The organism is Rhodococcus cercidiphylli (genome assembly GCF_033042225.1).
In the GTDB taxonomy this organism is placed as follows: Bacteria; Actinomycetota; Actinomycetes; order Mycobacteriales; family Mycobacteriaceae; genus Rhodococcoides.
In genome coordinates, this window is the sequence record NZ_JAWLKE010000006.1 from 1 (window position 1) to 54,070 (window position 54,070).

General features: G+C 63.9%; 65 protein-coding genes and 1 riboswitch (1 of these 66 cut by a window edge). Of the genes, 36 read left to right on the forward strand and 29 right to left on the reverse strand.

Annotated features, from left to right (window positions below):
• Positions 1-225 precede the first annotated feature (225 nt).
• Positions 226-1,209, forward strand: coding sequence for a hypothetical protein (locus R3P95_RS15760; RefSeq protein WP_149407605.1), 984 nt, complete (start codon positions 226-228; stop codon positions 1,207-1,209).
• Here the strand turns inward: R3P95_RS15760 and R3P95_RS15765 are convergent.
• The 4 genes from R3P95_RS15765 to R3P95_RS15780 all read right to left on the reverse strand — a co-directional run bounded on the left by R3P95_RS15765 (position 1,191) and on the right by R3P95_RS15780 (position 4,852).
• On the reverse strand, positions 1,191-1,718 hold the full coding sequence (locus R3P95_RS15765; RefSeq protein WP_317548786.1) for a GNAT family N-acetyltransferase: 528 nt from the start codon (positions 1,716-1,718) through the stop codon (positions 1,191-1,193). The genes R3P95_RS15760 and R3P95_RS15765 overlap by 19 nt on opposite strands.
• Positions 1,719-1,891: 173 nt before the next feature.
• Positions 1,892-2,311 carry a TIGR03668 family PPOX class F420-dependent oxidoreductase gene (locus R3P95_RS15770; protein WP_317548787.1) on the reverse strand — a complete coding sequence of 140 codons (420 nt, stop codon included), beginning with the start codon at positions 2,309-2,311 and terminating at the stop codon, positions 1,892-1,894.
• A gap of 15 nt (positions 2,312-2,326) precedes the next feature.
• On the reverse strand, positions 2,327-3,694 hold the full coding sequence (locus tag R3P95_RS15775; protein ID WP_317548788.1) for a putative bifunctional diguanylate cyclase/phosphodiesterase: 1,368 nt from the start codon (positions 3,692-3,694) through the stop codon (positions 2,327-2,329).
• A gap of 93 nt (positions 3,695-3,787) precedes the next feature.
• On the reverse strand, positions 3,788-4,852 hold the full coding sequence (locus R3P95_RS15780) for a LacI family DNA-binding transcriptional regulator (RefSeq protein ID WP_317548789.1): 1,065 nt from the start codon (positions 4,850-4,852) through the stop codon (positions 3,788-3,790).
• A 47-nt stretch (positions 4,853-4,899) separates the two neighbouring features.
• Between R3P95_RS15780 and R3P95_RS15785 the strand changes: the two genes are divergently transcribed.
• The 4 genes from R3P95_RS15785 (at position 4,900) to R3P95_RS15800 (ending at position 9,112) form a co-directional block, all read left to right on the forward strand.
• Complete coding sequence (locus R3P95_RS15785; protein WP_317548790.1) at positions 4,900-6,099, forward strand: MFS transporter; 1,200 nt, start codon at positions 4,900-4,902, stop codon at positions 6,097-6,099.
• 43 nt (positions 6,100-6,142) lie between these two features.
• A riboswitch (cobalamin riboswitch) is annotated at positions 6,143-6,257 on the forward strand.
• 19 nt (positions 6,258-6,276) lie between these two features.
• On the forward strand, positions 6,277-7,305 hold the full coding sequence (locus tag R3P95_RS15790) for an ABC transporter substrate-binding protein (protein ID WP_317548791.1): 1,029 nt from the start codon (positions 6,277-6,279) through the stop codon (positions 7,303-7,305).
• On the forward strand, positions 7,302-8,327 hold the full coding sequence (locus tag R3P95_RS15795; protein WP_317548793.1) for a FecCD family ABC transporter permease: 1,026 nt from the start codon (positions 7,302-7,304) through the stop codon (positions 8,325-8,327). Before R3P95_RS15790 ends, R3P95_RS15795 begins: the two co-directional genes overlap by 4 nt.
• Positions 8,324-9,112, forward strand: coding sequence for an ABC transporter ATP-binding protein (locus tag R3P95_RS15800; protein ID WP_149407610.1), 789 nt, complete (start codon positions 8,324-8,326; stop codon positions 9,110-9,112). The genes R3P95_RS15795 and R3P95_RS15800 overlap by 4 nt, the downstream gene beginning before the upstream one ends.
• Positions 9,113-9,191: 79 nt before the next feature.
• On the opposite strand, the gene R3P95_RS15805 is transcribed toward R3P95_RS15800, so the two are convergent.
• The gene (locus tag R3P95_RS15805) at positions 9,192-9,662 is read right to left on the reverse strand and encodes a nuclear transport factor 2 family protein (RefSeq protein ID WP_143536544.1); all 471 of its coding nucleotides are present in this window, start codon (positions 9,660-9,662) and stop codon (positions 9,192-9,194) included.
• A 60-nt stretch (positions 9,663-9,722) separates the two neighbouring features.
• Between R3P95_RS15805 and R3P95_RS15810 the strand changes: the two genes are divergently transcribed.
• The 3 genes from R3P95_RS15810 to R3P95_RS15820 all read left to right on the forward strand — a co-directional run bounded on the left by R3P95_RS15810 (position 9,723) and on the right by R3P95_RS15820 (position 11,229).
• A complete protein-coding gene (locus R3P95_RS15810; protein ID WP_149407611.1) occupies positions 9,723-10,091 on the forward strand; it encodes a VOC family protein in 369 nt (122 codons plus the stop codon).
• 204 nt (positions 10,092-10,295) lie between these two features.
• Positions 10,296-10,715 carry a tetratricopeptide repeat protein gene (locus R3P95_RS15815; protein ID WP_317549069.1) on the forward strand — a complete coding sequence of 140 codons (420 nt, stop codon included), beginning with the start codon at positions 10,296-10,298 and terminating at the stop codon, positions 10,713-10,715.
• 82 nt (positions 10,716-10,797) lie between these two features.
• Positions 10,798-11,229, forward strand: coding sequence for a PPOX class F420-dependent oxidoreductase (locus R3P95_RS15820; protein ID WP_149407613.1), 432 nt, complete (start codon positions 10,798-10,800; stop codon positions 11,227-11,229).
• Positions 11,230-11,335: 106 nt separating this feature from the next.
• On the opposite strand, the gene R3P95_RS15825 is transcribed toward R3P95_RS15820, so the two are convergent.
• Positions 11,336-12,205, reverse strand: a complete 870-nt coding sequence (locus R3P95_RS15825; protein ID WP_317548794.1) for an AraC family transcriptional regulator — start codon at positions 12,203-12,205, stop codon at positions 11,336-11,338.
• 103 nt (positions 12,206-12,308) lie between these two features.
• On the opposite strand from R3P95_RS15825, the gene R3P95_RS15830 reads away from it, so the two are divergent.
• Both R3P95_RS15830 and R3P95_RS15835 read left to right on the forward strand, forming a co-directional pair.
• On the forward strand, positions 12,309-12,491 hold the full coding sequence (locus R3P95_RS15830; RefSeq protein ID WP_317548795.1) for a hypothetical protein: 183 nt from the start codon (positions 12,309-12,311) through the stop codon (positions 12,489-12,491).
• Positions 12,478-12,741, forward strand: a complete 264-nt coding sequence (locus tag R3P95_RS15835; protein WP_317548796.1) for an aldo/keto reductase — start codon at positions 12,478-12,480, stop codon at positions 12,739-12,741. The genes R3P95_RS15830 and R3P95_RS15835 overlap by 14 nt, the downstream gene beginning before the upstream one ends.
• Positions 12,742-12,748: 7 nt before the next feature.
• On the opposite strand, the gene R3P95_RS15840 is transcribed toward R3P95_RS15835, so the two are convergent.
• A complete protein-coding gene (locus R3P95_RS15840) occupies positions 12,749-13,213 on the reverse strand; it encodes a GNAT family N-acetyltransferase (protein WP_317548797.1) in 465 nt (154 codons plus the stop codon).
• On the reverse strand, positions 13,210-13,584 hold the full coding sequence (locus tag R3P95_RS15845; RefSeq protein WP_317548798.1) for a cupin domain-containing protein: 375 nt from the start codon (positions 13,582-13,584) through the stop codon (positions 13,210-13,212). The genes R3P95_RS15840 and R3P95_RS15845 overlap by 4 nt, the downstream gene beginning before the upstream one ends.
• 252 nt (positions 13,585-13,836) lie before the next feature.
• On the opposite strand from R3P95_RS15845, the gene R3P95_RS15850 reads away from it, so the two are divergent.
• Positions 13,837-14,562, forward strand: coding sequence for an HAD-IA family hydrolase (locus tag R3P95_RS15850; RefSeq protein WP_317548799.1), 726 nt, complete (start codon positions 13,837-13,839; stop codon positions 14,560-14,562).
• A complete protein-coding gene (locus R3P95_RS15855) occupies positions 14,555-14,797 on the forward strand; it encodes a hypothetical protein (protein WP_149407620.1) in 243 nt (80 codons plus the stop codon). The genes R3P95_RS15850 and R3P95_RS15855 overlap by 8 nt, the downstream gene beginning before the upstream one ends.
• A gap of 46 nt (positions 14,798-14,843) precedes the next feature.
• Here R3P95_RS15855 and R3P95_RS15860 read toward each other — a convergent pair whose 3' ends face one another.
• Complete coding sequence (locus R3P95_RS15860; RefSeq protein ID WP_149407621.1) at positions 14,844-15,293, reverse strand: MarR family winged helix-turn-helix transcriptional regulator; 450 nt, start codon at positions 15,291-15,293, stop codon at positions 14,844-14,846.
• A gap of 80 nt (positions 15,294-15,373) precedes the next feature.
• Here R3P95_RS15860 and R3P95_RS15865 point away from each other — a divergent pair, with 80 nt between their 5' ends.
• A complete protein-coding gene (locus tag R3P95_RS15865; RefSeq protein ID WP_149407622.1) occupies positions 15,374-16,018 on the forward strand; it encodes a hypothetical protein in 645 nt (214 codons plus the stop codon).
• A gap of 6 nt (positions 16,019-16,024) precedes the next feature.
• Here R3P95_RS15865 and R3P95_RS15870 read toward each other — a convergent pair whose 3' ends face one another.
• The 3 genes from R3P95_RS15870 to R3P95_RS15880 form a co-directional block, all read right to left on the reverse strand.
• Positions 16,025-16,237 (reverse strand): oxidoreductase, encoded by a 213-nt coding sequence (locus R3P95_RS15870; RefSeq protein WP_068045421.1) that lies wholly within the window; start codon positions 16,235-16,237, stop codon positions 16,025-16,027.
• 14 nt (positions 16,238-16,251) lie between these two features.
• A complete protein-coding gene (gene mraY, locus R3P95_RS15875; protein WP_317548800.1) occupies positions 16,252-17,322 on the reverse strand; it encodes a phospho-N-acetylmuramoyl-pentapeptide-transferase in 1,071 nt (356 codons plus the stop codon).
• A gap of 116 nt (positions 17,323-17,438) precedes the next feature.
• Complete coding sequence (locus R3P95_RS15880) at positions 17,439-18,263, reverse strand: helix-turn-helix transcriptional regulator (RefSeq protein WP_317548801.1); 825 nt, start codon at positions 18,261-18,263, stop codon at positions 17,439-17,441.
• 46 nt (positions 18,264-18,309) lie between these two features.
• Between R3P95_RS15880 and R3P95_RS15885 the strand changes: the two genes are divergently transcribed.
• The gene (locus R3P95_RS15885) at positions 18,310-18,687 is read left to right on the forward strand and encodes a VOC family protein (protein WP_317548802.1); all 378 of its coding nucleotides are present in this window, start codon (positions 18,310-18,312) and stop codon (positions 18,685-18,687) included.
• Positions 18,688-18,705: 18 nt separating this feature from the next.
• On the forward strand, positions 18,706-19,092 hold the full coding sequence (locus R3P95_RS15890; RefSeq protein WP_317548804.1) for a VOC family protein: 387 nt from the start codon (positions 18,706-18,708) through the stop codon (positions 19,090-19,092).
• A gap of 4 nt (positions 19,093-19,096) precedes the next feature.
• On the opposite strand, the gene R3P95_RS15895 is transcribed toward R3P95_RS15890, so the two are convergent.
• The 3 genes from R3P95_RS15895 to R3P95_RS15905 all read right to left on the reverse strand — a co-directional run bounded on the left by R3P95_RS15895 (position 19,097) and on the right by R3P95_RS15905 (position 20,681).
• Positions 19,097-19,618, reverse strand: a complete 522-nt coding sequence (locus R3P95_RS15895) for a mycothiol transferase (RefSeq protein WP_317548805.1) — start codon at positions 19,616-19,618, stop codon at positions 19,097-19,099.
• A 4-nt stretch (positions 19,619-19,622) separates the two neighbouring features.
• Complete coding sequence (locus R3P95_RS15900) at positions 19,623-19,976, reverse strand: PLD nuclease N-terminal domain-containing protein (RefSeq protein WP_149407626.1); 354 nt, start codon at positions 19,974-19,976, stop codon at positions 19,623-19,625.
• Positions 19,977-20,063: 87 nt separating this feature from the next.
• Positions 20,064-20,681, reverse strand: coding sequence for a LysE/ArgO family amino acid transporter (locus R3P95_RS15905; protein ID WP_149407627.1), 618 nt, complete (start codon positions 20,679-20,681; stop codon positions 20,064-20,066).
• 75 nt (positions 20,682-20,756) lie between these two features.
• Between R3P95_RS15905 and R3P95_RS15910 the strand changes: the two genes are divergently transcribed.
• Positions 20,757-21,611 (forward strand): LysR family transcriptional regulator ArgP, encoded by an 855-nt coding sequence (locus tag R3P95_RS15910; protein ID WP_317548807.1) that lies wholly within the window; start codon positions 20,757-20,759, stop codon positions 21,609-21,611.
• A gap of 26 nt (positions 21,612-21,637) precedes the next feature.
• Here R3P95_RS15910 and lat read toward each other — a convergent pair whose 3' ends face one another.
• A complete protein-coding gene (gene lat / locus R3P95_RS15915) occupies positions 21,638-22,966 on the reverse strand; it encodes an L-lysine 6-transaminase (protein WP_269595817.1) in 1,329 nt (442 codons plus the stop codon).
• A 124-nt stretch (positions 22,967-23,090) separates the two neighbouring features.
• Between lat and amaB the strand changes: the two genes are divergently transcribed.
• The 3 genes from amaB to R3P95_RS15930 are packed head-to-tail and all read left to right on the forward strand — an operon-like array spanning position 23,091 to position 26,360.
• Positions 23,091-24,626: an L-piperidine-6-carboxylate dehydrogenase gene (gene amaB / locus R3P95_RS15920; RefSeq protein ID WP_149407630.1), complete on the forward strand. Its 1,536-nt coding sequence runs from the start codon at positions 23,091-23,093 to the stop codon at positions 24,624-24,626.
• 16 nt (positions 24,627-24,642) lie between these two features.
• Positions 24,643-25,875, forward strand: a complete 1,233-nt coding sequence (locus R3P95_RS15925) for a hypothetical protein (protein WP_149407631.1) — start codon at positions 24,643-24,645, stop codon at positions 25,873-25,875.
• A 53-nt stretch (positions 25,876-25,928) separates the two neighbouring features.
• Positions 25,929-26,360 (forward strand): hypothetical protein, encoded by a 432-nt coding sequence (locus tag R3P95_RS15930; protein WP_317548808.1) that lies wholly within the window; start codon positions 25,929-25,931, stop codon positions 26,358-26,360.
• Positions 26,361-26,448: 88 nt separating this feature from the next.
• Here the strand turns inward: R3P95_RS15930 and R3P95_RS15935 are convergent, their stop codons facing one another.
• On the reverse strand, positions 26,449-28,155 hold the full coding sequence (locus tag R3P95_RS15935) for a cutinase family protein (RefSeq protein WP_176460256.1): 1,707 nt from the start codon (positions 28,153-28,155) through the stop codon (positions 26,449-26,451).
• Positions 28,156-28,259: 104 nt separating this feature from the next.
• Here R3P95_RS15935 and R3P95_RS15940 point away from each other — a divergent pair, with 104 nt between their 5' ends.
• The 7 genes from R3P95_RS15940 to R3P95_RS15970 are packed head-to-tail and all read left to right on the forward strand — an operon-like array spanning position 28,260 to position 34,885.
• Positions 28,260-28,802 (forward strand): GNAT family N-acetyltransferase, encoded by a 543-nt coding sequence (locus R3P95_RS15940; RefSeq protein ID WP_317548809.1) that lies wholly within the window; start codon positions 28,260-28,262, stop codon positions 28,800-28,802.
• Entirely contained in the window at positions 28,799-29,713 is a 915-nt protein-coding gene (locus R3P95_RS15945) for a hypothetical protein (RefSeq protein ID WP_317548810.1), read from the forward strand. The genes R3P95_RS15940 and R3P95_RS15945 overlap by 4 nt, the downstream gene beginning before the upstream one ends.
• On the forward strand, positions 29,710-31,896 hold the full coding sequence (locus tag R3P95_RS15950; protein ID WP_317548811.1) for a heavy metal translocating P-type ATPase: 2,187 nt from the start codon (positions 29,710-29,712) through the stop codon (positions 31,894-31,896). Before R3P95_RS15945 ends, R3P95_RS15950 begins: the two co-directional genes overlap by 4 nt.
• 43 nt (positions 31,897-31,939) lie before the next feature.
• Positions 31,940-32,173 carry an RNA-binding S4 domain-containing protein gene (locus R3P95_RS15955; RefSeq protein WP_032397061.1) on the forward strand — a complete coding sequence of 78 codons (234 nt, stop codon included), beginning with the start codon at positions 31,940-31,942 and terminating at the stop codon, positions 32,171-32,173.
• Positions 32,170-32,907 carry a class I SAM-dependent methyltransferase gene (locus tag R3P95_RS15960; RefSeq protein WP_094638467.1) on the forward strand — a complete coding sequence of 246 codons (738 nt, stop codon included), beginning with the start codon at positions 32,170-32,172 and terminating at the stop codon, positions 32,905-32,907. Before R3P95_RS15955 ends, R3P95_RS15960 begins: the two co-directional genes overlap by 4 nt.
• The gene (locus tag R3P95_RS15965) at positions 32,904-34,421 is read left to right on the forward strand and encodes an NAD(P)/FAD-dependent oxidoreductase (protein ID WP_149407635.1); all 1,518 of its coding nucleotides are present in this window, start codon (positions 32,904-32,906) and stop codon (positions 34,419-34,421) included. Before R3P95_RS15960 ends, R3P95_RS15965 begins: the two co-directional genes overlap by 4 nt.
• 8 nt (positions 34,422-34,429) lie before the next feature.
• On the forward strand, positions 34,430-34,885 hold the full coding sequence (locus tag R3P95_RS15970; RefSeq protein WP_317548812.1) for a GNAT family N-acetyltransferase: 456 nt from the start codon (positions 34,430-34,432) through the stop codon (positions 34,883-34,885).
• Positions 34,886-34,936: 51 nt separating this feature from the next.
• On the opposite strand, the gene R3P95_RS15975 is transcribed toward R3P95_RS15970, so the two are convergent.
• Both R3P95_RS15975 and R3P95_RS15980 read right to left on the reverse strand, forming a co-directional pair.
• On the reverse strand, positions 34,937-35,110 hold the full coding sequence (locus R3P95_RS15975) for a hypothetical protein (protein ID WP_317548813.1): 174 nt from the start codon (positions 35,108-35,110) through the stop codon (positions 34,937-34,939).
• A gap of 68 nt (positions 35,111-35,178) precedes the next feature.
• Positions 35,179-35,628 carry an Hsp20/alpha crystallin family protein gene (locus R3P95_RS15980; RefSeq protein WP_317548814.1) on the reverse strand — a complete coding sequence of 150 codons (450 nt, stop codon included), beginning with the start codon at positions 35,626-35,628 and terminating at the stop codon, positions 35,179-35,181.
• A gap of 229 nt (positions 35,629-35,857) precedes the next feature.
• On the opposite strand from R3P95_RS15980, the gene R3P95_RS15985 reads away from it, so the two are divergent.
• Together R3P95_RS15985 and R3P95_RS15990 are read left to right on the forward strand one after the other, a co-directional pair.
• Complete coding sequence (locus R3P95_RS15985) at positions 35,858-36,202, forward strand: ArsR/SmtB family transcription factor (RefSeq protein WP_094670403.1); 345 nt, start codon at positions 35,858-35,860, stop codon at positions 36,200-36,202.
• Positions 36,199-36,693: an SRPBCC family protein gene (locus R3P95_RS15990; protein ID WP_068045342.1), complete on the forward strand. Its 495-nt coding sequence runs from the start codon at positions 36,199-36,201 to the stop codon at positions 36,691-36,693. Before R3P95_RS15985 ends, R3P95_RS15990 begins: the two co-directional genes overlap by 4 nt.
• Here the strand turns inward: R3P95_RS15990 and R3P95_RS15995 are convergent.
• The 3 genes from R3P95_RS15995 to R3P95_RS16005 all read right to left on the reverse strand — a co-directional run bounded on the left by R3P95_RS15995 (position 36,663) and on the right by R3P95_RS16005 (position 39,324).
• Positions 36,663-37,682, reverse strand: coding sequence for a DUF5914 domain-containing protein (locus R3P95_RS15995; RefSeq protein ID WP_068045338.1), 1,020 nt, complete (start codon positions 37,680-37,682; stop codon positions 36,663-36,665). The genes R3P95_RS15990 and R3P95_RS15995 overlap by 31 nt on opposite strands.
• A 164-nt stretch (positions 37,683-37,846) precedes the next feature.
• Positions 37,847-38,992 (reverse strand): NAD(P)/FAD-dependent oxidoreductase, encoded by a 1,146-nt coding sequence (locus tag R3P95_RS16000; protein ID WP_317548815.1) that lies wholly within the window; start codon positions 38,990-38,992, stop codon positions 37,847-37,849.
• Complete coding sequence (locus R3P95_RS16005; protein ID WP_269595804.1) at positions 38,989-39,324, reverse strand: bifunctional 3-phenylpropionate/cinnamic acid dioxygenase ferredoxin subunit; 336 nt, start codon at positions 39,322-39,324, stop codon at positions 38,989-38,991. Before R3P95_RS16005 ends, R3P95_RS16000 begins: the two co-directional genes overlap by 4 nt.
• Positions 39,325-39,501: 177 nt before the next feature.
• Between R3P95_RS16005 and R3P95_RS16010 the strand changes: the two genes are divergently transcribed.
• Genes R3P95_RS16010 through R3P95_RS16020 form a run of 3 tightly spaced genes read left to right on the forward strand, consistent with a single transcriptional unit; the run spans position 39,502 to position 44,217 of the window.
• Positions 39,502-41,934, forward strand: coding sequence for a GcvT family protein (locus tag R3P95_RS16010; protein WP_317548816.1), 2,433 nt, complete (start codon positions 39,502-39,504; stop codon positions 41,932-41,934).
• A 1-nt stretch (position 41,935) separates the two neighbouring features.
• The gene (gene solA / locus R3P95_RS16015) at positions 41,936-43,075 is read left to right on the forward strand and encodes an N-methyl-L-tryptophan oxidase (RefSeq protein ID WP_317548817.1); all 1,140 of its coding nucleotides are present in this window, start codon (positions 41,936-41,938) and stop codon (positions 43,073-43,075) included.
• On the forward strand, positions 43,072-44,217 hold the full coding sequence (locus R3P95_RS16020) for an aromatic ring-hydroxylating oxygenase subunit alpha (RefSeq protein WP_317548818.1): 1,146 nt from the start codon (positions 43,072-43,074) through the stop codon (positions 44,215-44,217). Before solA ends, R3P95_RS16020 begins: the two co-directional genes overlap by 4 nt.
• Here the strand turns inward: R3P95_RS16020 and R3P95_RS16025 are convergent.
• Genes R3P95_RS16025 through R3P95_RS16035 form a run of 3 tightly spaced genes read right to left on the reverse strand, consistent with a single transcriptional unit; the run spans position 44,191 to position 45,977 of the window.
• Positions 44,191-44,952, reverse strand: coding sequence for an IclR family transcriptional regulator (locus tag R3P95_RS16025; RefSeq protein ID WP_149407641.1), 762 nt, complete (start codon positions 44,950-44,952; stop codon positions 44,191-44,193). The genes R3P95_RS16020 and R3P95_RS16025 overlap by 27 nt on opposite strands.
• Before the next feature lie 18 nt (positions 44,953-44,970).
• Complete coding sequence (locus R3P95_RS16030) at positions 44,971-45,282, reverse strand: AzlD domain-containing protein (protein WP_317548819.1); 312 nt, start codon at positions 45,280-45,282, stop codon at positions 44,971-44,973.
• Complete coding sequence (locus tag R3P95_RS16035; RefSeq protein ID WP_300515899.1) at positions 45,279-45,977, reverse strand: AzlC family ABC transporter permease; 699 nt, start codon at positions 45,975-45,977, stop codon at positions 45,279-45,281. Before R3P95_RS16035 ends, R3P95_RS16030 begins: the two co-directional genes overlap by 4 nt.
• A 66-nt stretch (positions 45,978-46,043) precedes the next feature.
• On the opposite strand from R3P95_RS16035, the gene R3P95_RS16040 reads away from it, so the two are divergent.
• Positions 46,044-46,601, forward strand: coding sequence for a helix-turn-helix domain-containing protein (locus tag R3P95_RS16040; protein WP_317532965.1), 558 nt, complete (start codon positions 46,044-46,046; stop codon positions 46,599-46,601).
• Between the two features lie 168 nt (positions 46,602-46,769).
• Positions 46,770-47,597: an SDR family oxidoreductase gene (locus tag R3P95_RS16045; protein WP_317548820.1), complete on the forward strand. Its 828-nt coding sequence runs from the start codon at positions 46,770-46,772 to the stop codon at positions 47,595-47,597.
• A 64-nt stretch (positions 47,598-47,661) separates the two neighbouring features.
• Here R3P95_RS16045 and R3P95_RS16050 read toward each other — a convergent pair whose 3' ends face one another.
• From R3P95_RS16050 to R3P95_RS16060, 3 genes are all read right to left on the reverse strand, one after another.
• Positions 47,662-48,048, reverse strand: coding sequence for a hypothetical protein (locus R3P95_RS16050; RefSeq protein WP_317548821.1), 387 nt, complete (start codon positions 48,046-48,048; stop codon positions 47,662-47,664).
• Between the two features lie 27 nt (positions 48,049-48,075).
• On the reverse strand, positions 48,076-48,636 hold the full coding sequence (locus tag R3P95_RS16055; RefSeq protein ID WP_317548822.1) for a DUF3558 domain-containing protein: 561 nt from the start codon (positions 48,634-48,636) through the stop codon (positions 48,076-48,078).
• A gap of 270 nt (positions 48,637-48,906) precedes the next feature.
• Entirely contained in the window at positions 48,907-49,464 is a 558-nt protein-coding gene (locus R3P95_RS16060; protein WP_317548823.1) for a class I SAM-dependent methyltransferase, read from the reverse strand.
• A 213-nt stretch (positions 49,465-49,677) separates the two neighbouring features.
• Here R3P95_RS16060 and R3P95_RS16065 point away from each other — a divergent pair, with 213 nt between their 5' ends.
• Both R3P95_RS16065 and R3P95_RS16070 read left to right on the forward strand, forming a co-directional pair.
• Complete coding sequence (locus tag R3P95_RS16065; protein ID WP_317548824.1) at positions 49,678-51,858, forward strand: MMPL family transporter; 2,181 nt, start codon at positions 49,678-49,680, stop codon at positions 51,856-51,858.
• Positions 51,859-51,974: 116 nt separating this feature from the next.
• Positions 51,975-52,238 (forward strand): metal-sensitive transcriptional regulator, encoded by a 264-nt coding sequence (locus R3P95_RS16070; protein WP_011331580.1) that lies wholly within the window; start codon positions 51,975-51,977, stop codon positions 52,236-52,238.
• 284 nt (positions 52,239-52,522) lie between these two features.
• Here the strand turns inward: R3P95_RS16070 and R3P95_RS16075 are convergent, their stop codons facing one another.
• Complete coding sequence (locus tag R3P95_RS16075) at positions 52,523-52,930, reverse strand: DUF302 domain-containing protein (RefSeq protein WP_068045290.1); 408 nt, start codon at positions 52,928-52,930, stop codon at positions 52,523-52,525.
• Between the two features lie 317 nt (positions 52,931-53,247).
• On the opposite strand from R3P95_RS16075, the gene R3P95_RS16080 reads away from it, so the two are divergent.
• Positions 53,248-54,070: the 5' portion of a reverse transcriptase family protein gene (locus tag R3P95_RS16080; protein WP_317532961.1), read on the forward strand. The gene runs 437 nt beyond the window's last position; the window shows 823 of its 1,260 coding nt (coding positions 1-823); its start codon is at positions 53,248-53,250; its stop codon lies beyond the right edge, outside the window.

Sequence of the window (54,070 nt, forward strand, 5' to 3'; positions counted from 1 at the left end):
ATCGTCGATCCTTCCCACCAAGCTGAGCTCGGCGTGTCGAACCAAGGACCGGATCAACCGTTATTCAGACAGTCCCAGTGCGGGCAGCGGCTTGCCGAGTCCATTCGATCTCGGTGAGGTGCTCCTGGGCGGAGTTTGTCCACAGGGCGTGAGTTATCCACAGGGCGATGTGTTTCCCATCGTCGTGTCGGATTCGGGGTGCCTGGATTGTGCATCATCAAGGGCATGAAGCGGGGTGGAGCACGAATCGATGCGAAGGTGATTGCGGCTGCGTCCGATCGCGGTTTCATGAGGACAGCGCATCTCCTCGAGCTCGGGGTGGCGTCGAAGACAATTGTTCGACGCACCCAGCCGGACGGCAGCTGGTCACGGGCACTACCTGGGTTGGTGTTCTTGAAGAATCGCTCGCTGACGCCGATGGAGCGCGCCACCGCGGTGGCAATTTACTGCGGCAAAGATGCTGTCATCAGCGGTCGGGCAGGGTTGGCGTTGCATGGACTGGGCACGTCGGGCTCGTTGGAGGAGACTTTCGCCCTGATTCCCGAGCCGCAACATCGGAAGTCCGTGAGCTTCGCGGTGGTGGAGCGAACGTGGCGAATGCCGACGGCGGAGATGAAGTCGGGACTCCGCGTTGCGCCGATCGTTCGGTGCTTGTGCGATGCGGTTCGGCGAATGAAGAATGCCGAGCAGTGCATGGCGCTGATTGCCAATGTCGTGCAGCGAGGCGCGGCCACCGTGGATGCGATCATGAAGGAGCTCGACGCCGGTAGTACACGAGGAACGGCGATGCCACGACGGGTGTTGCGGGAGTTGGCAGCCGGCGCGCATTCCGTTGCCGAAGCCCAGGCCCAGAAGCTGTACGCGCGCAGTGGACTTCCGCCGATGCAGCACAACGTGGTCGTCCACGACGAGCGGGGAAAGTTCCTGTTGATCGCTGACAATTGGCTCGACGACGTGGCATTGGATTGGGAGATCGATTCGCTGGAGCACCACCTCTCGCCTGCGGCACACAAGGCGACGGTGGCGCGTCGTGAACGAGCGCAGAATGCCGGCCTCATCGTGGTGACACATCTGCCGAGTGATATTCGGGATGATCCGGAACGCGTATTGGCCGACCTTCGGGCGCGCTACGAGCAGGCCAAGGCTCGACCGCGCCCGAACGTCACGGTCCGACCACGAGCGGATCAGACTTATCGCCGGTCGGGCTGATACACCCAGACCATGTGCTCGCCGGTCTCGGACGCAGCGGCGATCGGTTGATCCTCGATCCTGTCCAGAACGAAGCCAAGCCGTCTGGGCACGGCCTGACTTTTGAAATTCGCTGCATCACAATGAATTTCAACTCGGATGATTCCGTCCAGCCTCAAAGCCTCCCGCATGAGCGCCGCGACGGCCTCGCTGATCACCCCACGTCCCTCGGCCCGGGCGTCGAGCCAGTAACCCAATTCGATTCCGTGCGGGCCGATTCGGCGATGCATCCCGATCTTGCCCAGAAACGCGCCGCCTTCGAGGTCGAAGATTCCGTAGTCGAACATCTTCCCGGCATCCCACTGCTCGACGGCGTCGGCGATACGAGCGAGTTGCGCCGACGTTCGTGCAGCTTCGGCCGTCGCCCACCCCATCCAGGGCGAAAGGTGAACGAGATTGCGGCCGATCACGTCGGCAACAGCACAGGCATCGTCGGCTTCCTCGCGACGAATGACGAGGCGATCGGTCACAATCCGTTGGGAAGGCGCGTCGTGCATGGTCAGCAGTGTGTCAACAATGCATCCGACTGGCCATCGAATTTCATTGCACTGTCACCCGCCCGCAGTCCACTCGATGTGCCATTGACGGGCGAAAAGGCCACCGAATGTCACATTGAGTGGTCAAAGGGGGGCAGGGGGCGGGGTCAGGAAGCCGACCAGGATCGCCAGGACAGTCTGTCGATGATGATGACTGGACCCTCGGGTCTGTTGTTTTTGTATTGACTGTATTTCGCGACCAGGGCGTCGGTGGCCGATGTGCCTTCGGCGCTGGAGGTTTCGGCGATATGGGCGCTTCCGTCGGCGCGGATCCACCAGAGTTGGGACCAGTCGTCGGTGTAGTGGTCGACGATGAGGCTGACGGCGGGGTCGGCGCGGATGTTGTCGAGTCGCTGGAGTTTTCGGGTTGTTTTGGGTTTCCAGTCGATGGCGGTGTAGATGCGGTCGCCGGTGGGGGCGACGGCGAAGACGATCGGTACCAGGTGTGGTGTGCCGTCGGGGTTGATGGTGGAGAGTTGGGCTCGGGGTGCGTCGGTGAAGCGTTGGACTTCGTTGTCGATCTTCACGTTCGGTTCCTCGGGTTATGCGGATTCGCTGTGGGTGCTGTGTCGGGTGATGAATTGTTCGAGTGCCGCAACGGACATGGGGCGTCCGAGTAGGTGTCCTTGGCCGAAGGTTACGCCCATGTCGGTGCAGACCTGGAGTTGTTCCGGTGTCTCGATTCCCTCGATGACGGTGTCTTTGCCGAGGGTGGTGGTGACGTCGACGAGGGCTGTGCAGAGTGTGGTCATGGCGCGGCGTCGGTGCAGGTTGTCGCTGTCGAGGTGTTGGGTCAGCGATTTGTCGATCTTGAGGGTGTCGACGGGGAGGGTGGCGAGTCGTTCGAGGGAGGAGAAGCCTGAGCCGAAGTCGTCGATGGCGATGAGGACGCCGTGGCGTTGGACGTCGCGCAGTTGGTAGTGGACGGCGTCGAGGTCGTGCAGTGTCTGTGATTCGGAGAGTTCGAGGGCGAGCCGGCCGGGTTGGATGCCGTACGTGTCGACGATGTCGATGACGTCGGTGGCGAGGCTTCCGGTGGCGAAGTGGGCTGGGCTGATGTTGACACCCACTTGGAGGTGGATGTTGCGGGTCTGCCAGTCGGCGATGGTGTGCGCGACCTCGGCGAGAATCCACATGCTCAGTGGGACGATGAGGTCGGCGTCCTCGGCGAGGGGGATGAAGGTGTCGGGCATCAGTAGACCGAGTTCGGGGTGGTTCCATCGGATGAGTGCTTCGACTCCGACGACCGCTCCTGTCGTGAGTTCGACGATGGGTTGGTAGACCATCGTCAGTTCGCGCTCGACCATGGCGATGCCGCGCAGTCGTTCGATGAGTTCGAGTCGGGTGCGGTTGGTGTGGTGCAGCTCGTCGGTGAAGACGTGGTGTTCGTTGCGTCCGACGGCCTTGGCGGCATGCATTGCTGCGGCGGCGTTGTGAACCAGTTGGGTGGCGCTGATGTCGGTGTCGGTGCTGGAAGCGACTCCGACGCTGGCTGTGAGGGTGAGTTGGCGGTCGCCGAGCTCGAAGGCGGGCTCGAAGATGCTCGCGAAACCGGCGGCCAGGGCGCGCGCGGCTATGGAGTGGGAGCCTCGGGCGATGACGACGAATTCGTCGCCGGTGAGTCGGCCGATGGTGTCGCCGGGGCGGGTGGAGGCAAGGAGGCGATCGGCGATCATGCACAGCAGGTCGTCGCCCTGCGCGGGGCCGAGGGCGTCGTTGAATTCTCGGAATCCGTCGATGTCGACCAGCAGGACACTGAACTGGCGACCCGGGGTGCGTCCTTCGAGCTCGGCGGTGATGAGGGCAAGAATCTCGTCGCGGTTAGGGAGTCCGGTCAACGCGTCGCGCTGGGCGGCTGTCCCGGACACGGCGGCGACATGACGGGGCGGCGCGTCGTGCTCTCGGCTCATTGTTCCCCCTCATGGCCGGATAGCCACGAGCGATACTAGCCCAAGAGTCTGGTTCAACGCTATAAACAGGGAACATCCCCTTTTATGGAGCAATTAGATCATGCTCTCCTTGGTTTGTCGGCCATTTGCGCGTCCTGTCGACAATCGTCTTTCGATGCTCCAGATCGCGTCGTCCACGGTGTCGCTGAGTCCGAGAACCCACCGGGCCGCCGACCGACCCTGATCGAACAGCGACTGCGCGACGGTGGTCAATCCGGCGGCGGCTGCGGCGGGGGAGTCGTCCCATCCGGTGACGGCCAATTGCTCCGGAACGTCGATTCCGGATGCGGCCGCTGCGTCGAGCACTCCGAGGGCAAGTTCGTCGCTCATCACGAGCAATGTGTCGATGGCATTGTCCTGCAACAACAGTCGCGCTCCTCGGTCACCTTCTGCGCGGGCGTTGTCGGTGGTGAACAGTGTCGGAACCGTCGACCAGTCGAGTCCGAGCTGCACACAGGCGTCCCGATAGCCTTCGAGACGGGCTCGGGTCACCGGCATCGAGATGTCCGACGCGTCCGCGCCACACACGATCGTCGATTTGCGTCGGGTATCGGGCCGGAGAGCGACGATGGCAGGGCGAGATCGGCTGTTCAACGCGACGGTGGCAATGGTCTCGGCTGCCGCTCGGTCGTCGATGGTGATCCAGTTCAGGCCGGGATGGTCGGGCCCGCCCTGGATGCACGTCGGCCTGCCGGTGTCGACGAGCACGTCGAGCAGGGGGTCGTCGATCTCGGTGGTCCACACGACGTACCCGTCGACCTGTGCGTCTCGGATGCGTGCGTTGTCGGTGTCGCGGTGCAGGTTCGGCAGCATGACCAGCGCGGTGTCGGCGTCCAGGCATGCTTCGGCGATACCGGACAGAAAGCGTCGAGCCTGGGGATCCTCGAATGCATAGGTGAGCTTCTCGCCGAGGACGACGCCGATGCTGTTGTGCCGGCCACTACGCAGCGACCGCGCGGTGCGGTTGGGGCCGGCGTATCCGAGGGTGGCGGCTGCCTCGTACACCCGATCGCGTGTGGCCGCCGATACCCGGCTCGGTCGGTTGTAGGTGTACGAGACGCTCATGGTGGACACGCCCGCGGACGCTGCGACGTCAGCCATGGTCACCCGAGTGTTCACCGGCCCACTGTAGCGCGCTGTACCGACTGTGTGTAACGATACACAGCATGTCGTCGCCGCTACCGAAACTGCTGGTGCTCGCCGCAGCCGCATTCATCTACGTCACTGCGGAAACACTGCCCGTGGGGTTGCTCCCCGAGATCTCCGGCGACCTCGGTGTCGGCGAATCCGCCGTGGGGCTCCTGCTGACCTTCTACGCGTACGGCGTTGCCGTGATGACGATGCCGCTGATCCGGTTCGTGCGGGAGTGGCCCCGACGGCGTCTCGTCGTCATCACCGTTGCCGCACTGGCACTCTCGCAGCTCCTCTCGGCGGTATCGGTCGGATATCCGATGCTGGTGATCTCCCGAATGCTCTGCGCGGCAACGCATGGCGTCTTCTGGGCTGTCGTCGCGCCGGTTGCGGCCTCGCTTGCGCTACCGGGTAAGCAGGGCAAAGCCATCGCCACGGTGTACGCCGGTACCTCGCTGGCACTGGTTGCCGGCAACCCGCTCACTGCTGCCCTCGGCCAATGGTTCGGATGGCGCACGGCTGCAACGATTCTCGGCGTGGTCGCCGCAGCAATCGCGGTTGCGCTCTACTTCGTCCTCCCGGCACTACCGGTCACCCGGACGGCTTCGGAGACGAAAAAGACACCGCGGGTGCTCGACGGCACCCTGGTCGTTCTGTGTGGAGTGACGTTTCTGGCCGTTCTCGGTCATTTCGCCGCGTACACCTATTTCTCGGTGATCGTCGACCGTGCCATCGGGTCGGCCGGCACCACTCTGACTCTGATGTTGATGTTGTACGGGCTGTTCGGAGTGATCGGAATCTGGGTGATCGGCAGAACCTACGACCGGTGGCCTCGGTACTCGACCATCGCCGCCCTGGGCGCAGTGACCGCTGCGGTTGCAGTTCTCTGGTGCACCGTGATCGGAGCGCCGGGCAGCTTGGCCGTGTTCGCCGTCGGTGCTATCGCCTTGTGGGGACTGGCATTCACCACCCTCCCGGTGTGCATCCAATCGGCAGTGGTCAGAGCGGCGCCGGCCGATGCGGACAAGGCGTCGGCGATCTATGTCGTTGCCTTCCAGTTGGCGATCGCCACGGGAGCCCTGGTGGGCGGTGTGGTGATCGACCTCAGCGGCATCGTGGCCGTCACGGCTGCTGCGACGGTGCTCGTCGCCGCCGCGATGGTCGTAGTCGTGTTGGCACGCAACACCTTTCCGCGCAGTTACGTCCAGGAGCCGGTGGCCGCAGCGACACGCTGACCGTCGAGGTCCCCCGCACGATAGGGTCAGCATGCGACGAACGAGGGAATCCGGTGCAATTCCGGAGCTGGCGCGCAACGGTGACGGGTGAGAGCTCGAAGTCCGAATGCTCGGACGTCGTGATTCACCTCCATCCGCGGCTCCGCGACACGAGCCCTCAGCAGGAAGCTCTTCACGATGCGTACCACTCTCTCCGTCCTAGGCGCTGTCTCGATCCTCGTCCTCGCCGGTTGTTCGTCCACTGCGACAACCGACGCGGCCACCCCGACCACCGGAAACTATCCGCTGACGATCGACAATTGCGGCCGCGACGTCGTCGTCGACGCCCCGCCTCAGCGTGCGGTGTCGTTGAATCAGGGTTCGACGGAAATTCTTCTTTCGCTCGGCCTCGCCGACCGGATGGTCGGCACCGCCACCTGGACCGACCCCGTCCGCGCAAACCTCGAATCCGAGAACGCGAAGGTGCCAAGGTTGGCGGACAACAAACCCTCGCTCGAGGTGGTGCTCGACGCCGAGCCCGACTTCGTGTCCGCGTCGTTCGGCGGGACTCTCGGGCCCGGAGGAGTAGCCGACAGGGACCAGTTCGAGCAGCTCGGTGTGCCGAGCTACCTCTCTCCCACCGACTGCAACGGCAAGACCGACGACAGTGTCAACTCCGACGGCGCGCGTACGGCTCCGCTCGAGATCGAGACCGTCTACCAGGAGATTCGCGACCTCGCAGCCATCTTCGACGTGCGTGATCGCGGCGAACGCTTTGTCGGCGAGCTGCAGGATCGCTTCGCGAAAGCATCAGGAGCCGTCGACGCCTCGGGTGTGACGTTGGCGTACTGGTTCGCCGACACCGATACCCCGTACATGGCCGGATGCTGTGGGTCGTCGGGAATCATCACCGAATCCGTCGGTGCCCAGAACATCTACGCCGACACCACCGACGAATGGCCACAGGTCAATTGGGAGAGTGTCCTCGATCGCGATCCCACCGCGCTCGTGCTCGCCGACCTGAGCCGGCGGAGCATCGCCGGTGATGCTCTCGACAGCAAGATCGCCTTCCTGGAATCGAATTCAGTCACCAGTCGGCTCACCGCCGTCGAGGACAAGCGGTACATCGTCGTCAACGGTGCCGACCTCAACCCGTCGATCCGCACGATCGACGGGATCGAGAAAGTTGCGGCGGCTCTGCAGAACTGGGGATCGACCACCCCATGAGCCGGACAGATCGCGGATTGCTGATCCCGCTTCTGCTCGGTGGCCTCGTGGTGTTGGTGCTCTCGATCGGCGTGGCCGTGACGATCGGCCCCGCCAGCGTGTCGGTATCCGATGTGTATCGAGTGATACTGGGGCACATCGGGATCGGCGCGGCCAAAGTGAGTCGTATCGAGGACGGTATCGTCTGGCAGTTGAGGTTGCCCCGAACATTGCTCGCGGCCATCTGCGGCGCAGGCCTCGCGCTGTGCGGTGCCATCATGCAGTCGCTGTTGCGCAACCCGTTGGCCGACCCGTTCGTGCTGGGTATCTCGTCGGGCGCGTCCACCGGTGCCGTCGTCGTCGCAGTGCTCGGCGTAGGCGGCGGCGCACTGTCGCTGTCCACCGGGGCGTTCGCCGGAGCGCTGTTGTCTTTCATCCTGGTGATGCTGCTCGCCGCAGGTGCGGGCGGCGGCAACGACCGCGTCGTACTCGCGGGAGTGGCCGGTACACAACTGTTCTCGGCTCTGACGTCGTTCATCGTCATATCCTCGGCCGATGCCGAACAAACGAGGGGAGTGCTGTTTTGGCTGCTCGGCTCGCTGAGCGGTGCCGACTGGACAGACGTGGCACTGTGCGGTGCTGTAGCACTGTTTGGAATGGTGGTGTGCCTGTTCAACACCTCCGCACTCGATGCCTTCACTTTCGGGCACGACGCGGCCGCATCTCTGGGCGTTCCCGTGAAGTGGGTGCGAATCCTGTTGCTGGTCATCACCGCACTGATCACGGCGGCCCTTGTCAGTGCCGCTGGAGCCGTCGGATTCGTGGGACTCGTGCTTCCGCATGCCGCCCGTTTCCTCGTGGGAGCGCGCCACCGAAGACTGCTCCCGACGACGGTGGTGATCGGCGCAATCTTCATGGTCTGGGTCGACACGATCGCCCGAACGGTGTTCGCGCCACAGGAGATTCCCGTCGGAGTGGTCACTGCTCTGATCGGCGTTCCGGCCTTCGCGCTCATTCTCTTCCGGCTACGGAGGTCCCGATGACACTGCACGCCAAAGACCTTCGATGGACCCGCGGTGGGCATCCAATTCTCGACGGGATCAGCTTCGCGCCGGAACCCGGCGAGACCATCGGACTGATCGGCCCCAACGGCTCGGGCAAGTCCTCACTGCTGCGCATTCTCGCCGGCATCGTCGCCCCCGACAGCGGTGACGTGCTGCTCGACGGAGACAACCTCCGAACACTGCGTCGACGCCGCATCGCCAGACGCGTGGCAATGGTCGACCAACACTCCGACACCGACGTCGACATCAGCGTCCGCGACGTCGTCCGCTTAGGCCGCATCCCACATCACGGCATCCTCGGCGGCGACGCATCCGACGACGACGCCGCCATCGCACGAGCACTCACCGACACCGCCATGGCATCGAAAGCCACCCGACGATGGCACACCCTCTCCGGCGGCGAACGCCAACGAGTCCAGATCGCCCGCGCACTCGCCCAACAACCCACCGAACTACTGCTCGACGAGCCGACCAATCACCTCGACATCCAACACCAACTCGACATCCTCACCCTCGTCGCAGGCCTACCCCTGAGCAGCTACATCGCCCTCCACGACCTCAACCTCGCCGCGATGTTCTGCAACCGCATCATCGTCCTGAACAACGGCGCCATCGTGGCATCGGGAACCCCGAACGAAGTGATCACCGAACACCTGGTGCGCACGGTATACAACGTGCACGCCAGCGTCACGAATACCGACAACTATCCACAAGTGACCTATCGCCGCCCCACCCCTTCCGCCCCTGGAGTCCACTCGATGTGACATTGACCCCCGAAAAGGCCACTGGATGTCACATTGAGTACCGGCGGAAGTGGTGCACCGAGCCGAATGCCGGGCAAATCTAGAGTTGCCGCAGTTTCTTCTCGAATGCGTCGAGGCGTGTGGTGTCCTCGAAGAAGTCTTCTTGGGAGATGATTTTTCCCCAGCTCGTGCGGACCAGCAGCACTGTGCGGTTGTTGTAGATCTGGGTGCCGTCGGCTGCGTGGGCCTGGTCGTCGAAGCGGGCGAGCAGGGTCATACGCCACGGTGCGCCGCCGCTGTAGATTTCGGTGATCTGGCCTTTGATTCCGGCAGCGACGAAGTCCTGGAAGAATTTTTCGATGGCCGGGCGGCCGCGGTGTGTGCCCGACCAGCGGCTGTCTCCATCGGCGAACTTGAGCACTGCGTCTCGATGAAAGGACGACAGGAGCGGGCGGTAGTTGCCGTTGTTCAGTGCTTCGATGTCTCGCTGCAGCTTGAGTGTCAGCGCCCGCATCAGCAGGAGCTTGAATGCGAAGGCCGTCGAGATGCCGGCCAGAAATCTCAGTTGCATGCCCATACGTTTGCCTACCGTTCACCGGCGTGTCAATCGAGATGGCGGTAGGTTCGTTCGATGATCCACCACGTGCAGGTCGCATGTCCGGCGGGCGGCGAAGACCGCGAGCGGGAGTTCTACTCGGGTGCTCTGGGCTGGCAGGAGATCGCGAAGCCGCCGCTGTTGGCGGTCCGCGGCGGCTGTTGGTTTCGCGTGCCGGGAGTGGGCGGTCCCGATGGCGAAGTCCATGTCGGCATCGAGGACGACTTTCGCCCGGCGCTGAAGGCGCACCCGGCCTTCGTCGTCGATGTCGATGCGACTGCTGCGGCGTTGACATCTGCCGGCTATCCAGTGAATTGGGCCGACCCTGAGGAGATCCCGGGCCGACGACGGTTCCATACCCGCGACGGCGTGGGCAATCGGATCGAATTCGTAGCAGCTCAATAGTTGTCGAGTGTGGTCGCTGCGTCGGGGGAACCGGCCTCGTCCCTTTTCTGATCTACATGTCTCGTGTCACGAAGACAACGCAACTGCCTAGGGAGACAGCGCTGGCGGCAGGCCGCAGCATCGTGGACGATCGATTCCATGCTGAGTTGGGAAGATCGAATGGCCGAATTCTGGCGCAACGCGGACGATACAGACCCCGTTCGTATGCGAATCCAGATCGGTCAATTGCTCGCCGCTGCACCGTGTTCTGATGGCCGTGCACTGTTCGAGCAAGCTTCGCTGCAAGACTTCTTGGGCGAAGAGTCCGCGGCCGTTCCGCTGTACGAGGCATCGTTGTCCCACGGGCTCGATATCGACAGGGAGAACCAGGCTCGGATTCAACTGGCGAGTTCGCTCCGCAACGTGGGTCGACAAGACGACGCCTTGCGAGTGCTGGAGGAGTTCGAGTTCTCAACCGAATACTTCTCTGTGAGAGATGCATTCGTGGCACTCGCACTTTGGGACAAGGGCGACGGTGCACAGGCTCTGCGGAACGCACTGCGTGCCGCAGACCCGGCGCTGGGCAGATACCGTCGAGCGATCGGGGCGTACGCGGCGGAACTGTTCGACGACAGACAACCGTGAGGTCGGACGGAACAACCGCGTCGTCGACGGCGTTCTACGGTGAAGTTCATGCACGCTTGTTTCGACGACCGAAGGGGACTCCATGACCGGAACCACCTACGATCCACATGCGCTTCTCGAACAGAGCAGAATCGGCGTGCTCGCCACCATCAAAGCCAGCGGAATTCCGCAGCTGTCACCGGTGACGCCGTTCTACGATCGGGCAGCCGGCACCATCGCGATCTCGGTCACCGAAGGTCGAGCAAAGACGACGAATCTACGCAGAGACCCTCGCGCCGCGCTCGAAGTGACCAGCGCCGACGGCACAGCATGGGCGACAGCGGAAGGAACCGTCACCCTCACCGGCCCGGGAACGTCAGCCGAGAGCCCCGAAGTCGATGCCCTGGTGGACTACTTCCGCGCCGCCGCCGGCGAGCACCCCGATTGGAACGAATACCGAACTGTCATGGTCGCCGACCGACGAGTACTGGTGACCATCTCGGTGACACACGTCTACGGCCAATCGATCGCCTGACACCTGATCCAGTCCACTCGATGTGACATTGACCCCCGAAAAGGTCACTGAATGTCACATCGAGTGAACACGGTGGGCCGCCACGGGAGGGGAGGAGTGAGAACGGCTATCGACTTCGTTGGACTGGAATCCAGAGTTCTCCCGCTCCCGATGTCCAGTCGGGGGAGGCTTCCTTGACGGTCAGGATTTCCGGTCCCGGGATTGTTTCGTAGGGGTTGGAGGGGAACCATTCGCTGAAGGCGTCGGCCCAGAGTTGTTGGAGTGCGGGGGCGAGTGCGGTGTCGCTGCTCGTCTCGAACACCGCCCAGGTCGATGCGGACACTGCGAGGGTGTCCCAGTCGGATGTTCCAGCCATAGTGCTCGCCGCGGCGAAGTAGTAGTCGAAGAGACTGCCGTCTTCGCGTTCGGGCTCGAAGCCGTCGCTGACGAAGAGGATGTCAGGAAGCTCGGGCAAGTCTGCCAGTTCGAGTAGTTTTTCCCCGGTTCCAGGGGCGAGGCTACGGTGGAATTCGGTCATTGCGGTGTTCTCGCCGCGGAACCGCAGCGGGATTCGGGTGGATTTGCCGACGATGTGAAATGCCGGCAGTTCGGTGATGCGGTATCGCATGGTGCTCCGTCCTTCGATGGTCAGGTGAAATGTCACGGCTTGTCTGGAACGAAGGACTGCTCCGGGTCGGCGGGCCTGAGATGGCGTGATGCCGTGCAGGTCTCGGAAGGCGCGGGTGAATGCGTCTGCCGTGTAGCCGTATTTGGTCGCGACGTCGAGCACCCCTCTGCCGTCGAGAATGTCTGCTGCTGCCAATGTCATGCGGCGTTGCCGGATGTAGTGCGACAGAGGCAATCCAGCCAGTGCCGAGAACACGCGTCTGAAGTGGTATTCGGATGTCAACGTGATGCGAGCGAGCTCCCCCGCATCGATCTCGCGGTCGAGATTGTTCTCGATGTGGTCGAGTGCCGCGTTCCATCGTTCGAGCATGTGCCGGTGACCCTTCTTCGTTCTGTCCCAAACGATAGGAGCACTGCATCACCGGAGTCTCGACTTCCCGTGCCGCGAAAGGTCGGATTCAGATGGTGCGAAGGTGCCGGTGCCGTTGGCGAGAGCGCAGGCGGTCGAGTTCATCGATCGCAGACGCGTCATTCCCTGGGCACCGCTGGGCGGCGGAGTGCTGACCGGCAAGTACACCGCGGCGGACCTCGCGGGGGCTCGCGATCGCGGACACGGTTGTCGGAGTCGCTCGCCGACTCGACGTGACTCCTGCTGAGGTGGCGTTGGCGTGGACGCTTCGGCATCCGTCCGTCGTCAGCTCGTTGATCGGCGCACGGACTCCGGAACAGCTGCAGCAGAACATCTCTGCCCTCGACGTCACCTTCGACGAATACCAACTCGACACTCTGCACGCAGCCAGCGCTGTCGACCTCGGGTTCCCGCACGAGTTCCTGATGCGACCCATGGTGCGCGGCGTCACGACCGGCCGTACCACGGTGAGGCACCGTCCCATCAGGACCTGGTGACCCGAAATCACTGCCTCCGAGGAGACCGGAAGGTCATGGGATCACCGTCGTCGACCAGTGTGAACCCGGCGCGCTCGAGCACCCGACGCGAGGCGCTGTTCGCCCGGCGAACCTGCGCTGCCATCGGGAGACCATCCGTATGATCCTGCGCAAGAGCGATCAGTTCGCCTGCGTAGCCACGACCCCACTGGTCCGGATCCACCCAGTACCCGACCTCGAAGTGGTCGGACCGTCGAATCAGGCTGAGCAGACCGACGGGGTGCCGATCATCGTTCGTGCCGATAAACCATCTCTGTACGTCCGGCGTTCGGGCGTCCTTCGCGCTCAGGGCGCGCGAGAAACGGCTATCGAAATACCCTCTACTCCAGGGCTTTCCGTCCCCGACCCATCGAACGACGTCGGGATTCGATGCCATAGAGAACAGGAAGTCGGCGTCGGATCCCACGGCGGGCCGCAACAGAATCCGCGTCACAACTCTCGGATCTGCGAGGTCAGGTCCCCGCCCGCATCGCCGGTGTTGACAGTGCCTGATCGCTCGAACAGAAGTGCAGAGACTTCTTCCACGGCTTTGGGGCAGTGTTCGACGCCCGCTGGGACCACAAAAACGTCACCGGGACCGAGAACGACGTCGCGGCCGCGAAGCTGGATAATGAGTTCTCCGCTGTGGACGAAGAACATCTCGTCGGTGTCGGGGTGTGTGTGCCAGACGAATTCGCCGAGCAGCTTCACCACCTTGACGTCGTAATCGTTGATGCTGGCCAGTCGGTGAGGCTGCCAGGGCTTCTCGATCGTGTTCAGCGCTTCGGCGACGTTGCGCACCTCGTCGTCCCTGCCCATATTCATGGGTTCTGCCTTTCATCGTCAGCCGATCGACTGTCGCGATGAACTCTACCGTCGATCAGCTCGGATACAGGAACGATGTGAACAGCCCGATAGACTCTGTCGCGCAGTAGATTTGCTTCCCGGTCGGTCAGCGTCCGCATCGACAGCCGGACAGGCGAGTGCAGATGACGGGCAGTACGATGCTCATGACCTGCAGACGGTATCGGCACGAAGAATCGGCCGCCATCGAATTTCGCAAGGAGGCCCGGCCACATGAATCTCGCCGACTACGACGTGTTGAGCTTCGATTGCTACGGAACGCTGATCGATTGGGAAACCGGCATCCTCGAGGTGCTCAGGCCATGGGCACAGGAAGCCGGTTCGCCGTTGTCCGACGACGAGCTGCTTGCGGCCTACGGCATCAACGAATCTCAGGCACAGCGTGATTCACCCGCTGCTCTGTACCCCCGGATCCTTGCCGACGCTTTCGTGCGGACCGGTGACATGCTGGGAATCCCTGTCTCGACCGAGTGGGCGGACAGGCTCGGGGGTTCCGTTCCGGACTGGCCGGCATTCGAGGACTCGGCCGACGCGTTGTCGTCCCTCGGCGAGAGCTACAAGCTCGTCATCCTGTCCAATGTGCATCGCGACGGCTTCGCAGGGAGCAACCGCCGCCTCGGCGTGCAGTTCGACGCCATCGTCACCGCCGAGGACGTCAAGGCCTACAAGCCGGCGGACAATCACTTCGACGCGCTCGACGGAGTTCTCGAGACGCTGGGTGTCCCACGATCACGACTGCTCCACGTCGCGCAGAGTCTGTTCCACGATCACGTGCCTGCCAAGCGCCACGGCATCCCGTCGGTGTGGATCGATCGGCGGCACGATCGCCCCGGATGGGGAGCAACGCCTGAGCCATCCGGGGAACACAGTGTCGACATGAAGTTCCCGAGTATGGCCGCTTTCGCAGCAGCGGCCCGCGAGGCTCGCTCGGATGCGTAAGGTCTCTACCTTCGTCGGCTTCTCACTAGGACTGATCGCGTCGATCGGTATCGTCCTGCGGGACGGCGCGCCGCGTCGAGTCAATTACGCATTCGTCGGCGGTGATTCGCAGTACTCGGAGTTCCTGGGTATGCCTGGGCAGTTGGCCACCCTCGTCGTCGGGTTGCCTGTTCTGGGCGCGGTACTCGGATTGGTTGTCGGCATTGTGATTTCAAGAGTGCGACGGATGCGCTGACCGGAGGCTGTTGTAGGCGAACGGCATTCGTCCCTGACCGGTGTCGTCACCAATGCCAGGCGTCACCTCCGACGTTCTGGATTGTTCGCTGCAGCACTCGAATGGTGGTGACGTACTCGTCCTGTCCGATTCCCTGCATGCGTTCGTCCTGCAGCATCTGTTGAACGTCTGCGGCTCGCCGAAATTGTGCTTCACCTTTCGGGGTGAACGTCAGGCGCAAATTCGATTCGATGATCCAACCCTTGTCACGTGCAGACGCGATGGCCTCGACGATTGCTTCCGGCGTGTCGTTGTGCCCGATCTTCTCGACGGTCTCGGCGCGATCGGCCCCCGTGGGGTGCAGTGAGATCTGGTGCAGGAGCCACCATTCAGGTTGGCTGACACCGACTTCGGCCAGTGCTGCGCGGATCCGATTTCGAATGGCGTCGCCGGCGCGTGCGGTCCAGAATCCGATGGGCTGAAGTTCGGGTGGCTGCATGGGTCTCAGTGTGTTCATGAAAGCGACGATAGAACCTCGACAAAGCTTCAGGTCAAGTACTCGAATGGACCGGACAGGCCATGAGTAGAGTCCCGATCGTGGACAGGCCATCCGGTAAAGCGCTCGTCGCAGTGCTGGCCGCCGTCGGCGCGTCGATAGGCGCTGCGGCAGCGGTCGTCTGGCATGTCGCCGTAGCCGATGCGCAGGAACTCGGCGTGACCCACGCCCGCCCGAGTTGGTTTCCCGTGACGCTCTATCTCGTCGCAGCAGGAGTAGCAATCGGTCTCGTGGCTGCCTCGTTCCTCGTCGATTCGGGTCTGCGCATCGTTCAGGATCGGCAGTACAGCCGCGTACACCTGTTCGTGTTGTTGATCGTCGTGGGTGCGGCTCTGGGAGCGGGCAGTGCACTCGCCTGGACGCACTGGCCACCGCAACCAGCCGAAGCCGCGTGGGATTGGTCGTGGGAGCATCCGTGGAGTATCGAGATCAACTCGCCTCCTGCAGCTGACTTCGGCTGGACAGCGACGGACACCTACATGGCCGAAACGTATGTGACCGACGCAGTGTATGTGCCGTATCTCGGCGACGACCTTGTCACATCGACCTTCACTCCCACCATCGGCAATCCGTGGCTGGTGTTTCCGATCGGTGGAGTAGCGATTGCAGCGTTGGCGGCACTCACGCTGTCACTCAGAGATTTTCGCCTGACCGTGGTGTCGCGTTCGGATCAGGACGCTGTGTAGCGAGCCCTATTCGTCGGTGCGCAGTTCGTCGACCAAGGTGAACAGTCGTCCCAGGTAGTCGCTGTGAAAGACCTCGGTCGCACGGATCTTGGCGTCTCCGTCGAGGCCGAATTGAAGGTTGACGAGCTCGACCCCGATTGCGACGCGTCGAGCATCGAGTTGTTCGAGTTCGGCGGCGAGAGCGTCGACCTTGGCAACAGGCGACAGTTCTTCAGTCATCCCAGAATCGTAGGTCAGCCGACGGCTGCGAGGAATTCGCTGTAGAACAATCCGAGTCCCAGCGCCGACGCGATGGCCGCGAACAGCCACAGTCGGATGATGACCGTCGTCTCGGCCCAGCCGGCCAGTTCGAAGTGGTGGTGGATCGGGGCCATTCGGAACGGCCGCTTGCCGGTGCTCTTGAACGACGCGACCTGGATGACGACGGAGGCACTCTCGGCGACGAACAGCGCTCCGAAGACGAGGGCGATCAGTTCGGTCTTGCTCACGATCGACAGGCCGGCGAGGAGTCCGCCGAGGGCGAGTGAGCCGGTGTCGCCCATGAAGATCTTGGCCGGAGCCGCGTTCCACCAGAGGAATCCGATGCAGGCACCCGCGGCCGCAGCGCAGACGACGGCGAGGTCGAGCGGATCGCGTACCTCATAGCACCCAGCGACCGAATTGGTCGCGCAGGACTGCCGGTACTGCCAGAACGTCATCACCGTGTACGCGCCGAGAACGAGCGTCATCGACCCCGCCGCCAAACCGTCGAGCCCGTCGGTGAGATTGACCGCGTTGGACCACGCGACGACGAGGAAGACACAGAACAGGACGAAGACGATCGGGGCCATGGTGAAGAACGTGGATTGGCGTACCAGCGACAGCTCGACGTTGCCCGGAGTCAGCCCGTTCCCATTGCGGAACTGCAGCGCCAGTACCGCGAAGATCACCGCTGCACTGATCTGCCCGACGTACTTGCCGGTCGCCTTGAGTCCGAGGCTTCGTTTCATGCGGAGCTTGATGTAGTCGTCGAGGAATCCGACGACGCCGAGTGCCGTCGCGAGACCGAGAATCAACAGCGCCGACGCCGAGGGCCCGTCACCGCCCATTGCGACGAGGTGCGAGCCCAGGTAACCGGCCCACAAACCGACGATGATAGCGACGCCGCCCATCGTCGGCGTTCCGCGCTTGGCGTGGTGACTTGCCGGACCTTCGACGCGGATCTCCTGGCCGAAGCCCTGCCGGGTGAACAGTGCGATGAGAAATGGAGTCAACAGAATCGAGACCGCCAACGCGATTCCACCGGCGACGAGAATGTTGATCATGCGTTGAAGCCCACTCTTCCTCTGTGCTGCTGTTCCCCACCACGATGCTTATCGGGCACCGCGAATACTGTGCCAAACGAATCGGCAAAAGTCGCATTGCGTGACGAAGGCGTTACTCACCGTTGGTATGCGCTCGGCGGCATTCCGACCAATTCGGTGAACTCCCGAGTGAAGTGAGCCTGGTCGAACCACCCGTACCGCGCGGCCAAGTCTGCCAGCGGACCCGAGTAGCCGTTGTCGAGCTCGCTGAGGGCGTCGTGAATCCGATACCGCCCGAGTACCCACTTGGGCGTCGCGCCGACATAACGCTCGAACAGCCGCTGCAGTCGACGAGTGCCGACGCCACACCGCTGTTCCACCTGCGCGACGCGAATCAGCGCCCGATCTCCGAGCATGGTCGCAATGACGTCCAAGACCACCTCGTACTCCGGCTCGACGTCACGGGCGTAGGGCGTGAGAACCGCGTCGACGACGGTTCGGCAGTGGTCGGCATCGAAATGCCCATCCAGCTCGGCCAGTGCAGCGACGGTCTCGGACCGGAACGGGGTCGGTGGCGCTACCGGGACGTCGCGCAGGGTTTTCGCCACGGTTCCGGTGAAACTCGCGTAGCCGCCGGGCCGGAACTTGACGCCGAAGACCCACCCGGACTCGGCGAGGACGACGTCGAAGCGGCGCGTGAGGACCCCGGTCACGACCACCGGCTCGACAACGCCCTCGCGGGTCCGACCGTGTTCGACGCTCAACGTGCAGGCCGGGTGCGGGAGCGTCGAGCTGTGATGCGTTGTGCCGGGCGGCAGTTCCCACCGCAGCTGCCAGTAGTTCTCGACCCACGGTTCCAACGACTCCGAACACGGTAGCCGTACGAGGTCGACATGCTGCGCCAGCTGATCGGGCCGCAGGACGCCGGACCGGGTGGCTGTCGCGTTTTTCCTATCCGGCACGCGCGTCAGTGTAGGAGTCTGGTCCGACACGAGAAGGAGGAACACCATGACCGAGACACCCCTGGCCACGCTGAAGATGGTCACCCTGGACTGCACCGACCCTCGGGCCAGCGCGTCATTCTGGTCGTCGCTTCTGGGCTGGAACGTCGTGCATGCGGAGCAGGAGTACGCGATGCTGCAGGGCCCGAGCAGTGCGCTCGGATTCGGCCGCGTCGACGATTATCGACCGCCGCCGTGGCCGAATGCGAACGGCAGCAAGCAGTTTCATTTCGATCTTGCTGTCGACGATCTAAACGCCGCGGCGACGGCTGCCGTGGAATTGGGCGCGACGCTGCCCGAGAACCAGCCCGGTGAGACCTGGCGCGTACTCCTGGACCCGGCCGGGCATCCGTTCTGTCTGACGAATGCCGCGAACTGGGGCTGACGGACTACTCTTTGCGTTGTGAAACCGCGCCTGGCAGGAATCGAAATCATCGTTGCCGACATGGCGTCGGCGCTGGCGTTCTACCGCGTTCTCGGGCTGAATATTCCGGCCGAGGCCGACGGTGAGCAGCACGTGGAAGTCGACCTCGGCGGAGTTCGCCTGCTGTTCGATCTACCGTCGACCATCACCTCGTTCGATCCGACGTGGATGCCGCCAAGCGGGGGCCATCGCGTAGCGCTCGCGTTCGACTGTGGGACGCCCGACGGGGTGGACGCGGCGTGGGCTGCGGTGACGAAAGCCGGGTACACCGGTCATCTGCAGCCGTGGGATGCGTTCTGGGGACAGCGTTATGCCGTCGTACACGATCCCGACGGCACCACCGTCGATCTGTACGCGAACGTCTGAGGCGTCAGTTCTCGGCTTCGCCGGTCGGCCCGCCGGCCAGTTCGACAGCGACGTCGAGATGACCGAGATGGCGGGCGTATTCCTGGAGTACGTGGAAGCAGATCCAGATCAGCGTCGGCTGCTCGTCGCTGAATCGCCCACCGAGAGTGGCCAGTTCGTCCATTCGGTGTGAGTTCAGTATCTCGTCGGTGAGGCGGGCACCGTCGTCGAGCCTGCTCAGCAGTGCTTCGGCGTCCACATCTTCCGGTACGTGCCAGGAGCCGTCCTTCGCGTCTCCCCAGGGCGCGTCGACTGCGCGGCCGAGAAATCCCCAGACGAACCACCGCTGCTCCATGTGCACCAGATGGGTCAGCATCTGCAGCGGAGTCCACTCGGATGGAACGGCCGTGCTGGTCAGTGCATCGTCGCTCAGCGAAGTGATGCGTCGAACGAGCTCCCTGCGATAGAACGCCAGGTACTCGCGAAACAACTCGGCGGGATCGGAAAGGGCGGAGTTCGGCTCGGGAAACGTCGTCAGCTTCGCCATGGTCTCAGTCGTTTCTGCGCTGCTCGCGGGCGATGCGGCGCTGCTCCTCGGCCCGGGCGCGGCAACGGCGGAGGAATTCCTCGTCGCTCTCCTGCGATTGGGCAACGGCGCGTCCGGGTTTGGCGTCGTACTCGGGGTAGGCCGACGAGGTGCGTGGTGCGCCGCTGCCACCCCAGATGCCGCCGTTCTCGGGCCGGCCGACGACGAGCCACGCGATCGATCCGGCGAGCGGCAGAACGATGACGAGCAGCAGCCACACCATTTTCGGAAGGTGGCGGATGCCGGAATCGTCGGCGGTGATGACATCGATCAAGCAGAAGATGGACAGCAGCATGATCAGCAGGCCGAGGTACGGCACGGGAAATCCTCCAGGTTTGTCAGACCGCGCGGTCGGTCTTTCGCGACTATCAGATCACTCGTTGTACTGCGGATCAAGTATCCAGGTTCAGCCGAGCACCAGCAGTGCTGCGAGGGTCAGCATCATGATGCCGATGCCGAGGTCGAGTACTCGCCACGCCGACGGCCTCGCGAACAATGGACTGAGCACCCGCGATCCGTAGCCGAGCGCGGTGAACCACAGCACGCTGCCCAGCATCGCGCCGGCGGCGAACCACCATCGCAGTTCACCGGGCTGACGGTTTCCGATGGACCCCAGGAACACCACGGTGTCGAGGTAGACGTGAGGATTGAGCCAGGTCAGAGCCAGGCACGTGGCCACGGCGGCGATCAGCGAACCGCCTCCGTGCGCATCCGCGGTCATGGTGGACGGCGTCCGAGCACGGTTCAGTGCCATCAGGCCGTAGACGAGCAGAAACAGTGCACCGAGGACGGTCACGACGCGCAGAGCGACAGGAAACCGGTCGACGAGAATGCCGATTCCTGCCACCCCGGCCAGGATCAGAACCGCATCGGACAGTGCGCACACTGCCACCACCGGCAGTACATGGGCGCGCTGCAGGCCCTTACGCAGCACGAACGCGTTCTGCGCTCCGATGGCGACGATGAGGGAGAGTCCGACGCCCAATCCGGTGAGGGTCGATTGTGCGGCGGCGAGCGAGGTCATGACGGCAACGCTAGAAGCCGGTCATGATTAGGTCCAGCGAATGTATTTCAGTAATGATCAGCGTAGCTTCATATTATGGAGATCGAGCAGCTCAGAGCCTTGCGGGCCGTGGTCGACGGTGGAACGTTCGAGGCCGCTGCTCGCGCGCTGTACGTGACCCCGTCGGCGGTGAGTCAGCGCATCAAGTCGCTGGAGCAATCGCTCGGTCGGACTCTGGTTCAACGCAGCAAGCCGGTGGTGGCAACCCAGTCGGGTGTCGCGGTGCTTCGTCTGGCGCGTCAGATCGACACTCTCACCGAGCAGACTCGGGCAGAACTGAGTGACGACGGCGTCGCTGCGCCCATTTCGCTTGCCGTCAATGCGGATTCGTTGGCGACCTGGGTGCTGCCCGCGCTCGCACCACTGGCGCGCAACACCACCTTCGATCTGCATCGGCAGGACCAGGACCGGACCGCGCAGTTGCTGCACGACGGGATCGTCTCCGCTGCAATAACCTCCGTGGCCGATCCGGTTCGTGGCTGCACCGTTCGACGCCTCGGTGCGATGCGCTACCGGCCGTCGGCCACGCCGGAGTTCATCGATCGGTGGTTCGCTGCTGGAGTGACGGCGGAGGCTTTGCGCTGTGCTCCGGTGGTCGTCTTCGATGCAGACGACCGATTGCAGGACAATTACTTACAGCGCTTCGGTGTCGACCCACACGAGCCGCCGCGTCACCTGGTGCCGGCTTCTTCCGACTATGCGCGAGCTGTCGACCTCGGCTTCGGCTGGGGCATGATCCCTGATCTGCAGGCCCGTGACTCGCTGAAGTGCTTCGACGACAACGGGATCGACGACGTGCTGCTGTACTGGCAGCAGTGGTCGCTGTCGTCTGTCGCACTTCAGCGAGCGGCCGACGCCGTGGCAGCTGGCGCCGTGCGAATGCTGCTGTAGCTCGAGCCGGACATCCCTCCCGAGCGCTAGAGCATGCTCAGCACTCGGTCGATGGACTCGACTGCCTGGGTCAGTTCGGCTTCGGTGATGGTCAGTGCAGGGCGGAATCGCACTGCCGCATCGCCGCAGCCGAGCGCCAGCACATGTTCCTCGGTACGCAACAGCTCGATCACTCGGTCGCGGGTGGAGGCGTCGGGCAGGGAGAAGGCGCACATCAGACCTCGTCCACGTACTTCGGATACCACTGTGTGTCGAGTTGCCAAGTCCTGCAACATTGTCAGCAGTACGGCTCCGAGCTCACCGGCACGAGGGATGAGCTTCTCGGATTCGACCACTTCCAGGATTCGACGCGACCGCACCATGTCGGTGAGGTTCCCACCCCACGTCGAGTTGATGCGGGAGCTGACAGCGAAGACGTTGTCGTCGATGTCGTCGACGCGACCGCCGGCCATGACGCCGCAGACCTGAACCTTCTTGCCGAAGGCGACGACATCCGGCACGACGTCGAGCTGCTGGAATGCCCACGCGGTACCGGTCATTCCGGCTCCGGTCTGTACTTCGTCCATCACGAACAGTGCATCGAACTCGTGGCAGAGTTCCCGTAGCTTCTGCAGGAATCGGGGCCGGAAGTGGTGATCACCGCCCTCGCCCTGGATGGGTTCGATGATGGCGCAGGCGATGTCGTGCGGGTTGGCCTCGAAGGCCAACCGAGCCGCCGCCAACGATGCGTCCTCGAGTTCGTCCATGTTCGCGCCGGATCGGATGAACGGGGACGGGATTCGCGGCCAGTCGAACTTCGGGAAGCGCGCGACCTTGTTGGGGTCGGTGTTGGTCAGCGACATCGTGTAGCCCGAGCGTCCGTGGAACGCATGCTCGAAGTGCATCACCTGAGAGCCCAAGGACGCGTCCAGACCATGACTTTCGTTCCATCGCGATTTCCAGTCGAATGCGACCTTCAACGCGTTCTCCACGGCCAGGGCGCCGCCTTCGACGAAGAACAGGTGCGGCAGTCGATCGTCACCCAGGACCCGAGCGAACGTGTCGACGAATCGAGCCATGGGGACGGTGTAGATGTCGGAGTTGCTGGGCTTGTTCATCGCCGCCTGCATCAGATCGGCCCGGAAGTCCGGGTCGTCGATCAGCGCCGGATGGTTCATGCCCAGCGCGTTGGACGCGAAGAACGTGAACAGGTCCAGGTAGCGGGTGCCGTCCCTGGCGTCGACCAGCGTGGATCCGGTCGACGCATCGAGGTCGAGCACCAACTCGAAGCCGTCGGCCAGTAGGTGTTCACCGATCACGTCGCGGACGTTGGCGGCGTCGATGGTCACTCCGGTGCGCTGTAATACTTGCGTCATAAGGACGAAGATACGCGTTAATAATCCGTAAGCAAGTCCATATAACAGGAAAATATACGGTTCGAGCCTCGATCGGTAGGCTCATCTCCGACGGTTCGGTTCTCTCCACGGAAGGTGTACGCGCATGTCTGCATCCATCACCCACGACGAGTTGAGTGTGCGCACTCGCGCGATCCTCGACCGGCTGGGTGCCACGATCGCGCTCGACGCCCCCGCGGGACCGGACGCGATCATCGCGCGCTCGCCCATCACCGGCGGAAACCTGGCGTCGCTGGCGTGTGCTTCGGCGGCCGATGTCGAGACCGTCGTCGCCGATGCGCGCACCGCCTTCGTGTCGTGGTCGCAGGTGCCTGCCCCCGTGCGTGGTCAGGTGATCCGGGAACTGGGCGAACTGCTGCGCGTTCACAAGGAGGATCTGGGCGCGCTGGTGTCCATCGAGGCCGGGAAGATCGTCTCCGAGGGGCTCGGTGAGGTGCAGGAGATGATCGACATCTGCGATTTCGCCGTCGGACTCTCCCGTCAGCTGTACGGCAACACGATCGCCACCGAACGGCCCGGGCATCGCATGATGGAGCAGTGGCATCCGCTCGGTGTCGTCGGCGTCATCACCGCGTTCAATTTCCCTGTTGCGGTGTGGAGTTGGAATACCGCTCTCGCCCTCGTCGCGGGAGACACGGTCATCTGGAAGCCTTCGGAGAAGACTCCGCTGACGGCCGTCGGTGTGCAGGCGCTGTTCGAGCGTGCCGCCGCCGCAGCCGGAGTGGATCCCAAGATCGCGCAACTGCTGATCGGTGACCGCGCGTCCGGCGAAGCGCTGGTGGACGATTCGCGGGTTGCGTTGGTCTCGGCAACCGGTTCGACGCGGATGGGCCGTGCTGTCGCGCCCCGTGTCGCCGAGCGATTCGGCCGGGTGTTGCTCGAGCTCGGCGGAAACAATGCAGCGATCGTGACGCCGTCGGCCGATCTGGATCTGACGACGCGTGGACTGGTGTTCTCGGCCGCCGGGACAGCAGGTCAACGGTGCACCTCACTCCGACGCGTCATCGTGCATTCCTCGGTCGCGGACGAGTTGGTCCGCAGGCTGGTAGCGGCATACGAGACGCTGTCGATCGGATCTCCCTTGGCCACAGACACTCTGGTGGGTCCGCTGATCGATGCCACCGCATTCGCCGGTTACCAGAAGGCTCTCGAGGCGGCGGTGTCCGACGGCGGAACGGTCGTGGTCGGTGGCGAGCGAGTGAACGTGGTCGACGAGTACTCGTTCTATGTTCAGCCCGCGATCGTGACGATGCCCGCGCAGACCGACATCGTCAAGCACGAGACGTTCGCGCCCATCATGTACGTGTTGACGTACGACACCCTCGACGAGGCCATCGCATTGCACAACGATGTGCCTCAGGGCCTTTCGTCGTCGATCTTCACCACCGATCTGCGCGAGGCGGAGCGCTTCCTGTCCGCCGCGGGCTCGGACTGCGGCATCGCCAACGTCAACATCGGACCCTCCGGCGCAGAGATCGGCGGCGCCTTCGGCGGCGAGAAGGAAACCGGTGGCGGTCGCGAATCCGGTTCGGACGCATGGAAGGCCTACATGCGTCGGGCTACGAACACGGTCAACTACTCCAACGAACTGCCCCTGGCGCAGGGAGTGAAATTCGGCTGACGGCATGATCGGCAGTATGAAAGTACTGTCGATGATCCTCGCCGGCTTCGTCGTCGGCTATGCGATCAGTGATATCCGACCGCTCGACTCCCTGCTGAGCAGCACGGCCGAATTCGGTTCACCGGCAACGATCGTCAACGGACTGACCGTCCTCGCGCTGACCGCCTGCCTGGTGAGCGTCGTGCTCGCGCGTTCGAGCGCACGGGGCGTGCTCATCATGGCGATCGGAGCAGTACTCGTCGTCGTGTTCCGGACAGTCGGGATGGTGACCGGAATGTTCGGAGACTGGGCCGGGGCTGTGGGAGCAGGCGCACTGCTCGGCGCGTCCGCCGTACTGGCGGGGCGACATCGCGGTGCGCAGGCATCGCTGGCCGTCGCCGCCGTCGGAGCCGGTCTCCTCGGTAAAGCGCTCGATGCCCTGCTGCAAGCCGACGACGGTCCGGTGTTCGTGTGGGATGTCGTCGGTGCCGGGGACGACGTGAGCCCGCAGCGGGCGATCGTCATGGTGATCGTGGCCTCGGCCGCGGCGATCGCACTGTTCCTGGCGTACCGCCACGAGGAGCTACAGCCGTACGAGACCCAGCGAATCTTGCTCGTCGGGATCCCGTTACCCGTCGCCGCGGGAGTCCTGACTTGGATTGCCACCGGTCACGACCCTCGAAGTGTCGAATGGCTCGGTGCTCTCGCCGGTATGACGGCCGTGGCACTCGTGGCGTCGTTCCTACTGCCCGGGCGGAACGGACGGCTGCTGCTGGTGCTGTTCGCGTCATCGTCGGCCGGGATCGGCTCGTTCGGCTTCGCTGCCGGTGACAGTGCGCAGCTTGCTCTGAGTGTGGGTCTGTTGGTCGTCGGAGGGGGCCTCGGCTACCGCTGGCCGCAGCTGTACATCGGACTGGGCGGGCTGTTCGTCATCGCCGTTGCGGGCGTGATCGAGGGCTATGCCGAGGTGTCGACGGGATCGGAGTTCGCACTGCCGTTGGTCGCCGCGTACGTGGTGGTGTCGGCCCTCGCGACGTCGCCGGGCTCTCTCGCGGTCTCGCTGCCTGTGCTGTTCACCATGACTCTGCCGGTGGTGGTGTACTCCGCGAGTTATCAGCCGGGCCTGTCTTCGGACGTCGCTGTCGCCACGCGCACAAGCGAGCCCGACTACCTGGCATTGTCCGTGGCCGGGCTCGTGGTCGTTGCTGTGGTGACGGTTGCCTGCGCGGTGCTGATGCGCCGACCCATCCACAATCCGGCGGTTCGGTAGCTGCCGACGGCGGCGATTCCCGCGACGGCACCCTTGTCCGTAGCGTGCATCTCATGTCCGATCACAGCCGGAACACAGATCTGCCCGACGACGTCTCCGACGTGACTTTGGGTTTCTGCGTCGCCGTCGCGATGTTTCTGCCGTCGTATTTCGGCGCGACGCTCATCACCGACGCGTTGCTGGGCCGGGCAGGTCTGCCGCTGTCCCCGCTGCTGTGGCTGGTCGTGGCGGTACCTCTGGCGATTGTCATGGTGCGTGTGGAAGACCGGGTCCAGAGTCGTTCTGATTGGGACCGACTCGAGGGGTTCTGGTACTCCGGCGGCGTCGGTGCACTGACTCTGCCGCCGCTGGGGCTGGCGCTGCTCGCACCGCTTCCGACGTTGACCGGTCTCGACCGGGGCGGTCCGTCGATGGTGGTGTTCGCAGCAGTGGCGCTTCTGATCGTGGGCATCGTGGTCCGAGGGAAGCTGCGCGGCACGGCCTGAGTCACGGGCACTTGGATGTGAGAACAGACGAGCCCGCCCACCGAATGAAACAGGTGGACGGGCTCGTGAGCGTTCTGCACGCACTGGACTACGGCGCAGGTACAGCCTCGGTGGTCGTGGGAACCACGGTCTCGGGTGCTGTCTCGACAGCGGTTTCGGTCGCGGTGACGCAGACCGGCGGTGCGCCCTCGGCGGGTGTCTCGCCCTCGACTGCGACCGTGCACTCGGGGGTCGTTGCCGTCTCGGTGGCGGGGGCCGGAGCCGGTGCCGGACTTTCAGCGGCCGGAGCCGGCGCAGCCGGAGCTGCCGGGGTCACGACCGGGCTGGTGGTGACAGGTGCGGTAGTCGTGGCCTTGGGGGTTGCCGTTGCCGAGGTGGTCACCGGTGCCACGATGGTTTCGACCGCTGCTCGTCCGGCCTTCTCCTGGACCTCTTTGGTCTTCACCGGCTCGCCGCGGTTGGCTTCCTCGGCGAGTTCGGTCAGCCATGCCGCGGCGTACTGCACCGAGGTCAGCGGCTTGCCGTTGGCGGCATCGGCGTCGCGCCAGTAATCGAAGTGGTGTCCCGTGCCGGGTCCCAAGGTCAGGCCGTACGGATCGTTCATGATGACCGGAACGGTGTTCTGGTTGGACGAGATGAATCCGGTGATCTCGCGGAAGATCTTCTGCGGCAGGTACACGAGGTCGATCATCTGACCGGTTTCGATCGGTTCCTGCTCGCCGTCGACCTTGGCCGAGACGGGAGTCGTGACCGTGCCGGGCTTGTAGCCGGGCTCGGACACCTTGATCAGCACGTCGAGGAATGTCTCGTCGCTCTGCATCCAGTTGGGCTGCGAGGCGATGTCGTTGAAGGCGTTGACTGCGATGCGTCCCAGGGCCAGTGCAAGATCTGCACCGGTGGCGGGGGTGAGCTGCTCGTTCTGCAGTGCGTCGGCATTGACCTGACGACCGACGTTGGCGGCCAGATGAATCAGTGACGTGTTCTCCGGCAGTGCGCAGGTGAGGTCGCCGTCGGAGCAGAAGGACGCCACTCGGCCGTCGAGCGCTCCGAATCCGCCGGACGTGCCGGGCAGTGCGCCCTGTCCGGGAACTGCGGTGTTGCCGTTTTGGTACTTGGTGTCGAAGCCGTCCGGGTTGCCGAACGGGTTCTCGGCACCGGGGAACGGTCCGTCTCCCGACACGCGGCCGGCGTCGGCGAAGATGACGACACCGACGACCTGGTTGGGATCGACAATTCCGTACGTGCCGTCGGCCGAAACGACCTGGTTGCCGACCTCCATCGCGGTGCGGCGGGCAACGTCTGCGCCCTCGCTGTAGCCGACGATGGCGAATCGGGTGTCGGGGCAGGACGCCGAGATCGTCCGCATGATGGTCTGCGAGTTGGTGACGCCGGTCTGCACGGCGTTCTCGTAGCTCGCCAGGTCTGCCGGGTACTCGACGTACACCGCGGCGTAGGAGTCGGGAACCACGTTGCCGTTGTTGGGGGCTCGCACGGCCTGGTCGATCCAGTCGCTGGAGTAGTCGCCGGACATCGCTGCGGGGAGCCGCTCACCCTCGGGGGTGGTGAGCCACTTGACGCCCTCGCGCGGGGTGTCACCGCGGCCGCCGATCGCGATGCTCACCATGTCGTAGCACGTGGCCGTCGACACCAGTTCGATGGATGCTTCGGTGGTCGTGGAGGGAGTCGACCACGGTGCGGCCACAACTACTCCGGCACCGAGGGCTCCGATCGCGAACGCGCTCAACGCAACGCGCGCACGCTTCGACTTGCCAACATTCATGTTTTCGATCCCCATCATGTCCGCCCGAACTGATCCCGACTGCAGTTGCCAGTGGGTTACCCGGCATTTCGTCCTCGGGATGGTTCGCGTTACAAAGTGGATGATTTACCGTCGTGCGCATGACAATTCACCCTCGAATTACATCGACGGAATTCGACCTGTCCGACGGGTCGACGTGCGTTGTGCGTGAAGCGGTGGCGTCGGATCTGGAATCGATCGTGGCATTGCTGGTCGACGATCCGCTGGGTGTCTCGCGGGAATCCGCAGATGAAATGGATCGATATCGCGCAGCGTTCGAGGACATCTCCTCGGACCCGCGAAACCTGCAGGTCGTCGTGGTGCACGGTGACGCGGTGGTGGCAACGCTGCAACTGACCTTCATTCCCGGGCTCGCGCGCGGAGGCGCACTGCGGGCACAGATCGAAGCAGTTCGGGTAGGCGCGCAGTGGCGCAGCCGTGGACTCGGCGGTGCGCTGATCAGGTGGGCGATCGACGAGGCCGAGCGCTGGGGAAGCGCTCTGGTGCAGCTGACCTCCGACGCCAGTCGAACGGACGCTCATCGCTTCTACACCCGACTCGGCTTCGTCGACTCCCACGTCGGTTACAAGATGACCCTCGGAACTACCACTTGGATACCCTGGGGGGGTAGGGTAGTGCTGTGAACTCAGGACGGCAGGAACTCGACGCACCCACCAAGCTCGTCGGCTTCGTCGTCGGGATCGCGTTCCTGTTCCTGGCGGCGCTGTTCGTCGGGGACAAGATCGGACCCGACGCCCAGGCGACCGCAGCTGCGTCACACACCGGTCACGACGCGCACGACGAGCCGGCTGCGGCCGCGATGCCTGCCGGGCTCCAGGCCACCCAGGACGGCTACACACTCGAGCTCGAGCGATCCGTCGTCGAGTCCGGACCGGAAGTACCGGTCACCTTCACGATCAGCGAACCGGATGGGTCTGCGCTGACCGACTACGACGTCATGCACACCGAGGAACTGCACCTCATCGTCGTTCGGCGCGATCTGACGGATTTTCAACACGTACATCCGACGCGTGACGCGTCGGGCACATGGTCGACGGCTCTCGATCTCACCCGGCCCGGGCCTTACCGTCTGTTCGCCGACTTCACCCCGGCCGGCGGCGAGAACATCACCTTGGGAGCGGAGCTGACCGTTCCCGGCGACTATCGACCGCAGCCCCTGAGTACGCAGCCCCTGAGTACGCGGCCCCCGAGTACACCGAATGTGACATCGAGGGTCGACGGTTACACCGTGACGCTCGCCGGTGCAGTGACTGCGGGCGAGGACTCGACCGTCTCTCTGACTATCGATCAGAACGGACGCGAGGTCACCGACCTGGAGCCGTACCTCGGTGCCTACGGACATCTGGTGGCTCTCCGCGCCGATGACCTCGCCTACCTGCACGTCCACCCCGAGGACGAGCCGCCGGGGCCGACGGTCGACTTCACCGTCGACGCGCCGACCGCGGGAACATATGCGCTCTATCTGGACTTCCAGCACCAGGGCGTCGTCCACACAGCCGAATTCACCATCGAGGCACAGGAGGGTGGGGCATGAGCCAGGAAACGGAACTTCTCCTCGGCGGTATGACGTGCGCGTCGTGCGCCAACCGCATCGAACGCAAGCTCAACAAACTCGACGGGGTATCGGCGACGGTCAACTACGCCACCGAGAAGGCCCGCGTCACCAGTGACGGCGTGGCCACCGAGGACCTGATCGCAGCCGTCGAAGCTGCCGGCTACACCGCATCGTTGCCGGCTGCCGAACCCGCGGACGAACCCCCGACCGATCCGCTGAAGCAGCGATTGATCGTCTCGGCAGTGCTCAGCGTGCCGGTGATCGCAATGGCGATGATTCCGGCGTTGCAGTTCACCAACTGGCAGTGGCTCTCGCTCACGCTGGCCGCCCCCGTCGTCGTCTGGGGAGCCTGGCCCTTCCACCGCGCCGCCTGGACCAATCTGCGGCACGGCACCTCGACAATGGACACCCTCGTCAGCATGGGAACCCTTGCGGCCCTCGGATGGTCGCTGTACGCGCTGTTCTTCGGCACCGCAGGCACGCCCGGCATGACGCATCCGTTCGAGTTCACGATCGCTCGAACGGACGGGGCGAGCAACATCTACCTCGAGGCCGCGGCGGGCGTGACCACCTTCATCCTGGCCGGACGATGGTTCGAGAGCCGATCCAAGCGTCAGGCCGGGGCGGCATTGCGCGCCCTGATGGACCTCGGTGCCAAGACCGTTGCTGTATTGAAAGACAGTAAGGAACAGCAGATTCCGATCGAGCAGTTGGCCGTCGGCGATCTGTTCGTCGTTCGCCCGGGTGAGAAGATCGCCACCGACGGAACCGTCGAGAACGGTTCCTCGGCCGTCGATCGGTCGATGCTGACCGGTGAATCCGTGCCGGAGGAAGTCGGCGTCGGCGACGCGGTGGTCGGTGCAACGGTGAACGTCGGCGGCCGAATCACGGTGCGAGCGAGCAGAGTCGGTGCCGATACCCAGTTGGCGCAGATGGCGAAAGCAGTCGAGGACGCGCAGACCGGTAAGGCGCAGGCGCAGCGTTTGGCCGATCGTATCTCGGGCATCTTCGTGCCGATCGTCATTGCGATCTCGGTCGCGACGCTCGGATTCTGGCTCGGTGCAGGCAATTCCGCGGCGAGCGCGTTCACCGCTGCGGTCGCGGTGCTCATCATCGCGTGCCCGTGCGCGCTCGGCCTGGCCACACCCACCGCACTGATGGTCGGCACCGGACGGGCCGCGCAACTCGGAATTCTGATCAAGGGACCCGAGATCCTCGAATCCACCCGTCGCGTCGATACCGTCGTGCTGGACAAGACCGGAACCGTGACCACCGGTGAGATGACTCTGCAGTCGGTGCACGTGGCGGACGGCGAGGACGAGGACGTGGTCCGTGCCGTGGCGGCGGCGTTGGAAGCGGGTTCGGAGCACCCCATCGCCCGAGCCATCGCGAGTGCGACCCCATCGATGACCGTCGAGGAATTCACGAGCCTCGAGGGCCTCGGGGTGCAGGGTGTCGTGGACGGCCGCGCCGCAGTGATCGGCCGTCGCTCGCTGCTGGCCGACTGGTCGATGCCCCTGCCGGCGGAACTGGCGTACGCCTTCGAGACCGCCGAGAATCAGGGACGCACCGCCGTCGCGCTCGGCTGGGACGGGAGGGCTCGCGGAGTGCTTGTGATCTCCGACTCGGTCAAGCCGACCTCGAAGCAGGCCGTCGCGGAACTGCGCGCACTCGGCCTGACTCCGGTCATGCTGACCGGCGACAACGAGGCCGCCGCCCGCACGATCGCCGCCGAGGTGGGAATCGATCAGGTCATCGCCGGCGTCCTGCCGACGGGCAAGGTCGATGCCGTCCGAGAACTGCAGGCGTCGGGCAAGGTCGTGGCGATGGTCGGCGACGGTATCAACGACGCGGCCGCGTTGGCCACGGCCGATCTGGGACTTGCGATGGGTACCGGCACCGACGTGGCGATCGAGGCCAGCGACCTGACGCTCGTGCGCGGTGACCTGCGGGCCGTCGGTGATGCCATTCGGCTCTCCCGACGCACGCTGAGCACCATCAAGGGCAACCTGTTCTGGGCGTTCGCCTACAACGTCGCTGCAATTCCGCTGGCCGCTGCGGGCCTGCTCAACCCCATGCTCGCCGGTGCCGCGATGGCGTTGTCCTCGGTGTTCGTGGTGAGCAACAGTCTCCGATTGCGCAGGTTCCGCTCCGCGATGTGACTCGTTGGTAGCAGCGAACGGCGCGCTAGTACAGGATGGAGACATGTCCGACGCACACGATGTCCCCATTCGCGACGAATCGATCAGATTGGGTCAGTTCCTCAAGCTCGCCAATCTCATCGAATCCGGTGCCGAGGCCAAGGGCGTCATCGCCGACGGTTTGGTGAGCGTCAACGGGGACGTGGATGTGCGGCGCGGACGGCAGTTGCAGCACGGTGATGTCGTATCGGTCCAGGGTGGGCCCTCGGCCCGCGTGAGCAAGGAAGAGGCACTGTGAAGGTCGGAAAGAGCGGACTGCCGCGAAACGAAGTTCCCGGGGCATTCGACGTCGGCGCGAAGGCGTACGACCGACTTGTCGGAGCGAACCCCGGTTACCACGAGCACCTGCTCAAGTCGGCCAAGCGGCTGCGGATCCCCGATCTCGGTGCCGGCCTGCGCTTGCTCGACATCGGTTGCGGTACCGGTGCATCAACTGCCGCGTTGCTCGAAGCCGCCCCCCACGCCGAGATCGTCGCCGCCGACGCATCCGCCGAAATGCTCGAGGTCGCTCGGAGCAAGGACTGGCCGTCGAACGTGACATTCGTGCACTCACGCGTCGAGGATCTGGCGGTGAACGGGGTCGACGGTCCGTTCGACGCGATCCTGGCTGCATACCTCATCCGGAATGTCGACGAACCCGACACCGAGCTGAAATCGCTTCTGGCGCTGCTGCGTCCGGGCTCGACCATCGCGTTCCACGAGTACTCGGTACACGATTCGCTCCGCGCCAGGATCTCCTGGAACGTGGTGAGCTGGGGCATCATCATTCCGCTCGGCTGGCTCGCGACACGCGACGCCACCCTGTACCGACACCTGTGGCGCAGCGTCGTGACCTTCGACGGCGCGTCGGCCTTCATGCGGCGGATGCAGCGTGCGGGCTACACCGGCGTCGCAAGAGAAACGATGACCGGTTGGCAGAACGGTGTGGTGCACACGTTCCTCGGCTCTCGTCCCAGGGAGGAAGAGCGTTGACCGACTCCAAGAAGGTCACCCATGCTGCCGCGCAGGGATATTCGGATGCCGGTCAGCTGGCTGACGTCCCGCACGTGGTGGTGGTCGGCGGCGGTATCGCAGGCCTGAGCGCCGCGACAGCGCTGGCCGAGCGTGGTGTGAAGGTGCACCTGGTCGAGCGTGAGAGCTACCTCGGCGGCCGCGTCGGCGGGTGGGACACGACGCTGGAGGACGGATCCCCCGCGACCATGAGCCGCGGCTTCCATGCGTTCTTCCGGCAGTACTACAACCTGCGAAACCTGTTGCGCCGCACCGATCCAGGGTTGTCTCGGTTGCGTCCGGTCGACGACTACCCGCTGATCGACGGCGACGGCCGGATCGACGGCTTCAAAGGGTTGCCCGACACTCCGCCACTCAACGCATTCGCGTTCGTCAAGCGCAGTCCGACGTTCCGGTGGAAGGATCTCACCGACCTCAACGGCATCGCTGCCCTGCCGCTGATGACGGTGAGTGTGCCCAAGACCTTCGACGAGTTGGACACCACTCCGGCCGCAGAGTTTCTGCGCAACATCAACTTTCCCGAGGCCGCGCGGCACCTGGCGTTCGGCGTGTTCTCCCGCAGCTTCTTCGCCGATCCCGAGAAGATGTCTGCTGCCGAGCTGGCGATGATGTTCCACATCTACTTCCTCGGCTCCTCCGAGGGCCTGATCTTCGACGTTCCCCGTGACCCGTATCCACAGGCGCTGTGGGACCCGCTGGGGGAGTATCTCACCGGTCTCGGAGTCGACATCAGAACCTCCACACCGTGCGGTGAGATCACCCGTGGCGGCCTGCGGAAGTTCCGCGTCGACGCGGGCGGCATCATCGACGCCGACGCGGTGGTTCTCGCCACCGACATCGCCGGATTGCAGCGTGTGCTCGAGCAGTCATCCGAGCTCGGGACGCCCGATTGGCGCAAACAGGTTGCAGCGCTGCAGAACACACCGCCGTTCCTGGTGCACCGCGTGTGGTTGAGCAAGGCCGTCAACGCGGACCGTCCCGCCTTCATCGGCACCGGAGGCATGCCCCCGATCGACAACATCAGCGTGCTCGAACGCTTCGAGGACGAGGCCGCGCAGTGGGCTGCCCGCACCGGCGGCTCCGTCGTCGAACTGCACGCCTACGCCGCCGAGGAATCCGAGGAGGTCACACGGGCGCAGTTGATGGATCGGATGTATCAGATCTATCCGGAAACCGCTGATGCGGAGGTGATCGCCGAGCGTTCCGAGTGGCGCGACGATTGCCCGATGTTCGGCCTCGGCGCGTTTGCCGAGCGTCCGACCGTCCGCACTCCGGAACCTGCTCTGGTACTTGCGGGCGACGGCATTCGTATCGATCTGCCGGTGGCGCTGATGGAACGCGCGGCCACTACCGGACTGCAGGCCGCGAACACACTGTTGGCGAGCTGGGGTATCACCGGACACGACATCGAAACAGTGCCGACCAGTGGACGATTCAAGATGTTCGACGCCATCGAGAGACTCATGAACAGGTGACTTCGGGCATGCGGATCGAGGTCGACGATCTGTCGCGTCCGGAGGTACACGCGCTACTCAGCGAGCATCTCGAGGACATGCACGCCACCTCGCCTGCCGAGAGTGTGCACGCCCTCGATCTGTCGGGTCTGCGCGGACCTGGCGTCACCGTCTGGACCGCCTGGGAGGCGGACGCACTGCTGGGAATTGTTGCGCTGAAGAAGCTTTCACCTGATCATGCTGAGCTGAAGTCGATGCGGACCACCGGCGCGGCGCGGGGACAGAGTGTGGCATCGCGGCTGCTCGGCTTCGTATTGGACCAGGCTCGAGAGCGGGGCTACGTCAGGGTGAGCCTGGAGACGGGAACTCAGGACTACTTCGCCGCCGCCCGCAGATTGTATGTGCGACACGGATTCGTCGAGTGTCCGCCGTTCGCGGACTACGTGGTGGATCCGTCGAGTGCGTTCTTTTCGTTGCCCCTGTAGACGTTCCGATGAGAAGGGCCGGCACCGAGTGTTCGGTGCCGGCCCTTCTCGTCAGGCTGCGTGCTGGGTGTGCGGGTAGAGATCGTCGTCGAGAGGAACGGCTCGACACTGATCGAGTGCATCCGCCGTCGAGCATTCCCTCATGCTCGTCTCCACGCCCACTACCGTGCGCCACCAGCGCTCACGGTCGGTCGATTCCGTCCACACCACCGCCTCGGACTGCATAGTGCATCACCCCAATGGTTTTCGTGATCTGTTCGCCGGAGTGTTTGGGATGCCCGTGTGTTCTGGGATCAGGTCGACTCGTGTGCGATGGACTTCTGTTCGGCTGAAATGTCGCCGTGTGCGATGTCGACCTTGCGCGGCTTCGCGCGTTCTGCGAGGGGAATCGTGATCGACAGAACGCCGTTGTCGTACGACGCGGAGATGCGCTCGGTGTCCACGCCGTCGCCCAGCGATACCTGGCGACGGAACGTGCCGGCGAATCGCTCCGAGGTGATCCACTGCACGCCAGTGCTTTCCGGAGCGGATCGGTGAGCGGTGAGCGTCAACGTACCGCGATCGACGTCGACATCGATCGATCCGGGGTCGATGCCGGGCAGATCGGCACTGAGCACGTAGTGGTCGTCGACTTTGTAGAGGTCCATCGGCATGAATCGCGGGGCGCGGTCCGAACCGGAAGAGGCACCCAGCATGGCCGAGGTGAGAGAATCGACATCACGGAACGGATCGAAACGAAGCACAGCAACCACCTCCTGTACCCAGATGCGCTCACCCCTGTGGCGAGTCGCTCCTCAACTGTGCAGAACAGAAATTAGCACTCTCACCCGTGGAGTGCCAAGAGGGATTCCGAAGGTTCTCAGAGATTTTTCAGATCCAATAGTGCTGTGCCGCAGTGGGGGTCATGATCGCACGAGTTCGCTCAGACACTTAGCTCTTGCGCTAAGTATTGCTACAACGATAGTGTGCCTTATGGCTCAGTATTCGACTGTTCTCGACGATGTGTTTCAGGCACTGGCCGACCCGACCCGGCGGGCAGTGTTGAGCCGGTTGGGATCCGGACCGGCCACGGTGGGCGAACTCGCCGAACCGTTCGACATGACTCTGCCGTCGTTCATGAAACACATTCACCTGCTCGAGCGCAGTGGCTGGATTCGCACGCGCAAGGTGGGCCGGGTGCGTGCGTGCACGATCGAGCGAACCAATCTGGATGCAGCCGGACACTGGCTGCAGGAACAACGCGCCGTCTGGGAATCCCGGACGGACCGCCTCGAAGACTTCGTCACCCGGACCTCGAACGAAAGTGAACCGCAATGACATCGATCGATCCTGCTACGGACTTGACCATCTCCCGCGTCATCAGGGCTCCACGGGCAGCAGTGTGGAGTGCGTGGACGGACCCGTCGAAGTTCGAGAAGTGGTGGATTCCCGCACCGGCACTGTGTCGTGTCGATGCCTGGGATCCGAAGCCCGGAGGAGCATTCCGCACACTGATCAGTGAATCCGGCGGTGCCTACGAACCACACATGGACGGCTGCTTTCTCGCCGTCGACGACGGTGAGCGCATCGTCTTCACCAACTCGCTCGTCGAGGGTTGGCGGCCGGCACCCCAGTTGTTCATGACCGCGGTGATCACCCTCTCCGACCACCCCGATGGAACCGAGTACCACGCCCACGTGATGCACCGCAACGAAGAAGACCGAAAGATGCACGAGGAGTACGGCTTCCACGACGGCTGGGGCACCGTCATCGCACAGCTCGCCGAGTTCGTCGAGGGTCAGGCGCGGCCCTGCGACCGCAACTCGTAGCGTCGCTCGGCGTAGTCGAGGTCGTCCTTCCACAGCCGTGCAGCAGTGAAGTTCATCGCCGGTCGCAACAGACCGGATGCCTTGCGTGCCATCTGGAATCCCGGACGATCCGAGCTGGCGATCGTGGCCTCGATGACAGCGGTGCGCGGGGTGCCATCGGGCGCGGGAGCCAGCGGCGTCGCATGCGTTTCGACGACGCTGCCCGCTCCTTCGCCGTCGAGAATGCGCATGACGATCGTGCGGGGCCCGGGGCAGACGAACTCGGCCCGCACCGGAACTCCGACGCCACGGCTGACACGGAAGGTCACGTCGACGAGGAAGCGATCGTCCTCGTCGGGCACATCGATGTCGGTGGGCGCGCTGACGACCTTCAGTCTCGCGAACGAGTACGGGTGGAACCACGCGCCGTGCCAGGGGTCGAGTCGATTGGCGATGATGTCGTCGGGCTCGCACTTGCCGACGAGGGTGACCACTCCGGCGATGGCAGTCGAGGCCGGCGGGCGGATCGGGACCACGGGGACGGGCGTCGGCTCCTCACCGCCGAGCTCGTCGAGGCGGACCCACACCAGAACCCCGTCGTCGAATGCGGGAACCGGACGCCAACCGGGCTTGCCCTTCGGCCCGAGCGCAAGACCGTGCCAGCGGCAGACCAATGTGTCGCATTCGATCTTCGCGGTGTCCAACGCGGCACCGAGATGCGGACATGCGCCCGGCCCGATGTGCACCTTGCCTGCCGAGTCACGCCACGCGACCAGTTCGGTGGTGCCCACATATCGACCGAACGGCTTGTCGGCCTTGACGTCGCGACTGGCAGCGAACACGAACCAATTGCCCGAGGTCCGCGTCTTCGCACGCTTCAAAGCAGACTCGATGACCTGCGGATTCGCACCCTTCCAGGTGGGCTCCTGCTTGGCCCACGACTCCGACGGCAGCGGCTGCAACGGCATCGTCTTCGGCCAACGTCGTCGTACTGCATCCAGCGCGGTCATTGCTGCTCCCAAAGTCGACAATCGATTCCCGTGTTCTTTCACCATTGTTCCCGTTCGTGGGTACTCAATGTGACATCTGGTGGCCTTTTCGGGGGTCAATGTCACATCGAGTGGACTCGGGGAGCGGTTGCGGGAGGGTGTCGGCGGAGGGAAATGGTGGACGCTCAGGCCGTTGGGTTCGCGGTATCGACCACTTGCCGACGCCATTTGCCGAATGATCGGGGCGAGGACACTGCGAGTACGGCGACCGGGTGATTGTCGTGTCGGTAGAGCGCGACAAAGGGTCCGGTGGCGGGGTCGCCTTCCACGATTTCGGCGACGCAGTGGGGTCCGTGATGTCCGGCGAATTGGATTCGTGCGGCGTATTGGTCCGACCACACGTACGGCAGCCCGGTGAATCTCGTGGACCCACCGGTGAGGAGCGCCTCGACGGCGACGGCCGGTCGGGTGGCGGCGGAGGTCCAGTGTTCGTCGCGTCGAATCACCCCCGCGGCATCTCGCACCGCAGCGCAGTCGCCGACGGCAAGCACAGCCGGGTTCGAGGTGATGCCGCGTTGATCGGTCACCACCCCGCCGCAGATCTCCAGTTCGGCCCCGTCGAGCCAGTCGACGTTGGGCACCGAGCCCACTCCGAGCACGACCACGTCGGACTCGATCGTCGAACCGTCCGCCAATTCCACCGCACGCACCCGCCCCGCCTCGACGACGAATCCGGCCACCGACACCCCGGTGAGGAGCGTCGCACCGGCGTTCCGATGCCAGCCGGCGATGAGTGAACCCAACTCACCACCGAACACGCGGGCAAGCGGGGTCTTCGACGCCTCGACCACCGTCACCGATGCGCCCAATCGAAGTGCCGTCGAGGCCACTTCGCTGCCGATGAATCCGGCACCGACCACCGTGACTCGAACGCCGGGCACCAACGAACTCCGCAGAGCCAGCGCATCGTCGAGGCTGCGGAGCACGTGAATCCCGTCGACACCGATTGTCCCCGGCAGGCGGATGGCGGATGCACCCGTCGCGATCACCACGGCATCCGCCGTCACGTCGCCGGAGACGGTGGATACCGTCGTTCCCGACAGACCCGTCGCCGCGCATCCGAGGCGCCAGTCGAGATCGAGATCGTCGACGTCCAGCGGTACGGCCGATTCGTCGCCGAGCAGAAAAGCCTTGGACAACGGGGGACGGTCGTACGGCTGGTGCACTTCGTCGCCGATCATCGTGATGCGACCGTCGAAACCCTGATCACGCAGGGCCCGGGCCGCGGCGACGCCGGCGAGTGAGGCACCGACCACCGTCACCGACTTCACGGGGTGACCGCGATGCGGATGACCCCGTCCTCGACGTGTACGGCGTGCGTTCGCACCGGAACCTTGGCGGGCGCTCCGAGTGCAGCACCGGTGCGGAGATCGAAACATGCTGTGTGCAAGGGGCATTCGACGGCGCAGCCTTCGACCCAGCCCTCGGACAGTGAGGCGTCCTGGTGGGTGCAGGTGTCGTCGATGGCGAAGAACTCACCCTCGACGTTGAAGATCGCGATCGGCGGTGCCCCGGCCGGGGTGATGCGCAGGGCCTCCCCGTCGGGGAGATCCTCGGCGCGACCGACGTCGAGCAGGACGCGGGTGGAGAACGTTGCGGTCATGGTCGGGCCTCCGGGGACCTGGGGGTGTGCAGTGCTCGTGTTGTACCCAGCGTGAGCTCACCCCGTTGCGGCGATGGAACGCTCGAGTTTCGATCGTGTGAATCTGTTGCGCTATACGAAGTGCAGTTCGTATTGTGCAACTAAATCAACTCGACGTACACCCCCTAGGAGCGTGTCATGTCCTCGAGCATCCCGAGGGTTGTGATCGTCGGTGCCGGAATCGTCGGCTGCAGCCTCGCCGACGAACTCACCGCGCGCGGCTGGACCGACGTCACAGTCCTGGACAAGGGCCCGCTACCGCTCACCGGCGGTTCCACCTCGCATGCGCCGGGCCTGGTGTTCGCCACCAACTCCTCTCGATCGATGTCGCGATTCGCGGCCTACACGGCGTCGAAGTTCAAGAAGCTCGGCTGCTTTCTCGACGTCGGCGGACTGGAAGTGGCCACGACGCCGGAGCGGGTCGACGAGCTGCATCGACGCCACGGCTTCGCGTCGTCCTGGGGCCTGACATCGGAAGTGGTGGACGCCGAGCGATGCCTCGAGCTCTACCCCTTGCTCGACGGCAGCCGAGTGCTCGCCGGTTTGTTCACACCGGACGACGGGTTGGCCAAGGCAGTAGAGGCCAGCAGGGTGCAGGCCGAGCGAGCCACCGCCCTCGGCGCGCGCTTCATCGGCGGCATGGAGGTCACATCGATAGACCAGAGCAACGGCCGAGTGACGGCCGTGCGTGCGGGCGAGCACACGTTCGAGGCCGACATTGTGGTCTGCTGTGCCGGGTTCTGGGGGCCGGAGCTCGGTGACCTCCTCGGCATGCAGATACCCCTGCAGCCGCTGGCGCATCAGTACGCACACACCACGGCACTGGACCTGCCCTCGCGTCGAGCCGGAACCGAGGCCACGCTGCCCATCCTTCGGCACCAGGACGAGCGGTTGTACTACCGCGAGCACGGCGACCATCTCGGAATCGGCTCGTACCACCATCGGCCGATGCCCGTCGATTCGCGCGACCTCGGATCGAGCGAGAACGTGACCGCCGAGAACATGCCGTCGTCGATGCCCTTCACCGAGAACGATTTCGCCGACGCCTGGCAGCGCAGCACCGAGCTGATTCCCGCGCTCGGAGACGCGAAAATTCAGCACGCGTTCAACGGGATCTTCTCCTTCACCCCGGATGGAGCGCCGATCGTCGGCGAATCCCGAGAAGTCCAGGGACTGTGGGTATCCGAGGCGATCTGGGTGACGCATTCTGCCGGCGTGGCGAAATCGCTTGCCGAGCAGATGATCACCGGGCACAGCGAGATCGACATGCACGAGTGTGATCTGTACCGATTCGAGAAGACCGACCTGGTGCCGTCCAACGTTGCACGGACGAGTGCGCAGAACTTCGTCGAGGTCTACGACATCATTCACCCGCTTCAGCCGAAGGTGGAACCACGACCACTGCGCGTGAGCCCGTTCTACGGTCGCCAGCAGGAACTCGGCGCGATGTTTCTCGACGGGGCCGGCTGGGAGCGGCCGCACTGGTACGAATCGAACAGTGTTCTGCTCGAACAACTTCCGGAGCAGTGGCAGTCACCCAAGCGCGAGCCGTGGTCGGCGCAGTTCTGGTCGCCGGTCAGCGCTGTCGAGGCCTGGCGCACTCGTGAAGCCGTCGCGATGTACGACATGACGCCGCTACGACGCCTCGAGGTCGGCGGACCCGGTGCACTCGCGCTGCTGCAGAAGTTGACGACCAACCAGCTCGACAAGAAGGTCGGCAGCGTCACCTATGCCCTGATGCTCGACGCGACCGGCGGAATCCGGAGCGATGTGACCGTGGCGCGAGTGGCTGCGGATCGTTTCCAGGTGGGAGTGAACGGCCCGCTCGACGAGGACTGGATGCTCCGTCATGCCGGGAGCGATGTCTACGTTCGCGACATCACCGGTGCCACAGCCTGTATCGGACTCTGGGGGCCGCTGGCCCGAGAGGTGCTGGCACCCCTCACCTCGGCCGACATCTCGCATACGGGTCTGAAGTATTTCAACGGCCGAGCGATTGCTGTGGGCGGCGTCGACGTTCTGGCGCTGCGACTGTCCTATGTGGGCGAGCTCGGCTGGGAGCTGTACACCGATGCCGATACCGCACTGCGCCTGTGGGACACGCTGTGGGAGGCGGGACAGGCGCACGGCGTCGTGGCAGCGGGACGGAGTGCGTTCAACAGCCTCAGGTTGGAGAAGGGCTACCGATCCTGGGGCACCGACATGACGACCGAACACGACCCGTACCAGGCGGGGCTGGGCTTCGCGGTACGGAAGACCAAGGGCGACTTCATTGGAGCCTCGGCACTGCAGGACGGAGGCAACGGACCGGTGCTGACCTGCCTGACATTGGACGACCCGTCGCACGTGGTGATGGGCAAGGAACCGGTGGTGCACGACGGGACGGTGGTCGGGTACGTGACCAGTGCCGCCTACGGATACACGATCGGCAAGACGGTGGCCTACGCCTGGCTACCGGCAGGGCTGCAACCCGGCGATCACGTTGCAGTGCAGTACTTCCGTGACCTACTACCCGCGACGGTCATGGCCGAACCGCTGGTGGATCCCGACATGAACAAGATCAGGTGTTGATATGACGTATGACGTGATTGTCCTCGGTATCGGTGGAATGGGCAGTGCCGCCGCCTGTCACCTCGCCCGACGCGGACAGCGGGTGCTGGGTATCGATCAGTTCGGTCCCGCGCATGCGCTGGGATCGAGTCACGGTGGCTCCCGCATCTACCGGCAGTCGTACTTCGAGGACCCGGCCTACGTACCGTTGCTCCTGCGCGCGTACGAACTGTGGCACGACCTCGCCTCGGACAGTGGGCGGGACGTGTTCACCGAAACCGGTGGTCTCTACGTGGGAAGGCCGGACGGGCTCACGTTCGGCGGCAGCCTGCGTGCCTCGGAGCAGTGGGGCCTGAAGCATGATGTTCTCGACCCCACCGAGGCACAGCGGCGCTTCCCGACGGTCCGACTGCAGCCCGACGAGTTCGCCCTCTTCGAGGAGAAGGCGGGCATCGCGCGACCCGAGACGACGGTGGCCGCGCATCTCGATCTCGCCGAAGCTGCGGGTGCCGAACTGCGCTACGACGAGAAGGTGCTCGGTTGGGAATCCACCGACTCCTCGGTGACCGTGACAACAGTGGCCGGCACGTACACCGCTGGTGCACTGGTCATTTCACCGGGAGCGTGGGCACCGAAGCTGCTGGCCGAGATCGGCGTACCGATGGTGGTCGAACGGCAGGTGATGCACTGGATCACCCCGGAGTCGGGCGAAGCGGCCTTCGACAGCTCGCACCACCCCGTGTACATCTGCGGGGACGGGCCCGATCAGATCTACGGCTTTCCGGCCATCGACGGGGAGGGCGGTGGCGTGAAGATCTCGTTCTTCCGCGCCGGAACGCCGTGCGATCCCGACACCATCGATCGCACAGTGCATCCCGAGGAGATCGCTCGGCTGCAGCAGCGCATCGTCACCACGTTTCCGGCGCTGTCCGGACCGCATCAGGATGCGAAGACCTGCATGTACACCACGACGCCGGACGAGCACTTCGTTGTCGCCAAGCACCCGGATCACGCGAATGTGACAGTGGCGTGCGGCTTCTCGGGGCACGGCTTCAAGTTCGTCCCCGTCATCGGCGAAGTCCTCGCCGACCTCGCGATCGACGGCGCGACGAAGCATCCCATCGCACTCTTCGACCCGGCGAGATGCGCGGTGTCGGCATGACCATGGTCGATCCCGAACTGCAGCCGACTCTGCTTCCGACGCTGGGAGGTGAAACCTACGTCGATCCCGCATATTTCGTCCGCGAGCAGGATCGGATATTCGAGCAGATGTGGTTCTGCGCCATCAGGTCGGACGACATCGTCGAGCCGGGCAACTTCCGGACGGTTCAGATCGGGCGAGAGTCGGTTCTGATCAGTCGCAATCGAAAGGGCGGTGTGACCGCGTTCTTCAACATCTGCCGTCATCGCGGCGCGACACTGTGCACCGAGGCGTCGGGAACGGTGCGTCGAAACTTCCAATGTCCCTATCACGCATGGACGTACGATCTCGACGGGAAGCTGATCGCAGCTCCAAACCTGATCGATATGCCGATGATCGACCGGGTGGAGTACGGGCTGCGGAAGGTGCACGTTCGGGAATGGCTCGGCTACGTCTGGGTGTGCGTCGCCGAGGATGCGCCGTCGTTCGAGGACACGGTGCAGGGTGATGTTCGCGAACGGCTCGGCGGTGTGGGTGCCATCGACTCGTACGACATGGACTCGCTCGCCCTGGGGCGTCGGATCGTCTACGACGTCAAGGCCAACTGGAAGCTCATCGTCGAGAACTTCATGGAGTGCTATCACTGCGCAACGATTCACCCCGAGCTCACCGAGGTGCTGCCGGAGTTCGCGGACGGCATGGCAGCGCAGACGTACGTGGGCCACGGTGCCGAGTTCGGCAGCGACATAGCCGGTTTCACGGTCGACGGCTCCCACGGGTTCGACGCCCTCGACGGTGTGAGCGAGGACCGTGATCGACGGTACTACGCGATCACGATTCGGCCGACGGTGTTCGTCAACCTCGTCCCCGATCACGTGATCATCCATCGCATGTTCCCGATGGCCGTGGATCGCACTGTCGTCGAATGCGATTGGCTGTATGCGCCCGGGGTGGTCGCCGATCCGACCAATGCGGCAACGATGGACAAGTCGGTGGAGCTGTTCCATCGCGTCAACGAGCAGGATTTCGAGGCGTGCGAGCGGTGTCAGCCGGCGATGTCGTCACGGATGTATCGCGACGGCGGGGTCCTGGTGCCGGCCGAGCATCACATCAGGGTGTTTCACGACTGGGTCGGATCACGCGTGGCCGGACCAACCCAATAACGTCGAGACACGCTGTGCTGCTTCGAGAACCGAGGATCCAGCAGCGGTGAGACGGTCCTCGTCGAGGCGGTAGGCGGGACCGGAGACAGTGATGGCACCCACTGCTGTTCCGTCGTAGCTGATGATGGTGGCTGCTGTCGCGTTGAGTCCTATCTCCAACTCTTCACGGGCGTAGGCAATCCCGGTGGCACGGACCGTCTCGATCTCGTCGAGCAGATCGGCCTTGGTGGTGATGGTGTTCGCAGTGAACAGCTCGAGATGACCGTCGACGCCGGCTTTGAGGAGCGAGTCGTCGTACGCCATCAGGGCTTTCCCACTGGACGTCGCGTGCAGAGCCGATCTCTCGCCGAGCCAGTTGTGACTGATGATCGACGAGCCGCCTCGCACCTGATCGATGTTGACGGTCACGTTGCCGTCGGGCACAGCGATGTTGACGGTCTCGCCGATGGTGTCGGCGAGTTCCTGCAGGATCGGTCGGGCGATGCGGGTGATGTCGAGTTGAGCGGATACGGACGTGGCGAGGCGGATCAGGCCGATGCCCAGGCGATACTTGCCGCGCTCGCCGGGTTGTTCGACGAGTCGGCGAAATTCCAGTGCGCTGAGCAGGCGAAAGGCCGTGGACTTGTGTACCTCGAGGTGCGCCGCAACGTCTTGAACCCCAGATTCGCCGTGGTCGGCCAGGTATTCGAGCACCTCGATCGCACGGTCGACGGACTGGACAGGGGACTCGGACACCAACCCAGTCTTGCAGACTCAGCTGACGCCGACCCATCGAAGTCCCGCAGTAGTGGCAGCCGCGGCGAGAACGATGACGACGAACGGCGCTCGTTGCCAGGCAAGTACGGCGGCAACGGCGACTCCTGCGGGCAACGCGAATCCGGCGAAGTCCTTGCCCACGAGGAGGGTCGATGTGGCGACCAGTGCCACGAAGATGACGGCGACGGCAGTGGTCATGACCCTGTCGATCCGGGGTGAGATGGCGACTCGGGTTCTCAGTGCCGGGCCGGCGATGCGGAGCGCGTACGTGCCGATGACCAGTGCGAGCAGGGGAATCGTGAGGTTCATGCGGATTCCTTCTGTGCAACAGGAGCATTGGAGAGCATGACCGGTACGACGGCGACCAGTGCCAAGAGCACGGGTAGTCCGCTGGGCAGGAACATCGAGGCGACGAGCGCAATGCATGCTCCGACGAGGGCTGCGTTGCGGGTGGCCCGGTCTCGGAGCGCGGGCATGATCAGTCCCAGCAGGATCGCAGGGAATGCGGCATCGAGACCGAGTGCGGCGGTATCGGTGATCGCACCGCCGCCGAGCGTGCCGATCACGACGCCGATGTTCCAGGTGACGAACAGTCCGATCCCGCACAGCCAGAACGCTGTTCGACGGCTGCCCTCGTCCTTTTCGGCAACGCTGAAGGCCACTGCCTCGTCGGTGATGAGGTGAGTTCCGATTAGTCGCTTCAACGGAGAGACGTTGCGAAACACCTCACCGATGGAGAAGCCGAGCGGCACCAGTCGGATGTTGGCGAGCAACGCGCTGGCGACGGCGGCAACGGGATTGCCGCCTGCAGCCAGAATGCCGACGAAAATGAATTGGGACGACCCGGCGAAGACCACCAGTGACATCACGACCGGCAGCCACAGGGGCAGACCCGCTGCCACCGAGATAGCACCGAACGATGCCCCGACCAGAGCGTCGGCCAGGCAGACCAACGCGATGTCGCGGATGTTGACCCCGGGCAGGGTTCGCCATGTCGAACGCATGGTCGTTATAGTGGACGATGTTAGGCTGTTCGTCAAATCAAACGATCGTACCGATGGAGTGAACGAATGGCGGATACCGGTCCACCGATCGCGGCAATAGCTGCCGCTCTCCAGCAGGAACGGCGGCGCGTGGGACTGTCTCTCGCCGAAGTGTCCCGCCGAGCAGGTATTGCCAAATCGACGCTGTCGCAGCTTGAATCGGGTACCGGGAACCCGAGCCTCGAAACTCTCTGGGCGCTCAGCGTCACCCTGGACGTGCCGTTCTCCAGGTTGGTCGAGCCCGCGAAGCAGTCGGTCCGCCTGATTCGTGCGGGGGAGGGTCCGAGATTCGCGTCGGACAGGGCGGACTACACGGCGACGCTGCTGGCGTCGTCTCCACCGAACGCTCGGCGGGACATCTATCTGATCAGCGCCGACGTCGGTGAACCGAGGCGCTCGGACCCACACTCGCCGAATGTCGTCGAGCATGTGGTGCTCAGCGCGGGACGGGCGATGGTGGGCCCGATGGGGGAGGCCGTCGAACTGGTGCCGGGCGACTACGTTGCCTACCCCGGCGACGTGCCGCACATCTTCGAGGCCCTGGAGCCGAACACCATGGCAGTGATGATCACGGAACACAGCTGACGTAGGGGGAATAGTCGGCGGGCATGCCTCGTTGGACTCTTTTGACGGCGTTCGCTTGGCAAGCCCCGGGCCTCACCCCATTTGTCGCTTCGAGCGACCACTCGCCGAGAGGCGTTTGCAGCGGACGTCGTCCCTACTTTTGTCCGCTGATCGAAAGGGACAGGATTCATGGCAGCGAAGACGTGGTTCATCACCGGCACATCCAAGGGATTCGGACGCGAGTGGGCCATCGCGGCCCTCGAACGCGGCGACCGGGTGGCAGCGACCGCTCGCAACACCGACACGCTGAAGGACCTCGTCGAGCAGTACGGCGACGCGATTCTGCCGATCGAGCTCGACGTGAACGACCGGGCGGCCGACTTCGCGGCCGTGCAGCAGGCTCACGAGACGTTCGGCTCACTCGACATCGTTATCAACAACGCCGGCTACGGCCAATTCGGCATGATCGAGGAACTGTCCGAAGAGGACGCCCGGGCGCAGATCGAGACCAACGTCTTCGGTGCGCTGTGGGTGACCCAGGCCGCACTGCCGTTCATGCGTGCGCAGGGCAGCGGCCACATTCTGCAGGTGTCGTCCATCGGCGGTATCTCCGCGTTCCCGAACGTCGGTGCGTACCACGCCTCCAAATGGGCCCTGGAAGGATTCAGCCAGGCATTGGCGCAGGAGGTCGAAGACTTCGGTATTCACGTGACGCTGATCGAGCCGGGCGGGTTCTCCACCGACTGGTCCGGCCCGTCTGCGAAGAAGTCCACCGACATCGCCGCATACGACCCGATTCGGGACAAGGCCACGAAGCTGCGCAGCGCCCGGCAGGCGACTCCTGGTGATCCGAGTGCAACGCGGTCGGCTCTGCTGAAGGTCGTCGACGTCGAGAAGCCGCCGCTGCGAGTCTTTTTCGGCGAGGCTCCGCTGGAGATCGCGACGAAGGACTACGAATCGCGACTCGCGAGCTGGCGCGAATGGCAGCCCGTGGCCGTCGAGGCACACGGAGGCTGATCAGGCCGCACCTGAACCGTCTGGTTCGGTTGGAGCCACCCCTTTCGCGTTGCGTTGCGGTCGATCAGTTCTCCGGAGTCAGCGCACTGATGTTCGCCGACGTTCGCTCATCGGTGTCGGACGTCTCGTGAAAGTAGCGACGGAAAAGCATCCGCATCGATTCGATGACGTCGATGTGCTGCTGAAGAACGATGTCGAGAGAGCGATCTGTGCCGGTGGCCAGGCTGAGAAACTTGGCTTGCAAATCCTGAGCGGACTTGAGGTCGCCCCAGGACTTGACTTCGGTGAGCGCAAGCGCGTCTACCTGCATCTTCTTGAGGTGAGCGAGGTAGGCGACACAGGCACCGTCGCATTTGGCGGCGACATCGGCTGGAATGGTGATCGTGCCGGCGTCGGCTTTGGCGTTCAGCTCCTGCCAGTGCGCAATCAGGTTTGCTCGAGAATCAACCACGGTTGCCCGTCCTTCCTGTCCGTACCACTATTTGGGTAGTTCGGGTTCGAGTCGGGCCACGACGACATTGAGTTCGGTGCATGGGTCGTAAGGTGGGCTGCCAGTCAGTTGACCTGTAATCAAAGTTGCTCTGATCAATTGAGCTCCAGCCATGAATGCGATGCCGCAGGTGCGGGATGCATCGGCCGCAATCTGCTGATACTGGGTGGCATCCCGGGTGCCTACTCGGACAGGTTGAAGTCGGTCGAAGTAGGCAGGGTCGTCGATGTAGTCCAAGCTCTGAAGCCCAACGAAAATGCGTACGAAATACCCGTCGGCAGGCGAGCGACTTACCCAGCCGCAGATCTTGAATCCGTTTTGATCGCGTCCGAATATCCCCGATTCCTTGGTCTCGGCGTTCAATCCCGCTCGCACGATGGCCTCGTCGGGGATGGTGCAGGGATCCCATGGCGTCGTGGGTGTTGCGAGGGTGGTGCTGGCCGCGGTCGGAGTCGCGTCATCTTCTGTAGCGCTCGCACAGCCCGTGAGCAGCAGAAGTATCGCCATTGCCGGGAGCCATCGACGTGCCCTGTGCATCGCTTCGTCCATTCCTCGAGAACACCTATGTTCTTGGACGCAGTTCCGCCTCGTCCGGTTCCCGAGACGGTCGAATTCACGCCCCTCGTCGGAATTCACACCGCGTCCAGGGGGTGCGGATTCCCACGAGGGGCGTAGATCGGCGGTACTCGAGCGCGATCGCCCGATGGGTTGCCATCGTAGGTGCGTCACTGTGCGGCGTCGGTGAAACAGCCTCGATGACTGCACGATCGAACGGACGCCACCGACGATTCGACTCCATGATCCCTGCGTCGGGCTGTGTCACAGTCGCTTTCGCGCTTGCAGACGCTCCACGAGTCCGAGGTTGAATCTTTCGATGTCCTCGACGGTGAAGGTGTCGTCGCCGACAAGTGCGAGAGAGGGGCGTCGCAGGAAGTGCTCACCGCCCACGGGGATGCTCACCAATTCGACCAGGCGCTGGAGCCATCGAACGACCCGCAGGGACGAGGGGACGTGGTCGGCCAGCAGAAGGGTTCCGCCGGGCCGCAGCACTCGTGTCATTTCCGCGAGAGCGACGTCGGGTGAGGGGATCGCGCACAGGGAGAAGGTGCAGACGACGGTGTCGAACGATGCGTCGGGGAACTCCAGTCCATGCGCATTGCCGAGCATCAGATTGGCATCGGGCATCACCGACTCTGCACGAGTTCGACCGCGCGCCAGCATGTCCGGGCTCAGTTCGATCCCGGTCAAGGCCGTCCGCTCCGGGTAGTGGTCGAGGTTGAGGCCGGTTCCCACCGCGATCTCGAGTACCTCGCCGGTGGCTCGAGAGCAGATCCAGGATCGGGTGTCTCGAAACAGAACGCGGTCGAGAAAGTTCATGTGCTTGTCGTAGTGGACCGACTGTTGGTCCCAGTATCGCTGCCACCTGTCATGCCGATCGGTCGGATGTGACGGCATAGGTCAGGCCTCCAGGTAGGCGTCGTGTCGCGCCTGTCATGTATACCCCGTGGGGTACGTAAAACTCAATCATTGATACCCCCGGGGGTACCGTGCTACCGTTCGGTCACCGCCCCCGACCTTTAAGGACACACAGTGAGTTCTACGGACGTTCGAACCGACGAGAGTTCTGCAGACAGCTCGCCGCCAGGGATCACCGGGGGGCCGTTGGCGCGCTTCGGTGCGCGCATGGCAGGCAATTTCAAGTGGGTGGTCACCGCGTGGCTCGTGGTCATCATCGGATTGGGAGCGTTTGCCCCGTCGGTGTTCGGCTCTCTCGCCGGTGCCGGTTGGCAATCCAACGGATCGGAGTCGGTCCAGGTTCGCGAACTCGCACAGGAGCACTTCGGCGGCAACTCTTCTGCCGCGATACAGGTGGTCGTGCACTCGGACACCGAGCAGGTGACGGATCCCGCTGTCGCGGCAGTCATTTCCGAGGTCACCGACATTCTGGCCGCTGACTCGCGGATTTCCGAGGTGATCTCCCCGCAACCGGGGATGTCGATCAGTCCCGACGGGCACACCGGAATCCTCATCGGTGGAGCGAACGGGACGACCGACGAGATGGTGAAGGCCGTCGACGATCTGAAGGGCGACTTGACCGCAGCCTCCACGGACTCGATCGAGGTCTACCCGACCGGAGCATCGGCGCTGTGGAGTGACTTCAACAAGGCCAACCACGACGCGATGATCAAGGCCGAGATCATCTCCTGGCCCGTCACATTGGCGATCATGGTGCTCGCGTTCGGATCCCTCGTCGCGGCAGGCCTGCCCCTGCTGTTGACGCTGGCCGGTCTGGTCGCATCCGCGGGTGGCTTGGTTCTGCTGAACGAAATCACGCCGATTTCGGTGTGGGCCATGAACTTTGCGATGATGTTCGCGCTGGCGCTCGGTATCGACTACGCGCTCTTCCTCGTCGTTCGATTCCGGGATGCGCTCCGAAAGACCATCGACGCCGGACGGATCGACCCGCAGCGTGCAGTGGCAGAAACCATGGACACGGCAGGCAAAGCCGTGTTGCTGTCCGGTCTGACCGTGCTGATCAGCTTGTCTGCCGTGCTTCTGGTGCCAGCACCTGCGGTTCGCACGATGGCCGTGGGCATCATGCTCGCGGTGGTGTTCGTGCTCGCGGCCACCCTGACACTGCTCCCCGCAGTTCTGGGCAAGCTCGGACCCAAGGTCAATGCCGGCTCCCTCCCGTACGCGAAGCGGCAGGTGCACCGTTCGCCGAAATTCGCGTCCTGGGGTCAGTTGCTTCACAAGCATCCGTGGCCGTTCGCCATCGGCTCGCTGCTGATTCTGGTGGCGCTGTCGATTCCGGCACTGGGTCTCAAGGTCGCCATGCCGTCCATTTCGGTTGTGCCCGAGGACGCTCCGGTTCGGCAGGGCTACGAACTGGTTCAGGCACAGATGGGTGAAGGTGCACCAGGAATGCTGCAGATCATCGCCCCCACATCGGAGGCGGAGCAGACCGCGCAGATCGCAGCGAGCGTCGACGGCGTATCGATGGTGACGCCGCCCATGCCCGCCATGGACGGATCCGGCTTCGTCATGCTGCAGGCCATCCCGAACGTGGACCCGTCGGACCCCGTACTCGAGACCACACTCGACGCCTTGCGCGCCGAGCTGCCCGAGGGAGCGATCGTCGGCGGTGCACCCGCGGAGAACCTGGACCTGCAGACCGCGTTGAACGAGTATCTGCCGATCGTGGTGTCGGTGATCCTCGTGCTCGGATTCCTGCTGCTGCTGATCGCGCTGCAGGCACCGCTGATCGCCCTGCTGGGGACCGTGGTCAGCCTGCTGTCCACCGGAGCGGCATTCGGTGTTGCGAAGCTGATCTTCCAGGACGGTCACGGCTCGTCGCTGCTCGGATTCACGCCGCAGGGATTCCTGAACGGTTGGGGCCCGGTGTTCTTCTTCGCGATGATCTTCGCAATCGCGATGGACTACACGGTGTTTCTGCTGTCGAGCGTCAAGGAACACTACGAGAACACCGGTGATCCGCACGGTTCTCAGATCGACGGAATGGCGCATTCGGGACGCGTGATCTTCGCGGCGGCAGCGGTGATGATCGCGGTGTTCTTCTCGTTCGCGCTTGCCGAACCACTGCCACCCAAGGAGATGGGAATCATTCTGGGTGTCGCCGTATTGCTGGACGCGATTCTCATCCGCTTGGTGCTGCTGCCGGTGTTGTTGCGCTTGACCGGCCACGCCGCATGGTGGTCACCCGCGTGGTTGCGTTCGGTACTCCCCAAGATCGGCTTCTCGCACAGCTGAGTCGTCACCGATCCAGAGCAACACAGTGGTGGCCGAGGCCGTCCGGCTTCGGCCACCACGACCACTCTTACCCCTAGGGGTAAACTGGAGTTTCATCGAACGAAGGACTGAACGACATGACCGGTGACACCGAAAGCATCGCATTGGTATTGAACCGTCTGCGGCGTGCGCAGGGTCAGCTTGCAGGGGTGATCGCCATGATCGAGAGCGGTCGTGACTGCAAGGATGTCGTCACCCAGCTGGCCGCGGTGTCGAAGGCTCTCGACCGGGCAGGCTTCAAGATCGTCGCCACCGGACTCCGTGAGTGCATCACGGGAGCGGAGACAGGCGAGAAAATGAGCGAAGCGGAACTCGAGAAGTTGTTTCTCGCCCTCGCCTGAGATTCTCCTGCCCACCCCGCAATGGAACGGGGTGGGCAGGACTATTTTCTGGAGAACATGCGGGACAGAAACCCTGGAGACGGCGGATCGGCGTCGTGACCCTTGCATCGATTCGACGAGGGAACGCCCCGCATCACCTGGTCGATGTGCTGGCCGCACCCTGCCCACGTCGTCTTTCCGCACTTCTTGCACGTGACGGCTCTACACATGATTTCTCCTCTGTCACTCGAACACCTGACTCCCACTATACCCAAGGGGGTATAGCGGTCAGGTCGAGTGGTGGTTCACACGACGGCGCTGTCGCCGCCCAACGTCATGATTGCCGCCTGCAGCAGCGCAGTGGCCTCATCGGCCACGTCGGCAAGCCCGGAGGCATCGGACAATCCGACCATGACCTGCGGATTCATCGCCTCCACGATCGTGCTGCCTCCGTCGGCTCGGACGACGACGTTGCAGGGCAGCAGCAACCCGACCTGCCGATCCGTATCGATCGCTCCCTTCGCCAATCGCGGATTGCAGGCACCGAGGATGACATAGCGTTCGATGTCGGCGTCGATCTTCGACTTCAACGTGGCCTGCATGTCGATTTCGGTGAGGATGCCGAAACCTTGTTCGGACAGCGCTTTTCGAGTGGCGTCCACAGTGTCCTCGAACGTGGTGTTCACTCGCGTGCTGATGGCCAATTCGGTCATGATGTTCCGATCCTTCGGTTGTCGAGGCTGACAATGCCGAGCATACCCGCATGGGTATCGCACAGCCGGTGAGATGTCGCGTATCCCGCTGACAGACCGGCGTCGATTTGGCATGGTGGAGGTATGCAGCGGCGCGCGGGCGAGAGTTGGTCCGCGGGACCGGTCTCAGGGGTAACCCCTGGGTACATCACGAGAAGCGAGCACTGCGTCCGAAGCAGCTCGGCACGCTTCGCGTGCTTGACTGCTCCGAGGACGAAAGATTTCGGTCGCCCCGCGCCGTTGCATGTCACAGCGTTGCATCTGATCGACAGCCGTCCATGACCGAACGCGAATTGTCCCCACGGGCCGCTGCGACACTGGCTCGGTTGGCGGCTGATGCCGAGTGGACGCGATCAGGCCTCGAGGTCGCGTTCGCGCGTCTCACGCCTGAGAAGGCGTCGTGGTTGGCCGATCGCATCATCAATCTGTATCCGAGCCCGCCGTTCGACGAGGCATCGATATTCGTTCTGCTGCGCGATCTCCCGTTCATCTCGGAGCCTTCGAGGTCTTCGCAGCGACCGCAAGTGCGTACCGGCCGCAAACCCTGGCGATTCGAGGTGCCGCGCTACGAAACGACCGGTCAGCTCGCTCGTTCCCTCGACCTGACGATTTCCGAAATAGAATGGTTCGCCGATCTGCAGGGCAGACTCCGAACCGCACCGTTCCCGTTGCAGCACTATCGGTCTGCGCGACTCGACAAGCGGCAGGGAATCCGCCTGCTGGAGGTTCCGAAACCACGACTGCGCGAGATCCAGCGAAAGATATTGCGCCGCATCCTCGATCCAATACCGGCACATCCGGCGGCGCACGGCTTCCGAAAGGCGCGCAGCCCGCGAACATTTGCGATGCCCCACGCCGAACGCGACGTGGTGATCTCCGTGGATCTCCGACGCTTCTTCCCGTCGATCGGCTTCGATCGAGTGGTCGCGATCTTCGAGGCGGTCGGCTACCCACGGAGGGTCGCGGCAAATCTCGCAGCGCTGTGTACGACGGTCACCCCGGCCGGCGAGTTGATCGGGATGGACCGCCCCACCGCAGCGAGGCTTCGTGCCACCCATCTGCCGCAGGGTGCGCCCACGTCTCCTGCGTTGGCGAATCTCG

Coding starts and splice junctions, on each gene's coding strand:
- R3P95_RS15760 (WP_149407605.1), top strand. CDS start 226: ATGAAGCGGGGTGGAGCACGAATCGATGCGAAGGTGATTGCGGCTGCG.
- R3P95_RS15775 (WP_317548788.1), bottom strand. CDS start 3,694: ATGAGCCGAGAGCACGACGCGCCGCCCCGTCATGTCGCCGCCGTGTCC.
- R3P95_RS15785 (WP_317548790.1), top strand. CDS start 4,900: ATGTCGTCGCCGCTACCGAAACTGCTGGTGCTCGCCGCAGCCGCATTC.
- R3P95_RS15790 (WP_317548791.1), top strand. CDS start 6,277: ATGCGTACCACTCTCTCCGTCCTAGGCGCTGTCTCGATCCTCGTCCTC.
- R3P95_RS15795 (WP_317548793.1), top strand. CDS start 7,302: ATGAGCCGGACAGATCGCGGATTGCTGATCCCGCTTCTGCTCGGTGGC.
- R3P95_RS15800 (WP_149407610.1), top strand. CDS start 8,324: ATGACACTGCACGCCAAAGACCTTCGATGGACCCGCGGTGGGCATCCA.
- R3P95_RS15805 (WP_143536544.1), bottom strand. CDS start 9,662: ATGCAACTGAGATTTCTGGCCGGCATCTCGACGGCCTTCGCATTCAAG.
- R3P95_RS15810 (WP_149407611.1), top strand. CDS start 9,723: ATGATCCACCACGTGCAGGTCGCATGTCCGGCGGGCGGCGAAGACCGC.
- R3P95_RS15815 (WP_317549069.1), top strand. CDS start 10,296: ATGCGAATCCAGATCGGTCAATTGCTCGCCGCTGCACCGTGTTCTGAT.
- R3P95_RS15820 (WP_149407613.1), top strand. CDS start 10,798: ATGACCGGAACCACCTACGATCCACATGCGCTTCTCGAACAGAGCAGA.
- R3P95_RS15825 (WP_317548794.1), bottom strand. CDS start 12,205: ATGCTCGAACGATGGAACGCGGCACTCGACCACATCGAGAACAATCTC.
- R3P95_RS15845 (WP_317548798.1), bottom strand. CDS start 13,584: ATGAATATGGGCAGGGACGACGAGGTGCGCAACGTCGCCGAAGCGCTG.
- R3P95_RS15850 (WP_317548799.1), top strand. CDS start 13,837: ATGAATCTCGCCGACTACGACGTGTTGAGCTTCGATTGCTACGGAACG.
- R3P95_RS15855 (WP_149407620.1), top strand. CDS start 14,555: ATGCGTAAGGTCTCTACCTTCGTCGGCTTCTCACTAGGACTGATCGCG.
- R3P95_RS15860 (WP_149407621.1), bottom strand. CDS start 15,293: ATGAACACACTGAGACCCATGCAGCCACCCGAACTTCAGCCCATCGGA.
- R3P95_RS15870 (WP_068045421.1), bottom strand. CDS start 16,237: ATGACTGAAGAACTGTCGCCTGTTGCCAAGGTCGACGCTCTCGCCGCC.
- mraY (WP_317548800.1), bottom strand. CDS start 17,322: ATGATCAACATTCTCGTCGCCGGTGGAATCGCGTTGGCGGTCTCGATT.
- R3P95_RS15885 (WP_317548802.1), top strand. CDS start 18,310: ATGACCGAGACACCCCTGGCCACGCTGAAGATGGTCACCCTGGACTGC.
- R3P95_RS15895 (WP_317548805.1), bottom strand. CDS start 19,618: ATGGCGAAGCTGACGACGTTTCCCGAGCCGAACTCCGCCCTTTCCGAT.
- R3P95_RS15905 (WP_149407627.1), bottom strand. CDS start 20,681: ATGACCTCGCTCGCCGCCGCACAATCGACCCTCACCGGATTGGGCGTC.
- R3P95_RS15910 (WP_317548807.1), top strand. CDS start 20,757: ATGGAGATCGAGCAGCTCAGAGCCTTGCGGGCCGTGGTCGACGGTGGA.
- lat (WP_269595817.1), bottom strand. CDS start 22,966: ATGACGCAAGTATTACAGCGCACCGGAGTGACCATCGACGCCGCCAAC.
- amaB (WP_149407630.1), top strand. CDS start 23,091: ATGTCTGCATCCATCACCCACGACGAGTTGAGTGTGCGCACTCGCGCG.
- R3P95_RS15925 (WP_149407631.1), top strand. CDS start 24,643: ATGAAAGTACTGTCGATGATCCTCGCCGGCTTCGTCGTCGGCTATGCG.
- R3P95_RS15930 (WP_317548808.1), top strand. CDS start 25,929: ATGTCCGATCACAGCCGGAACACAGATCTGCCCGACGACGTCTCCGAC.
- R3P95_RS15935 (WP_176460256.1), bottom strand. CDS start 28,155: ATGGGGATCGAAAACATGAATGTTGGCAAGTCGAAGCGTGCGCGCGTT.
- R3P95_RS15940 (WP_317548809.1), top strand. CDS start 28,260: ATGACAATTCACCCTCGAATTACATCGACGGAATTCGACCTGTCCGAC.
- R3P95_RS15950 (WP_317548811.1), top strand. CDS start 29,710: ATGAGCCAGGAAACGGAACTTCTCCTCGGCGGTATGACGTGCGCGTCG.
- R3P95_RS15955 (WP_032397061.1), top strand. CDS start 31,940: ATGTCCGACGCACACGATGTCCCCATTCGCGACGAATCGATCAGATTG.
- R3P95_RS15970 (WP_317548812.1), top strand. CDS start 34,430: ATGCGGATCGAGGTCGACGATCTGTCGCGTCCGGAGGTACACGCGCTA.
- R3P95_RS15975 (WP_317548813.1), bottom strand. CDS start 35,110: ATGCAGTCCGAGGCGGTGGTGTGGACGGAATCGACCGACCGTGAGCGC.
- R3P95_RS15985 (WP_094670403.1), top strand. CDS start 35,858: ATGGCTCAGTATTCGACTGTTCTCGACGATGTGTTTCAGGCACTGGCC.
- R3P95_RS15990 (WP_068045342.1), top strand. CDS start 36,199: ATGACATCGATCGATCCTGCTACGGACTTGACCATCTCCCGCGTCATC.
- R3P95_RS15995 (WP_068045338.1), bottom strand. CDS start 37,682: ATGACCGCGCTGGATGCAGTACGACGACGTTGGCCGAAGACGATGCCG.
- R3P95_RS16005 (WP_269595804.1), bottom strand. CDS start 39,324: ATGACCGCAACGTTCTCCACCCGCGTCCTGCTCGACGTCGGTCGCGCC.
- R3P95_RS16010 (WP_317548816.1), top strand. CDS start 39,502: ATGTCCTCGAGCATCCCGAGGGTTGTGATCGTCGGTGCCGGAATCGTC.
- solA (WP_317548817.1), top strand. CDS start 41,936: ATGACGTATGACGTGATTGTCCTCGGTATCGGTGGAATGGGCAGTGCC.
- R3P95_RS16020 (WP_317548818.1), top strand. CDS start 43,072: ATGACCATGGTCGATCCCGAACTGCAGCCGACTCTGCTTCCGACGCTG.
- R3P95_RS16030 (WP_317548819.1), bottom strand. CDS start 45,282: ATGAACCTCACGATTCCCCTGCTCGCACTGGTCATCGGCACGTACGCG.
- R3P95_RS16035 (WP_300515899.1), bottom strand. CDS start 45,977: ATGCGTTCGACATGGCGAACCCTGCCCGGGGTCAACATCCGCGACATC.
- R3P95_RS16040 (WP_317532965.1), top strand. CDS start 46,044: ATGGCGGATACCGGTCCACCGATCGCGGCAATAGCTGCCGCTCTCCAG.
- R3P95_RS16045 (WP_317548820.1), top strand. CDS start 46,770: ATGGCAGCGAAGACGTGGTTCATCACCGGCACATCCAAGGGATTCGGA.
- R3P95_RS16055 (WP_317548822.1), bottom strand. CDS start 48,636: ATGGACGAAGCGATGCACAGGGCACGTCGATGGCTCCCGGCAATGGCG.
- R3P95_RS16060 (WP_317548823.1), bottom strand. CDS start 49,464: ATGAACTTTCTCGACCGCGTTCTGTTTCGAGACACCCGATCCTGGATC.
- R3P95_RS16070 (WP_011331580.1), top strand. CDS start 51,975: ATGACCGGTGACACCGAAAGCATCGCATTGGTATTGAACCGTCTGCGG.
- R3P95_RS16075 (WP_068045290.1), bottom strand. CDS start 52,930: ATGACCGAATTGGCCATCAGCACGCGAGTGAACACCACGTTCGAGGAC.